The organism is Sivoneniella epilithica UHCC 1019, assembly GCF_040830845.1.
In the GTDB taxonomy this organism is placed as follows: domain Bacteria; phylum Cyanobacteriota; class Cyanobacteriia; order Leptolyngbyales; family Leptolyngbyaceae; genus ULC077BIN1.
The window spans coordinates 1-57,671 of record NZ_JBFPDP010000007.1; the positions used below are offsets into that span (position 1 = coordinate 1).

At 47.1% G+C, this 57,671-nt stretch carries 52 protein-coding genes; 23 read left to right on the top strand and 29 right to left on the bottom strand.

All coding sequences use genetic code 11. The features are described from left to right. The first annotated feature begins 450 nt into the window (after positions 1-450). Both AB3R30_RS06275 and AB3R30_RS06280 read left to right on the top strand, forming a co-directional pair. Positions 451-1,647, top strand: a complete 1,197-nt coding sequence (locus AB3R30_RS06275; protein ID WP_458648298.1) for a sigma-70 family RNA polymerase sigma factor — start codon at positions 451-453, stop codon at positions 1,645-1,647. A 13-nt stretch (positions 1,648-1,660) separates the two neighbouring features. Continuing rightward, on the top strand, positions 1,661-2,818 hold the full coding sequence (locus tag AB3R30_RS06280; RefSeq protein ID WP_458648299.1) for a DUF1822 family protein: 1,158 nt from the start codon (positions 1,661-1,663) through the stop codon (positions 2,816-2,818). Positions 2,819-2,916: 98 nt separating this feature from the next. Here AB3R30_RS06280 and AB3R30_RS06285 read toward each other — a convergent pair whose 3' ends face one another. Then, positions 2,917-4,035, bottom strand: a complete 1,119-nt coding sequence (locus tag AB3R30_RS06285) for a glycosyltransferase (RefSeq protein WP_458648300.1) — start codon at positions 4,033-4,035, stop codon at positions 2,917-2,919. 350 nt (positions 4,036-4,385) lie between these two features. Here AB3R30_RS06285 and ahcY point away from each other — a divergent pair, with 350 nt between their 5' ends. Further along, on the top strand, positions 4,386-5,672 hold the full coding sequence (gene ahcY / locus AB3R30_RS06290; RefSeq protein WP_458648301.1) for an adenosylhomocysteinase: 1,287 nt from the start codon (positions 4,386-4,388) through the stop codon (positions 5,670-5,672). A 567-nt stretch (positions 5,673-6,239) separates the two neighbouring features. On the opposite strand, the gene AB3R30_RS06295 is transcribed toward ahcY, so the two are convergent. Next, the gene (locus AB3R30_RS06295) at positions 6,240-6,788 is read right to left on the bottom strand and encodes a hypothetical protein (RefSeq protein WP_458648302.1); all 549 of its coding nucleotides are present in this window, start codon (positions 6,786-6,788) and stop codon (positions 6,240-6,242) included. 290 nt (positions 6,789-7,078) lie between these two features. Between AB3R30_RS06295 and AB3R30_RS06300 the strand changes: the two genes are divergently transcribed. Further along, positions 7,079-7,462, top strand: coding sequence for a DUF4346 domain-containing protein (locus AB3R30_RS06300; RefSeq protein ID WP_458648303.1), 384 nt, complete (start codon positions 7,079-7,081; stop codon positions 7,460-7,462). A gap of 28 nt (positions 7,463-7,490) precedes the next feature. Here AB3R30_RS06300 and AB3R30_RS06305 read toward each other — a convergent pair whose 3' ends face one another. The 7 genes from AB3R30_RS06305 to AB3R30_RS06335 all read right to left on the bottom strand — a co-directional run bounded on the left by AB3R30_RS06305 (position 7,491) and on the right by AB3R30_RS06335 (position 15,730). Then, complete coding sequence (locus tag AB3R30_RS06305; RefSeq protein ID WP_458648304.1) at positions 7,491-8,615, bottom strand: glycosyltransferase family 2 protein; 1,125 nt, start codon at positions 8,613-8,615, stop codon at positions 7,491-7,493. A gap of 39 nt (positions 8,616-8,654) precedes the next feature. Then, a complete protein-coding gene (locus AB3R30_RS06310) occupies positions 8,655-9,707 on the bottom strand; it encodes a glycosyltransferase (protein WP_458648305.1) in 1,053 nt (350 codons plus the stop codon). A 70-nt stretch (positions 9,708-9,777) separates the two neighbouring features. Beyond that, positions 9,778-10,872: a dTDP-glucose 4,6-dehydratase gene (rfbB, locus tag AB3R30_RS06315; protein WP_458648306.1), complete on the bottom strand. Its 1,095-nt coding sequence runs from the start codon at positions 10,870-10,872 to the stop codon at positions 9,778-9,780. Positions 10,873-11,057: 185 nt separating this feature from the next. Further along, positions 11,058-12,086: a glycosyltransferase family 4 protein gene (locus AB3R30_RS06320; protein WP_458648307.1), complete on the bottom strand. Its 1,029-nt coding sequence runs from the start codon at positions 12,084-12,086 to the stop codon at positions 11,058-11,060. Positions 12,087-12,356: 270 nt separating this feature from the next. Further along, entirely contained in the window at positions 12,357-13,430 is a 1,074-nt protein-coding gene (locus AB3R30_RS06325; protein WP_458648308.1) for a glucose-1-phosphate thymidylyltransferase, read from the bottom strand. A 76-nt stretch (positions 13,431-13,506) separates the two neighbouring features. Next, positions 13,507-14,052, bottom strand: coding sequence for a dTDP-4-dehydrorhamnose 3,5-epimerase (gene rfbC / locus AB3R30_RS06330; protein WP_458648309.1), 546 nt, complete (start codon positions 14,050-14,052; stop codon positions 13,507-13,509). Positions 14,053-14,644: 592 nt separating this feature from the next. Beyond that, positions 14,645-15,730, bottom strand: a complete 1,086-nt coding sequence (locus AB3R30_RS06335) for a D-alanine--D-alanine ligase family protein (RefSeq protein WP_458648310.1) — start codon at positions 15,728-15,730, stop codon at positions 14,645-14,647. A 320-nt stretch (positions 15,731-16,050) separates the two neighbouring features. Between AB3R30_RS06335 and AB3R30_RS06340 the strand changes: the two genes are divergently transcribed. Next, positions 16,051-16,500 carry a tetratricopeptide repeat protein gene (locus tag AB3R30_RS06340; RefSeq protein ID WP_458648311.1) on the top strand — a complete coding sequence of 150 codons (450 nt, stop codon included), beginning with the start codon at positions 16,051-16,053 and terminating at the stop codon, positions 16,498-16,500. A 47-nt stretch (positions 16,501-16,547) separates the two neighbouring features. Here the strand turns inward: AB3R30_RS06340 and argF are convergent, their stop codons facing one another. From argF to AB3R30_RS06355, 3 genes are all read right to left on the bottom strand, one after another. Further along, entirely contained in the window at positions 16,548-17,474 is a 927-nt protein-coding gene (gene argF / locus AB3R30_RS06345) for an ornithine carbamoyltransferase (RefSeq protein WP_458648312.1), read from the bottom strand. Positions 17,475-17,660: 186 nt separating this feature from the next. Then, a complete protein-coding gene (gene glgB, locus AB3R30_RS06350; protein ID WP_458648313.1) occupies positions 17,661-19,988 on the bottom strand; it encodes a 1,4-alpha-glucan branching enzyme in 2,328 nt (775 codons plus the stop codon). Between the two features lie 288 nt (positions 19,989-20,276). Then, positions 20,277-20,576, bottom strand: coding sequence for a 30S ribosomal protein PSRP-3 (locus AB3R30_RS06355; RefSeq protein ID WP_171572524.1), 300 nt, complete (start codon positions 20,574-20,576; stop codon positions 20,277-20,279). Positions 20,577-20,728: 152 nt separating this feature from the next. On the opposite strand from AB3R30_RS06355, the gene AB3R30_RS06360 reads away from it, so the two are divergent. The 7 genes from AB3R30_RS06360 (at position 20,729) to AB3R30_RS06390 (ending at position 28,736) form a co-directional block, all read left to right on the top strand. Further along, positions 20,729-21,565 (top strand): TIGR01548 family HAD-type hydrolase, encoded by an 837-nt coding sequence (locus tag AB3R30_RS06360; RefSeq protein ID WP_458648314.1) that lies wholly within the window; start codon positions 20,729-20,731, stop codon positions 21,563-21,565. Positions 21,566-21,639: 74 nt separating this feature from the next. Next, positions 21,640-22,998 carry a cytochrome P450 gene (locus AB3R30_RS06365; protein ID WP_458648315.1) on the top strand — a complete coding sequence of 453 codons (1,359 nt, stop codon included), beginning with the start codon at positions 21,640-21,642 and terminating at the stop codon, positions 22,996-22,998. Between the two features lie 137 nt (positions 22,999-23,135). Next, positions 23,136-23,429 (top strand): PD-(D/E)XK nuclease family protein, encoded by a 294-nt coding sequence (locus AB3R30_RS06370; RefSeq protein WP_458648316.1) that lies wholly within the window; start codon positions 23,136-23,138, stop codon positions 23,427-23,429. Positions 23,430-23,549: 120 nt separating this feature from the next. Beyond that, entirely contained in the window at positions 23,550-24,134 is a 585-nt protein-coding gene (rimM, locus tag AB3R30_RS06375) for a ribosome maturation factor RimM (protein WP_458648317.1), read from the top strand. Between the two features lie 273 nt (positions 24,135-24,407). Beyond that, positions 24,408-26,657, top strand: coding sequence for a RelA/SpoT family protein (locus AB3R30_RS06380; RefSeq protein ID WP_458648318.1), 2,250 nt, complete (start codon positions 24,408-24,410; stop codon positions 26,655-26,657). Positions 26,658-27,057: 400 nt separating this feature from the next. Then, the gene (locus AB3R30_RS06385; protein WP_458648319.1) at positions 27,058-28,341 is read left to right on the top strand and encodes a hypothetical protein; all 1,284 of its coding nucleotides are present in this window, start codon (positions 27,058-27,060) and stop codon (positions 28,339-28,341) included. Between the two features lie 239 nt (positions 28,342-28,580). Beyond that, positions 28,581-28,736, top strand: a complete 156-nt coding sequence (locus tag AB3R30_RS06390) for a hypothetical protein (RefSeq protein WP_458648320.1) — start codon at positions 28,581-28,583, stop codon at positions 28,734-28,736. Between the two features lie 228 nt (positions 28,737-28,964). On the opposite strand, the gene argC is transcribed toward AB3R30_RS06390, so the two are convergent. Both argC and AB3R30_RS06400 read right to left on the bottom strand, forming a co-directional pair. Further along, positions 28,965-30,023, bottom strand: a complete 1,059-nt coding sequence (gene argC, locus AB3R30_RS06395; protein ID WP_458648321.1) for an N-acetyl-gamma-glutamyl-phosphate reductase — start codon at positions 30,021-30,023, stop codon at positions 28,965-28,967. A gap of 12 nt (positions 30,024-30,035) precedes the next feature. Next, positions 30,036-30,206, bottom strand: a complete 171-nt coding sequence (locus tag AB3R30_RS06400; protein ID WP_458648322.1) for a hypothetical protein — start codon at positions 30,204-30,206, stop codon at positions 30,036-30,038. A 198-nt stretch (positions 30,207-30,404) separates the two neighbouring features. Between AB3R30_RS06400 and ribBA the strand changes: the two genes are divergently transcribed. After that, a complete protein-coding gene (gene ribBA / locus AB3R30_RS06405; protein ID WP_458648323.1) occupies positions 30,405-32,108 on the top strand; it encodes a bifunctional 3,4-dihydroxy-2-butanone-4-phosphate synthase/GTP cyclohydrolase II in 1,704 nt (567 codons plus the stop codon). A 69-nt stretch (positions 32,109-32,177) separates the two neighbouring features. Here ribBA and AB3R30_RS06410 read toward each other — a convergent pair whose 3' ends face one another. From AB3R30_RS06410 to AB3R30_RS06420, 3 genes are all read right to left on the bottom strand, one after another. After that, the gene (locus AB3R30_RS06410) at positions 32,178-33,146 is read right to left on the bottom strand and encodes a cysteine synthase A (protein ID WP_458648324.1); all 969 of its coding nucleotides are present in this window, start codon (positions 33,144-33,146) and stop codon (positions 32,178-32,180) included. Positions 33,147-33,263: 117 nt separating this feature from the next. Further along, positions 33,264-34,289, bottom strand: coding sequence for an SDR family oxidoreductase (locus AB3R30_RS06415; RefSeq protein ID WP_458648325.1), 1,026 nt, complete (start codon positions 34,287-34,289; stop codon positions 33,264-33,266). Between the two features lie 280 nt (positions 34,290-34,569). Then, positions 34,570-36,576 carry an amylo-alpha-1,6-glucosidase gene (locus AB3R30_RS06420; protein WP_458648326.1) on the bottom strand — a complete coding sequence of 669 codons (2,007 nt, stop codon included), beginning with the start codon at positions 36,574-36,576 and terminating at the stop codon, positions 34,570-34,572. Position 36,577: 1 nt separating this feature from the next. Here AB3R30_RS06420 and AB3R30_RS06425 point away from each other — a divergent pair, with 1 nt between their 5' ends. The 3 genes from AB3R30_RS06425 to AB3R30_RS06435 all read left to right on the top strand — a co-directional run bounded on the left by AB3R30_RS06425 (position 36,578) and on the right by AB3R30_RS06435 (position 38,792). Next, positions 36,578-36,709 carry a hypothetical protein gene (locus tag AB3R30_RS06425; protein WP_458648327.1) on the top strand — a complete coding sequence of 44 codons (132 nt, stop codon included), beginning with the start codon at positions 36,578-36,580 and terminating at the stop codon, positions 36,707-36,709. A 204-nt stretch (positions 36,710-36,913) separates the two neighbouring features. Then, on the top strand, positions 36,914-38,116 hold the full coding sequence (locus AB3R30_RS06430) for an argininosuccinate synthase (protein ID WP_458648328.1): 1,203 nt from the start codon (positions 36,914-36,916) through the stop codon (positions 38,114-38,116). 1 nt (position 38,117) lies between these two features. Continuing rightward, positions 38,118-38,792: an HAD-IA family hydrolase gene (locus AB3R30_RS06435; protein ID WP_458648329.1), complete on the top strand. Its 675-nt coding sequence runs from the start codon at positions 38,118-38,120 to the stop codon at positions 38,790-38,792. 61 nt (positions 38,793-38,853) lie between these two features. Here the strand turns inward: AB3R30_RS06435 and AB3R30_RS06440 are convergent, their stop codons facing one another. Continuing rightward, positions 38,854-40,128: an aminotransferase class I/II-fold pyridoxal phosphate-dependent enzyme gene (locus tag AB3R30_RS06440; RefSeq protein WP_458648330.1), complete on the bottom strand. Its 1,275-nt coding sequence runs from the start codon at positions 40,126-40,128 to the stop codon at positions 38,854-38,856. 398 nt (positions 40,129-40,526) lie between these two features. Between AB3R30_RS06440 and AB3R30_RS06445 the strand changes: the two genes are divergently transcribed. Then, positions 40,527-41,648, top strand: coding sequence for a lipase family protein (locus AB3R30_RS06445; protein ID WP_458648331.1), 1,122 nt, complete (start codon positions 40,527-40,529; stop codon positions 41,646-41,648). A 106-nt stretch (positions 41,649-41,754) separates the two neighbouring features. Next, the gene (locus AB3R30_RS06450) at positions 41,755-42,216 is read left to right on the top strand and encodes a hypothetical protein (RefSeq protein ID WP_458648332.1); all 462 of its coding nucleotides are present in this window, start codon (positions 41,755-41,757) and stop codon (positions 42,214-42,216) included. A 63-nt stretch (positions 42,217-42,279) separates the two neighbouring features. Here the strand turns inward: AB3R30_RS06450 and glyQ are convergent, their stop codons facing one another. Then, entirely contained in the window at positions 42,280-43,167 is an 888-nt protein-coding gene (gene glyQ, locus AB3R30_RS06455; protein WP_458648333.1) for a glycine--tRNA ligase subunit alpha, read from the bottom strand. Positions 43,168-43,410: 243 nt separating this feature from the next. On the opposite strand from glyQ, the gene AB3R30_RS06460 reads away from it, so the two are divergent. From AB3R30_RS06460 to AB3R30_RS06470, 3 genes are all read left to right on the top strand, one after another. Further along, complete coding sequence (locus tag AB3R30_RS06460; RefSeq protein ID WP_458648334.1) at positions 43,411-44,028, top strand: Uma2 family endonuclease; 618 nt, start codon at positions 43,411-43,413, stop codon at positions 44,026-44,028. Positions 44,029-44,076: 48 nt separating this feature from the next. After that, positions 44,077-44,232: a hypothetical protein gene (locus AB3R30_RS06465; RefSeq protein WP_458648335.1), complete on the top strand. Its 156-nt coding sequence runs from the start codon at positions 44,077-44,079 to the stop codon at positions 44,230-44,232. Between the two features lie 302 nt (positions 44,233-44,534). Next, on the top strand, positions 44,535-44,996 hold the full coding sequence (locus AB3R30_RS06470; RefSeq protein WP_458648336.1) for an Hpt domain-containing protein: 462 nt from the start codon (positions 44,535-44,537) through the stop codon (positions 44,994-44,996). Positions 44,997-45,086: 90 nt separating this feature from the next. Here AB3R30_RS06470 and AB3R30_RS06475 read toward each other — a convergent pair whose 3' ends face one another. From AB3R30_RS06475 to AB3R30_RS06485, 3 genes are all read right to left on the bottom strand, one after another. After that, on the bottom strand, positions 45,087-45,557 hold the full coding sequence (locus AB3R30_RS06475) for a tetratricopeptide repeat protein (protein WP_458648337.1): 471 nt from the start codon (positions 45,555-45,557) through the stop codon (positions 45,087-45,089). A gap of 94 nt (positions 45,558-45,651) precedes the next feature. Beyond that, positions 45,652-46,302 (bottom strand): acyltransferase, encoded by a 651-nt coding sequence (locus AB3R30_RS06480; RefSeq protein ID WP_458648338.1) that lies wholly within the window; start codon positions 46,300-46,302, stop codon positions 45,652-45,654. A gap of 96 nt (positions 46,303-46,398) precedes the next feature. Next, on the bottom strand, positions 46,399-47,037 hold the full coding sequence (locus tag AB3R30_RS06485) for a DUF1361 domain-containing protein (protein WP_458648339.1): 639 nt from the start codon (positions 47,035-47,037) through the stop codon (positions 46,399-46,401). A gap of 225 nt (positions 47,038-47,262) precedes the next feature. Here AB3R30_RS06485 and AB3R30_RS06490 point away from each other — a divergent pair, with 225 nt between their 5' ends. After that, positions 47,263-48,864 (top strand): iron uptake porin, encoded by a 1,602-nt coding sequence (locus AB3R30_RS06490; RefSeq protein WP_458648340.1) that lies wholly within the window; start codon positions 47,263-47,265, stop codon positions 48,862-48,864. A gap of 35 nt (positions 48,865-48,899) precedes the next feature. On the opposite strand, the gene ald is transcribed toward AB3R30_RS06490, so the two are convergent. After that, positions 48,900-49,985: an alanine dehydrogenase gene (ald, locus tag AB3R30_RS06495; protein ID WP_458648341.1), complete on the bottom strand. Its 1,086-nt coding sequence runs from the start codon at positions 49,983-49,985 to the stop codon at positions 48,900-48,902. Between the two features lie 209 nt (positions 49,986-50,194). Here ald and AB3R30_RS06500 point away from each other — a divergent pair, with 209 nt between their 5' ends. Further along, positions 50,195-50,566, top strand: a complete 372-nt coding sequence (locus AB3R30_RS06500) for a hypothetical protein (protein WP_458648342.1) — start codon at positions 50,195-50,197, stop codon at positions 50,564-50,566. Positions 50,567-50,582: 16 nt separating this feature from the next. Here the strand turns inward: AB3R30_RS06500 and AB3R30_RS06505 are convergent, their stop codons facing one another. From AB3R30_RS06505 to AB3R30_RS06530, 6 genes are all read right to left on the bottom strand, one after another. Then, on the bottom strand, positions 50,583-51,515 hold the full coding sequence (locus tag AB3R30_RS06505) for a tetratricopeptide repeat protein (RefSeq protein WP_458648343.1): 933 nt from the start codon (positions 51,513-51,515) through the stop codon (positions 50,583-50,585). Positions 51,516-51,748: 233 nt separating this feature from the next. Continuing rightward, the gene (rpoD, locus tag AB3R30_RS06510; RefSeq protein WP_458648344.1) at positions 51,749-52,888 is read right to left on the bottom strand and encodes an RNA polymerase sigma factor RpoD; all 1,140 of its coding nucleotides are present in this window, start codon (positions 52,886-52,888) and stop codon (positions 51,749-51,751) included. A gap of 1,206 nt (positions 52,889-54,094) precedes the next feature. After that, the gene (locus tag AB3R30_RS06515; RefSeq protein ID WP_458648345.1) at positions 54,095-54,784 is read right to left on the bottom strand and encodes a polysaccharide deacetylase family protein; all 690 of its coding nucleotides are present in this window, start codon (positions 54,782-54,784) and stop codon (positions 54,095-54,097) included. Between the two features lie 48 nt (positions 54,785-54,832). Further along, a complete protein-coding gene (gene thyX / locus AB3R30_RS06520) occupies positions 54,833-55,555 on the bottom strand; it encodes an FAD-dependent thymidylate synthase (protein ID WP_458648346.1) in 723 nt (240 codons plus the stop codon). Positions 55,556-55,637: 82 nt separating this feature from the next. Beyond that, positions 55,638-56,612: a carbohydrate kinase family protein gene (locus AB3R30_RS06525; protein WP_458648347.1), complete on the bottom strand. Its 975-nt coding sequence runs from the start codon at positions 56,610-56,612 to the stop codon at positions 55,638-55,640. A 62-nt stretch (positions 56,613-56,674) separates the two neighbouring features. Further along, positions 56,675-57,382: a Crp/Fnr family transcriptional regulator gene (locus AB3R30_RS06530; RefSeq protein ID WP_458648348.1), complete on the bottom strand. Its 708-nt coding sequence runs from the start codon at positions 57,380-57,382 to the stop codon at positions 56,675-56,677. Between the last annotated feature and the right edge of the window lie 289 nt (positions 57,383-57,671).

A 57,671-nucleotide genomic window follows, 5' to 3' on the forward strand; every position in this document is an offset into this window, starting at 1 on the left:
ACTGAAGTCGAATCGTCCATTTGACCCCAACTTCCTCACCACTACCCCTTGACTTTCAAGACAGCATCTACATCCCCCAATCCCTTCTACCTTTTTGGGAGAAGAGATTGGGGGATTGAAGTTCTTCTCCTGTTTTGGGAGAGGGATTTAGAGTGAGGGGTAAAATTGATGCATGGCAAGGGTTGTCAGCATTTTTACAAAAACTGTCCGAAGGATTGTTAGAGGATGTCTTATAAACTTAGGTATCCTCCAAACTTGTAGCGATCGCGTTCTGCTGCTTAAAAGTCAACCGCTCCTTAAATTCCTCAAATCCTAATGGGTACTTTTTTGCAACTGTAGAAGTCTGTGAAGGTAGCCGCTAATCTTGTAAGGTCTGAGCGCTTTGCAAAACGTTTTATCATCAAGATCAGCCCTTGATTGGTAGCTGAACATCCCTTACTAAGATGACTCATGCGATCGCGGCAAACCCTGGTTGACCTGTTCTCAACATTCGTCCGGTTTGATGCCGATACTTTTAGCCGTTGGATCAGCGACCCAAAACTGCGGCGCAGTATGGATCATTTGCTGAAATCGGCAACGGAGGGTGGCACCTCAGAACGTTTTTGGACGCTGTACTGGCATAAAGCATGGCAGACTCAGGCGACCGATTTAGCGACCCGTCATCTCACTGCCTACTTGCAAGAAGCTTGCTTTTGGGTGGCTCGTAAAATGGTGCTGAATCTAGCGGGTCGCCAATCTACCGCAGATTTGTTTCAAACCGCTATCGCCCGCACCAGTCATGTGCTAAAAAGCTTCAATCCTCAATTTAGCTCCAATCTCAAAAGCTACGCCGAATTTGCCTTCAGCAACGTGATTAAAGACACCCTGCGTCAGCAACAGGAGGTCGATATTTGCACCGATTGGGCATTGTTGCACAAGGTGAGCCAAAAGCGCCTGATAGACTCGCTCGCTCATGCTGGACTGAATGCTCAAACGATCGCCGCTTATGGATTGGCGTGGAAATGCTTTAAACACCAATACGCCCCTAGCGAAAGCAGCACGTCTCGCAAATTGATTAGACCGGATCAGGCAACTTGGCACGCGATCGCCCAGCTTTATAATGCAGAACGCATCAACCAGCTAGGGATAGGAAGTGTAGCTTGTAGCCCAGAACAAATGGAACAATGGCTGCTAATTGCTGCTCGTGCAATTAGAGGATTTTTGTATCCTACGCCCATTTCGCTGGATGCGCCCATCGTTGGACAGGACGATGTTGAACTTGCCGATTTTTTACCCAATGCCGCGCAAGAGTCGTTATTATCGACCCTGATTGCTCAAGAAGAAGTCAGCGATCGCCAAATGCAGCAAACCCAGTTGAGCCAAGTGATATTAGACGCGATCGCCCAGTTAGAGACTTCCATGCAGCAACTTTTACACGCCTATTACGGGCAACAAATGACACAGCAGCAAGTTGCCCAATTATTAAATCTGCCGCAGTATACAATCTCTCGTCGTCTTGCCAGCCTCAAAAAAACGTTGCTCACGACCCTGGCACGTTGGAGTCAAGACACCCTGCATATTTCCATCACATCCGACGTACTCAATAGTATGAGCGCTGTGCTAGAGGAATGGCTAACGGTTCACTACCAGCCTTCCGATCCTTCTTGACCTCGGAGTCCCTATGATGTCTTTTAATGCTGCCTCTACCGATTCAAAGCTCCAAATCCTTCACTTGGAGCTTCCCCCAGTGCCCCTAACTTCTGCTGCATTCTCTACACCGGGTCGCCGCTGGAGCGCAGATCTGAATCAAATGGCTCTCACTGCGTTTCTACCTTGGCTACGCGATCAGTTCGCTGCGAATCCACAGGTATGGCTAGATGCGACCTTACCCAGCATTTGGGAATTTGTGAATGGAACCGCGATCGCGATCGGCTCGTTGCGACTGGTGCTGATACCATCGGCAGCCCTCGATACCGATGAGTTGCGCGTTCCTCAAGAATGGGTAGATCTGCCTTCTTGGGCAGCAGATTACTATCTGGCAGTGCAGGTCAACCCAGATGATGGCTGGATCGAGGTTTGGGGCTACGCTAGCCACGAACAACTCAAAAATCGTGGGGTCTATGATGCGAGTGATCGCACCTATTCCCTTGCCGAAGACGACCTGATTCATGACCTGACCGTGCTTCAAGTTGCCCTAGAGTTCTGCCCTACAGAAACTCGTCGCGCCGCGATCGCCCCCATTCCCACGCTGGAGATTACCCAGGCAACCCACTTAATTGAACGCTTGGGCAATCCCGATCTTGCTTTTCCACGCTTGGCAATTCCTTTTTCGCTGTGGGGTGCATTGTTAGAGCATGGCGGTTGGCGCAAGCGCTTGTATGAACAGCGTCAAGGCATGGCTGAATCTTGGTCGGTAGTCGATTGGTTGCAAGCCGGAGTCTCTCATCTAGCTGAGCAAATTGGCTGGCAGCACACGACTTTTCAGCTTGCCACAGGGCGCGGGATGCGGAGTTTACCGACTGCTGGCTTAGCGCGATCGCTGACGATTGCAGGAGTCTCCTACCAACTTCAAATTGCGTCTGTGGGCGATCGCTCCGCTCCAGAACTCACCGTTTGGCAGTTTGAGTTACGCCGATCCGATCCCACAGCCACCATTCCGGTTGGAGTGACGCTGCGACTGTTGACAGAAGATTTGCAGCCCTTTGAAAATAATGAAGATGTGGCACGAAATCAGGTAGAAAGGCTATACATTGATGTCGCATTGCAACCGAGAGAGGGCTTAGTGTGGGAAGTGGAGCCAACTCCAGACGGCTACGATCGCGAAGTACTACGGTTTTGATACCGTTTTGAGTTTTGAATTGTAGAAGCTTTATTCGGTCACGGTCTCAACCTAAGATCTGTCGCATTTTCCATTTAAATTGGAATGAGAAGCTACTTTTAAATTTCCCTGATCGTTGGGTCTAACTGGTTTCGCCCTTGCTGATATTGCTTATACCGTTGTAACTGGTCAAGTTGCTCGCTCAATCGCACCGGAAGCGGTAGCTGTAACTTTTCAAATAAATCTCGCAGCCGATAGCGCCAATCATGCCGCAGCCGACATTCCACATAGTTTCGCCAAGAAATTTCCTGAAGACGCGACTCATCTTGCAACAGCGCTTCAAAAAACGGAATCACCTCGTTGGGGTTCTCAGGAATCCCTAATGTGCTGTCTTGCCAACCCATTAACCTTTCTACTCCACGATCTAGGGGCTTTTTGCCCACAATCACACAACCTGCCGCCCAGCCTTCAAACCAACGATATAACAGAGGCGATCGCCCTCGAAATCGATGAAGATGCCCTCCTTCAAAACACAAACTGATTTTGGAGCGTTCTAACAAGCGATTGAGTAACGCAATGTGATCTCGCACATCGTATACTTCGGCTCCAGAAAAGGTGGAGTGTACATAGAGCCGTTGGCTTCCCGGTTGATTAAACTGTTGCAATAAAGCATGAACTGGTTTATTCGTTCTGCCATAGCTCAAAATATCGATTGAGCGCTGAGATTGATATTCAGCCAAAGGAAATGTATTGGTCGCTAATGGCAAAAACGAAGTCTTGATCGAATGAATTTGCTCTACTTCTTTTGCCAAACTCGGTGAAATGACAAATAGATGATCGAGTTTAGGCAGAGCAGGACGATTTAGCTGAGCAGGCTCAAACCCATCTAGCAAATAGCCTACCCGTAAATCAAACTGATCCAATAAATGCTTCAGTGCAAAAATAGATAACAAAAAGCGTGGCTTCAATCCGACTACCAACAGGACATTAGGACCATCCGCTAAGGTGGGCAGCCTATCAAGCTCAAACCATGACTTGGAAAGAGCTTGATACACCCGAGTAATCAAGTCAGGGCGATCAGGTTCTTTAGGCTTAAAGTAAGCAATCCCCTTATTTTGAATCGGGTGTAAAAAATGAACGTTGCAAACTGCTGCTAGCGTATCTTCTAAGCTATAACTGACCGACCAGCCAACATGGTTATGGCTTGCATGAAGTTCTGATAGAACAAACAAGTTCATAGAATAACAAAAACGGTATATGAAAATGAATTCTCAAATGCTCTCAGCTATCTGATAAACGTTTGGAACAGCATCAGATACACAGAGAATTAGCTAGGCAGGGAACGCTTGAGTAGATGCACTTCATGAAGTATTCAGGATAACGGAAACTTACTGTATCTGCTAAAAGAGTTGAATAAGGATAGAATTTAATCTGCCTTGAGGTTACTGTTTATCAGTTTCTTCTCTCAAAAAATCTGCAACAGTCTTTTTGTGTAGTTAAGAGGTCGTGAGGTTGCCCACACCCTAACTTGGCGACTAGTCGGCATCCTAAGGTTTAATTAGTTCACTCGTTTTGAGGAAGTTCATTCATGACCGTTACTCCCATTCGTGCCAAAGAGTTAAAACACGAAGTTAAAGATTTATCCCTTGCTCCCCTTGGACGGCAGCGGATTGAGTGGGCAGGGCGGGAAATGCCTGTCCTCCGCCAAATTCAAGATCGCTTTGCGAAAGAAAGACCTTTGGAAGGGATTCGTTTAGTTGCTTGTTGTCATGTCACTACCGAAACGGCTCACCTAGCGATCGCCATCAAAAATGCTGGGGCTGATTCCTTGCTCATTGCCAGCAATCCCCTCTCCACGCAAGATGATGTGGCGGCTAGTTTAGTTGCCGATTATGGGATTCCTGTTTTTGCTCAAAAAGGCGAAGATAACGACACTTATCACCGCCACGTTCAAATTGCCCTAGATCATCGTCCCAACATCATTATTGATGACGGTAGCGATGTCGTCGCCACATTGATTCAAGAGCGGCAACATCAGATTGCTGACCTGATTGGCACTACCGAAGAAACCACCACGGGCATTGTGCGCTTGCGTGCCATGTTTAGAGATGGCGTGTTGACTTTCCCGGCTGTCAACGTCAACGATGCCGATACGAAGCACTTCTTTGATAATCGCTATGGCACCGGGCAATCCACGTTGGATGGCATCATTCGCGCCACTAATATTTTGCTGGCAGGTAAAACCATTGTGGTTGCGGGCTATGGTTGGTGCGGTAAGGGGGCTGCACAGCGATCTAGCGGTATGGGTGCCAATGTGATCGTGACTGAAATTGATCCTGTGAAGGCAATTGAAGCCGTCATGGATGGATTCCGAGTTTTGCCGATGGCGCAAGCGGCTCCTTTGGGCGATATTTTTATCACTGTGACTGGCAATAAGCATGTGATCCGGGCAGAGCATTTTGAAGTGATGAAGGACGGCGCGATCGTCTGCAATTCAGGGCACTTTGATATTGAAATTGATCTCAAGTCTCTGGGCGCTCAAGCAACGGATGTCAAAGATGTGCGGAACTTTACCCAGGAATATCGCTTGAAAAATGGTAAAGCGGTTGTGGTTTTGGGCGAAGGCAGATTAATCAACCTTGCGGCGGCGGAGGGGCATCCTAGTGCAGTGATGGACATGAGTTTCGCGAATCAGGCGCTTGCGTGTGAGTATCTGGCGACCAATAAAGGAAAATTGGCACCGGGTCTTCATTCAATTCCGGCTGAGTTGGATAAAGAGATCGCTCGTCTAAAACTTCAGGCGATGGGCATTCAGATTGATACTCTGACTGCTGAACAAACTGAGTACATCAATTCTTGGACGGCAGGTACTTAACTTTAGCCAGTCGTTAAGTTGTACGCAAAAGGGGAGGGGCGATCGCTCTTCCCCTTTTTGTATTTTTAGAAACTTAGTCACTGTAATGCTGAGAGGTGCAGGGCATTTTTAAGCACCGCTCAAGTACCTCAATTCGATGGACTCGCCAAAAATACTGAGGATTGAGGCTAATCCGATAGTGTGCGTCAAACACAGGTTGAGTCAAAAACTTCCACAAAGGAAACCGAATAGAACAATACTTTGAATACATAACTAAAACGGTAGGGTTACTAGAATGGGCAACATTGAAACTAAGACGCAAGCCTATTAGCGCTCAATCCTGTTCATCTAAAGACTGTATTCTCAAGACCAATCGCAAGATCCGCACAAGAGACTTTAGTAGTAGAAGGTGCATGATGGGCAATCTGCTATTTACAAACTGGCAAACCTAGACATAAAAACCCTGGTGAGGATTGCGGATTCTTGATTGAGGGATGGCGGTGACATCTGTAATATTACGGATGTGAACTAAACACTTTAGGCAAAAAGCTAGTCTTTTCAGAACTCTTTTTTGCACTTCGCACTTCTTTAGGCATAGCGCATTCCAACAGTGGCAGGCGCGATCGCCTTAGTGGTCGATTGCCCATAAGTAATGGATAGATGAATCGGCAATGTTTTAACGCGATAGCCGCGATCGCTTTGATTGAGTTCTAAAAAGAAGCTTTGCCAGGTAGACGGGCGAACAGTCCAGGCGTTTGGCATTCCATCTTCACTGTTGGTGGGCAAGATCGCTTGAGGGTGATACTCCACGGCGATCGCGTCAAACTGCATCTCCGCTTGACGCATGGAATTAATTAAACTACACCAGTCGTAATATTGCTTTTGAGAATAAATGGAATCATGGGCATACACTTCTGCCCCAAACAGCCAGGTTAGTTTTCCACAAATTTCTTCTAGCCGGGGGCGATCGTCCATTAACAGCCGAGCCTCTTCAGGAATTAAAATGCTTCCCTCAATCGGCATCCATAACTCAAACGACGTAAATGCGTCGATCGGAATTGTTTTTAGCATCAGGCTAGAGGCAAGCCCAAAGGGATTTGGAGCTACTGCCAAATCGGGTGGAATAAAAGAATTCATCGTCTGACTCATCAATCTTCCAAATTTTCAAAAGGAGCTAATCTAGACTTCCCAAGAACACTCTCCTCACAACACAGCACTTCATCAACCAATAATAATAAAATTGATTGACCCTATTTAGTTTTCAGCACTTTGCTATATAAAGTTTGAATAAATTTCAATTATTGAAGAAGCTTAATATGTTGCAGGCTAAAAACTGGCACTCTTTTTTCCAAGCAATTCTGATGCCGTTTCAGAACCGTCTAAAATAGAGTATCACTGCCAAAAGAAAAAGGCTTCAACCAGAAATTATGAATTATACGCTTGCAGAGGCAACGGCAATTGATCAAGAGCTTTCTAACCGCTTTATTGACCTCGATCGCAGCGGCTACTTTGTGATTTTTGTAGATGTAAACGAAAAGCTAATCTGTGCTAAATATTACACCAATTTTATTGATGAGCGTGGTCTAGCGTGTGATCCCGAAACGGGCAAGCCCATTCCTTGTGATGGCACGGTTACCCGGTTGCCCACACGCTTGTTTAGTGGCAGAACGGCAAAAGAAATTTGCGTCCAAATTTTTGAACAAACCACTGATTGCCTAGTGACTCAGTTGGATCATGCTGCTTATTTAGGGCGCGAGTTTCAACGGGCAGAGACTGCAATGTTAACAGGTCAAGAGTATATTCAAGACTAAAAAGGGGTAGAAGCGGTTCTCCAGTTTCCTAGCGGATTTCGGCGGCAGGCTGAGTGGACGGAGTTTGAGGAAAAGCAGGTGGCTTGCCTGACGCAATTAACTCTTTTTGGAAGTAAGGATACCAATGTTCAAGTTCTTCATCCGATAACTTAAACACTTGGGGTGAATGTTTGAGTGCGCTCAGCAGTCCGCAAACTTGCGGGAAAGTCCAGCGGCGGCTGAGTCCATCTTTGAATATTTCAGCTACAACCCGTCTTACTGTAAGTTGATAAAAACGATCGCGATCGCGCTTCAAATCATTAGAATATCGCCGCAGACAAACTGCCTGGTTCATTGCTGATAACACAGACACTACATATCGCGAGAGCCTGCCGCTGTTGCTTTGAAAATGATGGAGTTTTGCATCAGAGGTTTCTAGCAACATTCCATGTCGCGAAACCCGATAGCTAGCGTCCATGTCTTCCAGCAGCGCATAGAACAACAGCAAGGGTTCAAACGGTTCTTGGGCGATCGCCTCTCGCCGATAAGTCATACGGCATCCATGAAATATCTTGACTGGACGCACATTTAAATGGCTCAACGAAGTTGGAACCGAATAGTCAGGAAACTCCCCATCATAGGGAATGCATAAAAAATCTGAATCCATCAAAAACACATGTCTCCAGATGAATCGTTGAAAAGACGCAATTCCTGGAATCCATTGATCTCGATGCCAGCCTACCTCTTTCGGCACATCATTTATCGTAATCTCTGAAGGCAAAGTGGGAGCCAGAATGCTTTGTACACCTTTCACCACTCCTTCTGCGTCTGCTTCATATACCCGCATAATTTCTTCAGCACAGGTTGGATACATCAGCGAATCATCATCTAATAAAAACGTGATGTCTGCTGTTGCCAGTGCTAGACCTTGATTGCGTTGTAAGGGTAGCCCACGCTGATCTGCTGCCTGATAAATCCAGCGAATTTCTGGGTGGTGAGAAGCGATTTCAGCCATGACCTGGGTGCGGGTGTTTTGCCAGTGGTCGCTGGCATCAATCACAATGATTTCACTGGGTTTTCGGGTTTGTTCCACTGCCAACTGAAGACATTGACAAAGAATCTTCTCTCGTTGATAGGTGGCAATGACTAAGCCCCAGGAAAGTAGTTCGTTCATAGATGGCAGTTAATCAGGGAGTAGGGTTTGAATCTCTATTTATCGTTTGCGACCGGTGACTATGTTGAATCGTCTGCGCTCTTTTTCTTGCTGGATCATGCGATAGCCAAATTGGAGGGGGCGTCCGGTTAGTTTCCAGAAAGGCGATCGCTCTAACCATTGCCTGTACCCTCTAGAAACATCATTGGCTAGGAGATTGCGCCACTTAAGCGAGAGTTGATCGGGGGTAAATTCTTGCGATCGCTTCCAGCCATTTTCAACCATTGCTTGATATAAACCTGGATTGTCACGCAATTTTTGCAAGGCGGCAATCACATCTTCTGGAGTGTGAACTTCGATGTAATCTAGATCAGATTTTCGGAGTGCTTGATAGGCAGGTTCGGCACCTAAGAGGGCAGGACAACCCGCAAACCAAGCATTAATCAACTTAGAAGCGGGCTTTGATTCTAAGTATTCCCGATTTGAGTATCGAATGGCTAACACTACATCGGTTGCAGAAAATTCGCTCCAATCTGAAAGGCTCACCTCATAATCTGGCAAGGTTGAAAAGGTGAACCCCAGCGAGGTGAGTTGAGCGACAAACTCAGAATTTTTGAATGCTTCGGGCAAGTAATACCAGCGTCCTTTAAAGGCAAGGGTGCTAACTTGAGTGCCTCGCTCAGAATGGCGCGATCGCAACTCTGGCTGCACCCAATACTGCATCAAATGATCCGTTGGAGCCAAAATATTCAGCGGATTTTGGACAATTCGATGGGCGCAAATTTCGGGGCGCGGTCGGTCTTGTTGGCACACAACCAAATAGCTGTTGAAGGGCAAACCCCGCCATAGGCTACGCTGCATCAACTCTTCGCGCGACACGACACAAATGCAATCGGGAATATAGCGATCGACTAAATGCACATCCAACCCGCGTAGTTTCAGTTGCAAGTAGGTTTGCACAATCCACGAACTGCTACCGCCCCACTCAGGACGGTAGTATTCAGCAAACGCAGGCATCTTGGTTACAGTTTGAAACTGTTCACAAAGCGCCGGATCGTTACGGACGAAGTATACCGGATGAGGCAGTGCCGCAAAGGTCAGGTGAGTATTCATAGGAAGACCAGTATCGATGTTTCAAGAGATGGCACCCCAAAACACCGATGGTATCTTAGGCATAAAGCGTTTAAGCGTAAACTTTGCGGTAATAAGCTTGATATTCCTCAGATAGCAGCGGTTTCCACCAGTCTTCGTTGGCTAAAAACCATTCTACTGTGAGCCGCAGTCCTTGCTGCACGGTGACTGAGGGAGTCCAGCCAAGTTCGGTTTGCAGTTTCGTGGAGTTGATTGCATAACGGCGATCGTGCCCTGGGCGATCTTTGACATAGGTGATCAATTCTTGGGCAGGACGAACGGGTAAATCGGGTGCTAATTCATTCATTAAGTCGCATAGCATATGAACGAGATCGATGTTTTTCACTTCGTTATTGCCACCGACATTGTAGGTTTCACCGACTGTACCCGAATGCAGCACCGCATCGATCGCGCTGCAATGATCGCCGACATACAGCCAATCTCGAATGTTTTGTCCATCGCCATAAACAGGCAAGGGCTTACCCATCAAAATATTGATACACATTAATGGAATCAGCTTTTCGGGAAAGTGATACTGCCCATAGTTGTTGGAACAATTGGTGATCGTAGTCGGCATTCCATAGGTGTGGTGATAAGCTCGAACCAGATGATCACTGCCAGCTTTGGAAGCAGAATAGGGGCTGTTTGGCGTGTAGGGAGTGGTTTCAGTAAAGGCTGGATCGTCGTGGCTCAAGCTGCCATATACTTCATCGGTGGAAACATGATGAAATCGGTAATCTGCTGGGCGATCTGCTGATTGCCAATGCTGACGAAACGCTTCCAACAGGGTAAAACTACCGACTACGTTGGTGCGGACGAAGGCATCGGGTCCCAAAATGGAGCGATCGACGTGAGATTCGGCGGCAAAGTGAACGAGCGTATCAATGGCTTCTTCGTGCAGGAGCGCATCAATGACTGGGCGATCGCAAATATCGCCTTTCACAAAGCGGAAATTTGGATGATCATCCAACACCGCCAAGGTTTGACGATTGCCAGCATAGGTAAGCGCATCTAGCACCACGACGCGATCGCCCGGATATTTTTGACACCAATAGTGAACAACATTAGCTCCAATAAATCCGGCACCCCCCGTCACAATCAGTCTACGGGGCTTTCTCAAAGGCTGATTCAATTCAAAAGAAGTCATTGGTTTTCCTGTTCAAAAATTGCTAACTACTACAAACCAAAATCAAACGCCAACCCTAGCTTAATCACGCACCAAGATGCTGCAATACTTACCCAGCTTATTCAAAACATTACTGCTGTTATAGGAGATTCAGGATGCGAATGAGTTCCGTATAATCCCTTACAAGACTGCGTCTAAAAATACTTCTAATGGCTTGACTCCTCCAGTTCATCCAAGATTTTACTTAGCGCTCTGCCCGCTGCTTCATCTGAGAAATGTTGAGCCGCATACTGCATGGCATTGTGTCCCAATCGGTTTCGCAGTTCTTGATCATTCCATAACAAATCTAATGCTTGCACTAAACCTTCCACTGATTGAGGCTCAACTACTAGCCCGGTTTCTCCATGAATAATGTAATCTTCAATGCCATTACAGCGCGAAGCAATCACCGCCCGACCCATTCGCATCGCTTCCACGATGGTTACTTGACCCGCCGCAGTCACCCGCTCATTGGGAACTACGGGGACTACGTTGATGCAGGCTTCTTGGGCAAGTTGCAAACACTCTGCTTTGCCAATTCCCAAAGGTGCTTGGGCACAGGCGGGGAGTTCTAAACCTGCTAAGGCACGCGGTCCAGACGCAATAATAGTTGGTAAATTTAGCTGTGCGATCGCGGTCAATAAAGTTGAAAAATCTCGATGAGCCGACCCAATCGCTGCCACAAAAGGCTGTGTAGTATTCTCTTCATGGGTAATTGGAATAGCTGAGACTTGATATGGCAGAAATTCAAACCGCTCTTTCGGCAAGTTTAACCACTGGCTATAGATATGACACTCACGGCGAGTATGAACCACAAAACGATCAATATCCTGCAAACTAGCTTGGGCTAGCCAACGACGCATCCCGCTTGGACAAGTACCCACGTTAAAAAGCCATGCTACAACCGGAATGCGTTTACGAGACACCCGCTGCTGGATACCTACGGCTGAAGCCAACTGTGGAAAAACGGTCACCACTCCGCCTTCAGTTGCTTTGATCGCATTTTTACCATGTTGTAAGTAGGTGAGCCACTCCTGATAATCTGTAGCCGATGAAGACCGATTATGCCAATTTGCCAAAGGATGGGCGCGTGGAATGATGCTGAACTGATGGCGATCGCCAGGAATGTGAGGAACTAACCATTCCCCATCCGTCTTCAAGTCATGAATGAAAGGCGCTGCAACAGTCCAATGCATAGGTGAATTCCAGATGAGACTGCCTGAACCAATCGCTATTTACCTAACGCTAAGGTTAGGAACTCCCTATAAACGATAGCTACAATTAAGCATGGAGCAATAGGGAGCCTTGACCCTCAACCCTGGTTTAGCAGAATGAAGACAGGCTAAGTCAGAAGATCGAAAGGGGTTTGGGGCGATCGCGATGAGTTGCTCGGACGAATAACACATCGCACAAACAGTATCTAAGCACCCATTGCTAAATAAATGCAGCCAGATGAATGCAAAACTCTATGCCAACTCAATTTGCGAGTCATCACCAATCATAAACCGTAGCGCTTTGGGACGTTTAGGCGCAACCTTCAACTGGGCACGCTGCCCAATGACGCTATCTACAATCCGCTGCTGAATGCCGATAATGCTGGCACCTCGTAAAATAACGCTGTGTTCTAGATCGGCTTCAATCAAGGTTACTTGATGATCAACGCTGCTGTACGGACCAATAAAACAGTTCTCCAGGTGGCAATCTTCGCCAATCACTACAGGTCCCCGAACGGTACAGTTGATCAATTTTGACCTGGCTCCAATCTGCACCCGCCCAGAAATTTGGCTTTTGGCATCCACTTCACCCAAAACACTAGACTGCAAACAGGTATCTAAAACGATTTGATTGGCTTCTAAAAGGTCGTCTTTTTTTCCCGTATCCAGCCACCATCCTTCAATTTGGCGGGCTTCGACTTGCTGCTGATGGTTGATCAAGTTTTGAATCGCGTCGGTGATTTCAAGTTCGCCCCTAGGCGATGGCTGAATGCGATCGATCGCATCATGGATCGTGGGCGCAAAGAAGTAAATCCCGACGAGTGCTAAGTTTGAAGGAGGAACTTTAGGTTTTTCAACTAGATGGATCACCCGACCTTGATCATCGATTTGAGCCACCCCAAATGCTGAGGGATTTGGCACAGGGCGCAACATGATTAAGGCATCAATTTGGCTTTCTTTGAATTGGGTTAGAAACCCACCCAGTTCATTTTGAATCAGGTTATCTCCTAAATACATCACAAACGGAGAGTCGCCTAAAAAGGGGCGGGCAACCTTGACGGCGTGGGCAAGACCGGCAGGTTTGTCTTGTAAAATATAGGTAATATTGGCACCAAAGCGATCGCCATTTCCAGTTTTCGTCTTAACCTCTTCACCGGTTTCTGGGCTAATAATAATCCCAATATCTGTAACCCCTGCTGCCACAATTGATTCAATTCCATACCAAAGAATTGGCTTATTGGCGACCGGAACTAATTGCTTCGCTCCCGTATAGGTGAGGGGGCGTAGTCGTGTGCCTTTACCACCACTTAAAATGATTGCTTTCATTAGAAGACTCTCAATGATTGGTGAACGGTTGACTTAAACAGTTGACTAGAACTATCTGCACTATGAATAGTTTGAACTATGGATAGACATCAGCAAACTTTAAGGGTTTTCCTACCTGATCTTTTGCAGATAGGATTGGCTCTCCTTCTAGGGGCCAATGAATGGCTAAATCTGGGTCATTCCAAAGAATAGATCGCTCATGTTGAGGAGCATAGTAATCTGTCGTCTTATACAGCACTTCAGCGACTTCAGAGACAACCATAAAGCCATGAGCAAAGCCGGGGGGCACCCAAAGCATTCGCTTATTTTCAGCGCTCAATATACAACTGACCCACTGCCCGAAGGTGGGAGAGTGCTGACGGATATCAACAGCAACATCAAAAATAGCGCCTGCGATCGCCCGGACTAACTTGCCCTGAGCATGTTCGATCTGATAATGCAGCCCACGCAAAACGTTTTGACCCGAACAAGAGTGATTATCTTGCACAAACGGTTCTGTAATCCCAGCCTTATCAGCAAATGCGTTACCGCTGTAACTTTCTAGAAAAAAACCACGATCATCTTGAAAAACTCGTGGCTCAATGATTAGAACATCAGGGATTTCTGTAGGCAAAACATTCATTTCGACTTCCTTATACCGATGAATTAACTACTACTTAAAGTCTTATAAAGACTTTTTACCCAGCATTGAATTTTTCGCTCTCTATTCAGTTCAATCCCTACTAAGGGTTATACCGTGAAATGCACCGGACATCATCTAAATCAAAAGTAGCTTCATCAAAAAATAAAATGCAAGAAGATTAGTCAAGCTAGCGAAAATTTTTGTTTGTACTTACTGTTACTAATGTACTTACTGTTACTAATCTTTTAAAGACACATCCGGAAGATAAAATTGATACATAGATGCTAATCAGAAATAGAAGTCTGAGCTTAATAGTTTTAAACTCAAAAGAAGTTAAAGCGACTAATGCTAAAAATTTTTAGCGTATAAAACCATTCTAGTCAATTCGATCAATTGTTTTGATTTTTTCCTGATTTCTACAATTACAAAAAGCGAACTCTAAATTCACAGAAAAATTTTAATCACCTTATTTCGATTAAACTTGAACTTGACGATGTAGCATTTTTTACATGCTTTTCGATCTAGTTATAAAGTTTAACTTTTTCTCTTTTCTGCTGCATTATTAGAGTTCCCATTTCTTTTGCATGACTAACTAGTCCTCTGCAATAAAGGAGCTATGTCGTGCGATCGCAAATTGAATGAGTTGATGGACTAACTCAGCAAAGGATATTCCAGCCGCCGCCCACAGTTGAGGATACATGCTAGTTGCCGTAAAACCGGGCAGCGTGTTTACTTCATTAATCAAAATTTCTTGAGTAGATTCGACATAGAAAAAATCGACTCGCGCCAATCCTGCCCCGTCGATCGCAGTAAACGCACGAATTGCCATCTCTTGAATTTGTTCAGCAACGGCAGTGGGTAAAGCGGCAGGAATGCTCCAATCTGCTTTGCCAACCGTATATTTAGTTTCGTAGTCATAAAAATCGCTTTGATAAGTGATTTCACCCACTGTGGAAGCTTTTGGCTGGTCATTGCCTAACACCGCGCATTCCACTTCTCGCGCAACTACTCCGGTTTCAACGATAATGCGGCGATCGTAGGTGGCAGCACTATCTAGCGCCGTTTCTAGCTGAGAGCGATTGCGGACTTTTGAAATTCCCACGGACGATCCAAGATTGGCTGGTTTAACAAAGCAGGGGTAGCTAAGGGTCGCTTCAATCTGGTCACACAGTTGGGTGTAAACGCAGGGGTCAGACCAGATTTGCGATCGCGTGACTGCCATATAGTTAACTTGTGGCAAACCGACTTGAGCAAATAGTTGCTTCATCGCTATTTTATCCATGCCGATCGCTGCACTCAGGACTCCCGACCCGACAAATGGGACTTGCATCAACGTCAGTAAGCCTTGGACGGTGCCATCTTCGCCATTGGGTCCGTGCAGCACAGGAAACCAAACATCTACGTCACCCACCGCAGAAGGAAACTGCCAGCGACGGTGCGCCTCTGAGCTAGCAAGAGGGGCTTCAAGTTGAGATGGGGTATTGGATTCAAGCACTTTTTGAGAGATCGCCGGATCAGACCAAACCCCGTCTTTTTGAATATAAAACGGTAGCAACTCATAGCGGCTCTGGTTTTCATCGGTGGTTAACGCTTGGGCGATCGCGATCGCTGAGTTAATTGACACCTCATGTTCGCCAGAGCAACCACCAAACAGAAGTCCAACTTTGAGTTTTTGCATAAGGGCATGATCCTAGTCTGGGTATGTAGCGCTGGGCTGACTTGCCTGCATAATTTGAGTTGATTTTCTCAGCGCATGATTATGTATGGTTACAATCCTAGTGCGAAAGGGGATGAAGGCTGCTAGGATTGCTCAGCTAAGAACGATTTTAGTAAGGTGCAAGTTTAGAAACCGTCTTCTTTTTGTCATTACTTTCCGATTGTTTGCGTACTCTATAACAACAAGGATGTTTCGTCCGGTTAAAATAATTCCATTGCTTAAGCTATTAAATAGGGTGTAGACGGCAACTGATAAAACTGACCCATTCAAAATGACGCAATATGAAATTGCATAGACTAAACAACGCCGCAAAATCTGAGCTTGATGAGTTAGATCAATTGATTCTTCACGGTATCGCGTTTGTTGCAGATGGCTCTTATCAACAAGGTTTGGCTATTTTGGATCAGGCAGTTTATCTTCAGCAAAATAATAGTGCTACTTGGTATCACCGAGGGGATGCACTGGCAAACTTGGGTCGTTATGGTGAAGCTTTAGAAAGTTTTGAGCGGAGTCTCGCAATTAGTCCTGATAATGCTGATGCTTGGGTCTTTTGTGGAGTGGTATTGATTCACCTAGAGCGATATTCAGAGGCATTGGAACGTTGCGATCGCGCGATTGCCCTAGAGCCAGCTAACCGAGAAGCTTGGACTTTTCGAGGAGCCGCTTTACAGAATTTAGGACAGTATAAAAAAGCCTATGCTAGCTACCAAAAAGCGACCCAAGGGAAATAACGAATGACTAATAAAAGAATTTATCCATTCAGACTTTGGACTTCAGACTAGCCCGTAACCCCTAAAAGGCTGGCGATCAGGGCTTGCTGAGCGTGCATTCGATTTTCTGCTTGATCCCACACGCGAGATTGAGCGCCTTCCATGACATCATCGGTAATTTCCTCTCCGCGATGGGCAGGCAGACAATGCAGCACGATCGCGGATGAATCTGCATGGCTCATCAGTTCCTCATTCACCTGGTAAGGCTGAAAGATCGGAATCCGAGACGTTGCTACATCTTCTTGCCCCATACTTGCCCATACGTCGGTATAGATCACCTGAGCGCTCTTGACTGCCGCGATCGCATCAGTCGTGGTGGTAATTTCAACGCGATCACCAGCAATTTTCTTGGCTTGCTGCACAATCCTATCCAAAGGCTGGTACTCATGGGGAGAACTAATCCGCACATTCACCCCTGCCAAAGCACAACCTAGTAACAAAGAATGCGCCATATTATTACTGCCGTCACCCACATAAGTCAGTGTCACACCCGCTAGCCCATGAAATGACTCCTGAATTGTCTGTAGATCTGCCAACACCTGACAAGGATGTTCCAAATCGCTCAATGCATTAATGATCGGGATTTTGGCATAGTGGGCAAAGGTTTCTAGATCGCGCTGGTCAAACGTGCGAATTGCCAACACATCTAGGTAGCGATCGAGAACTCGTGCCGTATCCGCCAGTGGCTCTCCTCGGCTCACTTGAGTCACACTAGGATTCAAATCTAGCGCTTGTCCTCCTAAGCGAGTCATTGCGGCAATAAAACTAACGCGAGTTCGGGTTGATGCCTTATAAAATAGCAATCCCAAAAGCTTTTGACATTGCGGATACGTTGCGCCAGCTTTGAGTTGTGCCGCAAGATACAACAGATCTCGTAGCTCCTCTGCTGTCAGGTCCGCCATGCTCAGTAAATCTCGCCCTTTCAGTGCCCCCATTCTGCTGCATCCATAATCACTGGTAAAACCCTAGCAAATCCAAGCCGCTAAGCCTAGCGCGTGTCATCAAACAAAGACTCTGTTGAGGGGTAAAGAGGTAAAAGGAGTAGAGAGGTAAAGGAATAACGACATAGCAGTAGACACCCCTTCACTCCTCCACCCCCTCACTCCTTCACCTATCAACTACTACTGGTTTGAGTCTCCACTAGGCTCTACGCCTGCTGCTTGCAAAGCTGCCTGAGTCTTTTCCTTATCTAGCTTTAGCACCAACACACCTAAAGGAGGCAAACAAAGATCAATAGAATAAGGACGGTTTTGGTATGCCCATTCTTCAGTCCATTTGCCGCCTAAATTCCCCATGTTGCTGCCGCCAAACTCACGAACATCGCTATTAAATACTTCCTTATAGAAGCCCAAGAACGGTACACCCACTCGATAGTGAGAATGAGGTTGGGGAGTGAAGTTACAAACGACGATCGCAAACTCTTCGTGATCTTTCGCCCAACGAATAAATGACACCACACTATGGCGGTTGTCGCTACAATCAATCCATTCAAAGCCACCCTGACCGCCAAAATCCCAGGAGTAGAGCGCCGGTTCACCGCGATACAACTGATGGAGAGCGATAAAAAAGCGCTTTAACTGTTGATGAGCCTCATGCTGGAGCAAATGCCATTCCAAATCTGCCCACACATTCCACTCATTCCATTGCCCTAACTCCATGCTCATAAAGATGGTTTTTTTACCCGGATGGGTAAACATATAGGCAAACAAACAGCGGACGTTCGCTTGTTTCTGCCACTCGTCACCTGGCATTTTGCCAACGATGGAACTCTTGCCATGGACAATCTCATCGTGAGAAAGCGCTAGCATAAAGTTCTCACTGTGGTGATACATCATGCTGAAGGTGAGGTTGTTTTGGTGAAACTGCCGGAACCAAGGGTCCATGTGGAAGTAATCCAACATATCGTGCATCCAGCCCATGTTCCACTTGAGGTTGAAACCTAAACCGCCGACATAGGTTGGCCAAGAAACCATGGGCCAATCGGTGGATTCTTCGGCGATCGACAGCACACCCGGAAAGTAACTAAAAATCACGTGATTCGTTTGACGCAAAAAATCGGCGGCTTCAATGTTTTCCCGTCCGCCATATTGGTTGGCAATCCATTCGCCATTCGGACGCAGGTAATCGAGGTAGAGCATGGAAGCTACCGCATCAACGCGAATCCCATCAATATGATATTTATCGAACCAGAAGAGAGCGTTGGCAACGAGAAAGTTGCGGACTTCGTTGCGCCCGTAGTTAAAGACCAGTGTGCCCCATTCTTTATGCTCTCCGTTCCGTGGATCGCCATGTTCATAAAGATGAGTGCCATCAAAAAATGCCAGTCCGTGCCCATCTTTGGGGAAGTGACCCGGCACCCAATCGACTAATACTCCAATGCCGTGTTTGTGGCATTCATCCACAAAGTACATGAAGTCTTGAGGAGAGCCAAAGCGGGATGTGGGGGCGTAGTAGCCAGCCACTTGATAACCCCAAGAGCCGTCAAAAGGATGTTCGGCGATCGGTAACAGTTCCAAATGGGTAAAGCCCAGTTCCTTGACATAAGGAATTAGCTTGGCTGCCAGTTCGCGGTAGGTGAGAAAGCGAGTATCCGGTTTTAACTCGGAAACGACGACAACGGGTTCAGTTTCACCGTTGGGTAAACGTGCAGGCTCAGAGGTCGCGGCGTGCATCCAAGAACCCAAATGCACTTCATAGACAGAGATGGGTTTGGTGAGTGGATCGACATGGCGGCGTTCTTCCATCCACTCGCTATCGTTCCATGTGTAGGTGGTCAGATCGGCAACGATGGAGGCAGTTTTGGGGCGCGGCTCTTGATAGAAGCCATAGGGGTCAGATTTTTCGTAAATGTGACCTTCCCAGTTTTTCACTTCATATTTGTAGTGAGCGCCAACCCCGGCATCGGGAATAAAGAGTTCCCATACGCCGTTGGTGCGTTTGCTCATTTGGTGCTGTCGTCCGTCCCACTGGTTGAAATCACCGAGAACGGAAACGTTGCGGGCGCTGGGTGCCCATACTGCAAAATATACACCTTTGACGTTGTTCAGTTCGGCGGGGTGGGCACCGAGTTTTTCATAAATGCGGTGGTGGTTGCCTTCTCCAAATAGGTGAATATCTAGATCGGTGAGCCAGGGAGATTGGAAGGCGTAGGGATCGTAGGAGACGCGATCGCGTTCTCCTTCTTTAATCCGCAGTTGATAGTTAGGCAGATTTGGAGCCGTTAGGGTGGCTTCAAAGAAGTGGGGATGATGGGTCGATTGCATTTGCACTTCTTCCCGTTGCTCTGGAAAAACAATCCATACTGCATCCGCTTTTGGCTGGTAAACTCGCACGACCCAAACGGTTTTTCCATCTTGCTCGATTTGATGGGGTCCCAACACCTCAAACGGATCATGATGTTGGTTCCAAACGATCCGTTCAACTTGGTCTGGGCTAATCGTTGCTGTCATGAAGCTACCTACCTAAATCCTGTAAATTTAATTCAGCTAGAAATGTAAAGAAAATATCAATAACTGTAGTAAACCGTAGCAAATGATGGGCAAACTCTCAAATAATTTTGCCGCGATCGCCCTAGTAGTTTTAGCAAAGACATTCGTAAACTCTTTAAATTAAAAGCGCCCTAACGACCGTTTGGCTTGTTAGGGCGATAAGTGACTATATGCTACACCATCTGTCATAGAATCACGGAACGATTCTCGGTAAGCAACCTAGCTAGACAGCCTAAAATACTCACTGGCTTAAGCGCTGCCTGTAAACGCAATGTCAGGAAACTTCGCCTGGGCTTCTGCCATGGGGCGTTTTTTCCCTTCCTCTTGCCAATAATTAATCACCTCAGTTGCTTGATTAAGCAAATCCACTCGATCTACCTCAGAGATCCAATGTTTTGCTTCCATCTCGGTTTTTAACTGCTCCCAAGCATCATTGCGGGGCCAAAAAAAGTAAGATGTCAGCGGGCTTGCTCCCTTGCCTACTACTTGATCCACTGCTAATGCAACGTTCTCATCTAACCAGAGAACTTTTAATATAAATTGTGCCAACCAAAAACCTCCAACGCCAACCCAACTGGTCAATAATCTACAGCCTTCTATAGTACCTCACTGTTTTTAATCATGCACGATCTTGGATGAATGGCGAATGGCGAGGGGAAAGGAAAAAGGAATTCAAAGAGCTTACTGAAAAGAGGAGTGTTATGGCGATTCAATCAGCTAGTCTGCTAGTGGCGCTGGTGATATTTGATATTGATGGGGTGATTCGAGATGTGGGCGGGTCGTATCGGCGGGCGTTGGCGGATACGGTGGAGCATTTGACTGAGGGGGCTTATCGTCCGTCTCAAAGTGAGATTGATGCGCTAAAGGCTGAGGGTGTTTGGAATAATGATTGGGAGGCTTCTCAGGAGTTGGTGTTTCGCTATTTCGAGGCGCATGAAGTGGAAATGCCAGCGATCCAAGACACAATCTGGCGAGATGATGCGGGGCGGGGTGGGGTGGCGATCGCCTATGACAAACTGGTAGCGTTTTTTCAGGCGCGCTATCGGGGCACCGATCCGAATCACTTTACGGGCTACATCTGCCAAGAACCGCTGTTAGTTGACTCTGCTTATTTTGACCAATTAACGTGGGCGAAGATGGGCTGGGGCTTTTTTAGTGGGGCAACTCGCAAATCTGCTGACTATGTTCTAAAAAAGCGATTGGGGCTTGAGGCTCCGGTGTTGGTGGCGATGGAAGATGCACCTGGAAAACCTGATCCAACAGGGTTATTTGCGGCGGTTTCCCAATTAAAACCAGTGGATTCTAAAATTCCGGTGCTATATGTGGGTGATACGGTGGCAGATATGTATACGGTGGTGAAGGCGCGCCAGCAACAGGGCGATCGCCCTTGGATTGCGGTGGGCATCTTGCCGCCCCATGTGCAGGAAACAGAAGCCCAGAGCCAAGCTTATGCAGATGGCTTGCGGCAAGCAGGAGCAGCGATTGTGTTTGGGAATATGCAGGAACTCACGTCTACCGCGATCGCTCAGCTAATCTAGCTTGGCGATCGCGGTTCAAATCGCTCATGATAAAGCTACGGAATTGTGCATTGACCTTAGCCCCCAACTGTTCTATGAACACACTTTCAACTCCTAATCCGGTGTCTACGCCGCGCTTCTTGCAGCAACTTAAATGGGTAGCTGACCCCATTGGCTATATGGAAAGCGCTGCTCAGCAATATCCTGATATTTTTTCGGCTGGAATTATTGGCTTTGGCAATAATTTGGTATTTGTGAATACGCCGGAAGGGATTCAAGATATTCTCACCAACGATCGCAAAACTTATGTGGCACCGGGCAGTTTGAATCGAATTTTGGTTCCATTGCTGGGCGATTATTCGGTGATTTTGATTGAGGGCGATCGCCACAAACGCCGCAGACAAATGTTGATGCCCTCGTTTCATGGCGATCGCATTCGCGCTTATAGCCAACTCATTTGCGATTTGACCGAAAAAACCTTGGGCAAAATTCCAGTCGATACACCCTTCTCAGCGCGGACTGCAATGCAAGAAATTTCGTTGCAGGTGATTATGCAAGCGGTGTTTGGGGTATTTGAAGGGGAACGCAGCCAGCAGCTTAAAACAATGCTGACCAAATTGACAGAGGTGTTTGCATCGCCGCTGTCTTCCAGTCCGCTGTTTTTTCCGGCACTCCAGCAAGATTGGGGCGCGTGGAGTCCTTGGGGAAAATTTTTGCGTGATCGCCAGCAAATGGATGATTTGATTTATGCAGAAATTCGCGATCGGCGGACTCAGCCACAACCAAACCGCGTCGATATTCTGTCGCTGATGATGGCGGCGATCGATGATTTGGGACAACCCATGACCGATCAAGAATTGCGGGACGAACTGGCAACCCTGATGTTTGCCGGACATGAAACCACTGCCACTGCTCTATCGTGGGCGCTTTACTGGATTTATCATCAGCCAGGTATTCGAGAAAGATTGCTGCATGAGCTACAGTCGGCAGATTTGTTCGACCCGATGAGCATTGTCAAGCTGCCCTACCTCTCCGCCGTTTGCAACGAAACTCTGCGGATTTATCCCGTTGCCATGCTCACTTTTCCCAGAGTGGTGCAGGAACCCACGGAACTCCTTGGCTATGCGTTGGAACCGGGTATCGCTGTCGTCGGCTGCATTTACTTGACCCACCAGCGCGAAGATCTGTATCCAGAGCCGCATCTCTTCAAACCAGAGCGCTTTTTAGAACGGCAATATTCTCCCTATGAGTTTTTGCCCTTCGGCGGCGGTGTGCGGCGCTGCATTGGCGAAGCCCTCGCCCAACTGGAACTGAAGCTGGTGCTATCCACCATTCTGACGCGCTACGAATTAGCACTGGCAGACACCAAACCCGAATATCCTCGCCGCCGAGGAGTCACCCTCGCCCCCGCCAATGGCGTGAAAATGAAAATGCTTGGAAAGCGCTCTGCTTAGGCTAAACATAGGCTATATCCTATCTCAATGGGTTTAACGAGACGTGATTTGACTTGTCCGGAGATCCTTAAAATTGCGCTGTTAATTTAAAGTGGCGACCAACTTCAATCCAACGACCAACAGGAATTGGCTTATCTATGACTGACCAAGAAGATCGTGGATTTTTGGAGCGATTCATTGTTGATAACGACGATTTAGAAAAACTTGAATCTTTGGTCAACCAGTTCAATATTTTTGAGGCGATTGGAGTAACCCGACAAGAACTTCGCCATTCAGACTTCTTGGCATTTTTGCTGAATCCTACTCAATCTCATCAATTGGGCGATCGCTATTTAAACGAAGCCGAGGCAGAACGCCAGCGGGCTGAAACAGAGCGGCAACGGGCAGACCAACTAGCAGAGCGACTGCGGCAGTTAGGCGAAGAAATTTAAAGAGAATGGCAGCGTGTCTCCCTTTCTTCTTTGGTGATAAGGGTTCGGCATGGATATTCTTACAGTCAAAGCACAATATCCATACTACGATCGCTATCATGCTTTTTTTGACTTGTCACCATGACCGATCGTTTTATTGAAGTTGGCAAGATTGTTGCACCCCAAGGGCTAAAAGGGGAAGTACGGATATATCCCAATACCGATTTTCCTGAACGCTTTCTGGAACCCGGTAAACGCTGGTTGCTCCGACCCGGAAACAAAGAGCCGCAGTCCATCAAACTCCTGCGGGGACGGTATTTGGATGGTAAGGGTTTATATGTGGTAAAGCTAGAGGGAGTTAACACGATCACCGATGCTGAAGGATTGCGCGATTCTAAACTAATGGTTCTGGCAGGCGATCGCCCGACCCTAGAAGACGGTGAATTTCATATTCCAGATTTGATTGGGCTGGAGGTGTTTGATCAGACAACCCAAAAGTTGATCGGCACCGTGATCAGCTTGATTCCTGCTGGAAATCACCTGTTAGAAGTGCAACGTCCCGACCCAAAAGCAAATACTGTGCTGATTCCGTTTGTCATGGAGATCGTGCCTATTGTTGATTTGCATCGTCGCCGTCTCGAAATTACTCCACCTGTTGGGTTAATTGATGATTTGCCAATCGCTTTGGTGGAAAGTGACGTAGAGAAAGCCACCGAAAATTTGTAGGTTTACTGTGGAAAATTTTACTTGTGTTGCTAAGATATGTTAAAAGGCAATCTACCTTTTTTCCCCTCATTATTGCTTAGCTAAAGCTTAGAATTTCTGTACTTTAGCCCTTTTTTGTCCAATTGGCGGCATAATCCAGAGATATTTCCAACGCGATCGATTCAGATCTTGTTTCCTCGCAGTTTTTTTGCATAGCTTACTAATCTCTCAAGCTAGATTAGTCAATACAGCTATTCATTGGTTTGAGCCTTTTATTAATACCTGCTCGATCTCATGAACCTTACGGCTCCAGCGTCTTTCTTTGAGTTTACTGTCCCCGAATGGCTGCAAGAGTGCTTAAACACTCGCCAAGTCGCTGCCGATTGTAGTGAGGCACAAACGACTCGCGCCGATGCCGATCTAGTCTGTCGTGCTTTTGAGTTTGCCTATCGCCTGCATCAAGGACAGTATCGCGCTTCAGGAGAGCCGTATATTATGCATCCGGTCGCGGTGGCAGGGCTGCTGCGCGATTTGGGGGGTGGCAGCGCTATGATTGCAGCGGGATTTTTGCATGACGTAGTGGAAGATACTGAGATTACTTCTGATGAGTTGGAAGCACAATTTGGTAAGGAAGTTCGTCTTTTAGTTGAAGGGGTGACTAAACTTTCTAAGTTTAACTTTTCTAGTAAAACTGAGCGGCAAGCAGAAAATTTTCGTCGCATGTTCCTTGCAATGGCGCAAGATATTCGGGTGATTGTGGTTAAGCTGGCAGATCGCTTACACAACATGCGAACGCTGGAGCATTTATCAGACGCAAAACGATGTCAAATTGCCTTGGAAACGCGAGAAATTTTTGCTCCTTTGGCAAATCGCTTAGGGATCGGGCGGTTGAAATGGGAACTGGAGGATCTCTCATTTAAATATCTAGAGCCAGAAGCATATCGAAGTATTCAAGAATTAGTTGCTGAAAAACGGATTGATCGCGAAACGCAATTAAACGAACTGGCAAATAATCTGCGTGATCGCCTAAAACAGATTGGCATTCAGGTCTTTGAACTTAGCGGACGACCCAAACATTTGTACGGCATTTATCAAAAAATGCAGCGCCAGCAAAAGGGCTATAACGAAATTTATGATGTTGCGGCGGTTCGGATTATTGTAGAAGCCAATGAAGATTGCTATCGGGCATTGGCGATCGTCCATGATATGTTTCGTCCCATTCCTGGACGTTTCAAAGACTATATTGGCTTACCCAAACCCAACCGCTATCAATCGTTACATACGGTAGTGGTCGGCACGACGGGAAGACCGCTAGAAGTGCAAATTCGCACCTTAGAAATGCACCATATTGCTGAATATGGGATCGCTGCCCACTGGAAATATAAAGAGGCAGGCAATTCCAACGGGAACATGACCGGAACGGATGAAAAATTTACTTGGCTACGGCAACTATTAGATTGGCAAAGTGATCTAAAAGATGCTCAAGAATATTTAGAAAGCATCAAAGATGATCTGTTTGACGGGGAAGTGTATGTGTTCACGCCCCAAGGGGATGTCGTCTCTTTGGGACGGGGATCAACAGCAGTAGATTTTGCCTATCGGATTCATACCGAAGTTGGGAACCACTGTGCCGGAACTCGGATTAATGGGCGGATGATGACCTTAGATACTCCGTTGAAAAATGGAGATATTGTTGAAATTCTGACGAATAAAAGCTCGCATCCTAGTTTAGACTGGCTCAATTTTGTCGTCACAGCGAGTGCCCGTAACCGAATTCGCCAGTGGTATAAGCGATCGCACCGCGACGAAAACCTAGCCCGTGGGCGAGACATGCTAGAGCGCGAGTTAGGCAAAAATGGATTTGAAGCATTGCTCAAATCAGCGCCCATGCTAGCCGCTGTGGAGCGATGTAACTATCACAGCGTTGATGATTTACTAGCCGCCGTGGGTTATGGAGAAATTACGCTGAATCACGTTGTCAATCGCCTACGAGAAACCGTCAAAGCCCAACAGCCGATCGCCCCTGCGCCTCAACAATTACTGCTGCCAGCAACCCCCTCAAAAGCACTATTGCCTTCGCCTTGCAAATCCCCAATTATTGGCGTAGAAGGGTTGCTATATCACTTAGCAGGCTGCTGTACTCCGGTTCCGGGAGAACCGATTATTGGCGTAGTGACTCGAAGTAACCGAGGAATTTCGATCCATCGCCAAGGATGTTCCAACCTTGAGCCTGTTCCGGGCGATCGCCTAGTTCCAGTGAGTTGGAATCCTATTCAAGAGGGAGAGCGCCCCCAAGCCTATCCGATTGATATACAGATTACCGTAATCGATCGAGTTGGCGTACTCAAAGACATTTTGTCTCGTTTAACCGACAATAATATTAATGTCCGCAACGCCCAAGTCAGAACCTTTCCTGACCAAACAGCAGTGATTGATTTGGGGATCGATGTTCGGAATCATGACCAGCTTGAGCGTACCTTTGCTCAGGTCAAAAAGCTCAGTGATGTTCTAAACTTACACCGCCTTAGCCAGAGTGAAGACTAAGCCTTTTATTAAAGAATCGTGATTTTAGTCAGGTCTTTGTGTAGTGTATGCAAAGTTACCCTAGAAAAGCCCATGTGCCAGTAGCATTAGTGGCAACATCAACTAGAATTAAATCTTCAAGCTTTGTTCTTTAAGCGTTCCATTAGAGTAAAGATCATCCGTAGTGGCCACTTATCAAAGTGACTTAAAATACATCTATAAAGCATTTTAGTTCAGTATCATTCATAAATAAATTTAGAAATTACCTTTAGTTAAGATATTGGTTCGCTACTGCCCAAATTGTTTAATTGTCACTTGGTAATCCTGCGGCTTCCATTTAAGATTGAAACCATAGTTTCGTTAAGTCCTTGAAAAAAATTAAGTTTATTTCTATTCGATGCCTGAATTTGGGACTTCTACCGTGAGCACTTGGACAACCCGCCACACAAAACAAGCTGAACAAGACGAACAACACTTGTACGACCATTTTTTGCACCTTGTGCAGTCGGAACTACCCAGTGATTTAGTGCAGCGCTTTCATCTGTTGTTTATTGATGGAACCGGTTATCCTGATCCAGAAGTTAGTGCAGCACTTGAAAAGATTACGGCGAATAAAGCTGCTGATCAAGAATTTCGATTTATATTAAACCGTTGCTGCCATATTCTAATTAATCGCTGGCAAGCTCGTCCTCAACATCAAACTTATATTCCTACTCTAATAGAACTGTTTGAGTCGGTGGCGGCTCGTTCTACACGCGAGTATGGGCGATCGCGCTCTGTTCGTCGGTTGCGGGAACTGGTTAAAGACTTTGTGGACAGTGAGCAATATCTGGCATTGCGGCGTTTAGCTCAGGTTACTAGCCAAAATATCGAAACCAATCCGTTGGGTGTTTCTTTAGGAAAGCTAATTCATCGATATCCTTATTTATATGATCATTGCTTAGTTGCCGAGGGTAGCACCCTTGAACAACAGCAAACGATTCGCCATCTAAAGGCTAGGGCAGAGCGCCAATATGAACTGGATCTGTCTCAATTTGTGACTTACCAAGTGCGGCGATCGCAAATTATTCGTAGCAACTTACCCGATGTTGCCAATCGGATTTTACAACCCGCCAAAAACCCAACATTGCTCAGTGATGAAGAACTATGTGTGGCAGTGAAGCATTTTGCAGGGCGATCGCAGGGAACTGATACCTATCGAGATTTAGCGCAACGATTTTTAACTCATAGTTCTCAGACTTCATCTTTCAACTCGTTTAAAGATGATCTCTATCAATACATGACTGCTTCAGTCGATCCAGAGTATGGCAATCGCCAGTTTAATAACCAACTCTATGCTCAACTGAAAGCATCTCTGCCAGAAAGTAACTCTCATCATGTTAATGATTTTCTCATCGTGAGAACTTGTAGCCAATTGCTCAATTTTTTGGTAGTTGAGAGTTCTCAAAAACCAAGCCATTTTGTGCTTATCGATTTGCTCTCAAATATTGGACCAGCACTGGCAACCGGCTTGCTACTTAAAATTGTGCTGATCTGTCGCAAGGTTAAACCGAATCTGGAAAAACGCTTTTCTATTTTGTTTAGCCACTACGAATCGAGCAAACGAGAAAATGTGCAATGGCTAGTTCAAGCAATGGAACATCTTAACTTAGCGCTTAGCACCAACTTCAGCACATTAGATTTATCTTTTATCAATCAGTGGTAGGTTTAAGCGGCTTTTATCAAGATTCAATGACTTTTACTTCGCAATAACTCTTACTTCACCTAGCAAAAAAAGAAAACGGTAGCTTATAATACAGATATAAATCAAAGCGTCCGATTTTCGGTCTTGTATAGCGTTGTTAGGTGAATCTACTAAATCTTGAGATTTTTACTGCTTCAGTCGCACGATACTCCGAAATAGGAACGTCCCTTACTTCACTCCATTGCTTAGGAGACGATTCTATGAAATTCCTTAAACGCGATCGCATCGCACCTGTTGAAATCAACCGCATCAGTGACCAAGATGCACATGTCGAACCAGCCGGACATGTACATCCAAACTACCGTCACTGGGCATGGTTTCGTCCCACGGATTTGCAAGGCGAGATCAAACGTTGATCTAGATATCTGATCTATATAACGCTTTGCTTTCGTTGACTGCTAAAAGCCCTGATGAATCGTCACAATTTCATCTTCCGCCCTAGAGATCGCTCCCCATCCATAAATTTGTTTTTGCCCCTTGGTACTTTAGTGAGGAACTCCGGGACTAACCATTGATCAACTGCAACAACTCCAAGTTGACTCGCCCCAGCAATAATGAAGGAGCGAATCTTTCAGGCTACTTTACTAGGGATAAAACGCTAACTGAGGCAATCCTAAGGTTTCATCCCAATCCATCATAATGTTGAGACACTGAATTGCCTGTCCTGCTTGCCCTTTCATTAGGTTGTCGATCGCCGAGATGACAATCACCCGCCCCGTCCGTGCATCTACTTCTAGACCAAGGTAGCAAAGATTGGTATGACACGCCCACTTCGTTTGGGGAAAGACACCACTCGGCAAAATCTTCACCCAGGGAGAATTTCGATAAAAGGCAGTGAAAATTGTCAACAAATCTTCTCGGACTAAACCGGGGTCGCGGAGAGTGGCGTAGACCGTTGCCAAAATGCCGCGTGGCATGGGAACCAGGTGGGGCGTGAACTGAACCATCACTTCATGTCCCGCAAGATCGCTGCAAATTTGCTCGATTTCTGGGGTATGGCGATGGCGGGCAATTCCATAGGCACTAAAAGAGCCACCGGCTTCTGCGAGCAGCATATTGGTCTTTGCCTGCCTGCCGCCGCCCGAAGTGCCCGATTTGGCATCGACGATCGCGGTTTCTGGCACAATTAAACCCTGCTTAAGCAATGGCGACAGTGCTAGCAGACTAGCGGTCGGGAAACAACCCGGACAACCGATTAGCTGAGCCTGAGAAATGCGATCGCGATACAGTTCCGGCAAACCATACACAGCAGTTTCTGCGACTTTCTCATCGGTGCGATCAATGCCATACCAGGTTTTATAAACTGCCAAATCTGAAAAGCGGTAGTCAGCCGACAAGTCTAACACTTTGCAGCCTTTCGCCAGCAACGTCGGAGCCATGGTGCAGGCAAGTCCGTTGGGAAGTGACAGAAAAACAACCTCACACCGCTCAGCAATCTTATCTAAATCAATCGGTTCAATCACTTGTTCAACGCGAGAATCCAAATGCGGATAAAGATCCGAAAATGACTGTCCGGCGCTGCTATCACCCCCTAGATAGGCGAGTTTCAAATGCGGGTGATCCATCAGAATACGAACAAGCTGCACGCCGCCATAGCCCGATGCGCCGACAATTCCAACCGGGATATGTGCCCCATCACCCATGATGCTTTTACCTTATTGCGGATTAAATACAGAGAACTTTGCTGCATTGTAGTACCAGATAAAAGATTTGGGGAAGGCTGCGATCGCGGGTTCTGCAAAAGATGACTTGACGCGATGTGCGACTATCCCAACTTCCCTCACCCTAAATCCTTCTCCCAGAGCGGGAGAGGGACTTTGAACCATTCTTGCTCCCCTTCTCCCAAGGCAGGAGAAGGGGCTGGGGGATGAGGGCTGACTTTAGTTGCACATCAGGTGACTTGAGTTCACCCAAGTAGTCATAATCAGTAGCCCTATTCGGCGAAAGTTCAATCAATCCGTCTTGACCGCAAACAGATTAGAATTTAATTAGAAAGACTCTTCAAAAAACGTTACGGTGACGCTTTGAACTTCTCCGCAGATTCCTCTCAGCTTGCGCCCTCCTCCTTTCAGTTTGATCCTATTGAGGCGGCTTTGGCAGATTTGAAAGCCGGTCGCGCGATCGTAGTAGTGGATGACGAAAATCGCGAAAACGAGGGCGATGTCATCTGTGCTGCCCAATTTGCCACGCCTGATCTGATCAACTTTATGGCAGTGTATGCGCGGGGGCTGATTTGCCTCTCGATGACTGCCGAGCGACTCGATGAATTAGACCTGCCGCTGATGGTCTTTAAAAACACAGATAGTAACCAAACTGCCTTCACGGTCAGCATTGATGCTGCGCCAAACGTCGGGGTGACCACGGGCATTTCTGCCGAGGATCGCGCCCGCACGATTCAAATTGCGATTAATCCCAGCACTCGCCCGGATGATTTGCGCCGTCCCGGTCATGTGTTTCCGCTCCGAGCGCGAGAGGGAGGTGTGCTAAAGCGGGCAGGGCATACCGAAGCGGCGGTGGATTTGGCGCAGATGGCAGGGCTATATCCAGCGGGGGTGATCTGCGAAATTCAAAACCCAGATGGTTCCATGGCGCGGCTGCCAGAGTTGATTGACTATGCCAAACTGCACACCCTTAAAATTATTAGTATTGCCGACCTAATCAGCTATCGATTAGCCCATGAGCGGTTGATTTCGCGAGAAGCGATCGCCGATTTGCCATCAGAGTTTGGGCAATTTAAAGTCTATGCCTACCGCCACACGCTAGATAACTCGGAACATGTGGCGATCGTCAAAGGCGATCCTGCCAACTTCGTCCATCAGCCCGTTTTGGTGCGAATGCACTCCGAATGTTTGACAGGGGATGCCCTCGGCTCTCTGCGCTGCGATTGCCGGATGCAACTTCAAGCCGCCTTGAAAATGATTGAAAGTGCCGGACAAGGCGTGGTGGTCTATCTGCGGCAAGAAGGGCGGGGCATTGGCTTAGTCAACAAGCTCAAAGCTTACTCGTTGCAAGATATGGGGCTGGATACGGTGGAAGCCAACGAGCATTTAGGGTTTCCAGCCGATTTACGCAACTATGGCATGGGTGCCCAAATGTTGGCTGACTTGGGTATAGGTCAAATGCGCTTGATTACCAACAATCCGCGCAAAATTGCGGGGCTGAAAGGCTATGGCTTAGAAGTAGTCGATCGCGTTCCATTAATCGTCGAAACCACGTCTTATAATTCTGCTTACCTGGCAACAAAGGTAGAGAAGCTAGGGCATTGGATGTTGCAGACCTATCTGGTGACGATCGCGCTGCAATGGCAAGATGGCTCCCAATCCATCGCCGATTGGTATGAACGATTAGAAAACCTGCGGCAACTTGTTAAGCCCTACGATTTTCAACTGCAAGAAGAAGTGCGCCCCATGGCGATCGCGCTGTTCGGCAACACCTCACGCATTGTCCATCTCGGATTTGAACAACCTCTACTCGGCACCCCCGATTGGTATCAACAGCCCGATCATCCCTACGTGGAAGCGATCGCCAAAATCTTAGATTCCCTCGCCGCTCAACCTACGCTCAAACAGCTTGAGTTTTTGATTGCCCATGGTGGCGATCCGCTAACCGGGCTACAAATTCAACTCGATCGCCATGCCTATCCCCTTGGTTTCGCTCCCTCTACTGTGTGTCAACACCTGCAAACTCAGATCATTTATAGTTTTCAGCGTGATCCTGTGAAGGAGTAGAGGGGTAGAGGAATGCAGGAGCCGAGGCATACTGCATTTTTGCCACTCGCCCTTCGACATTCGATATTCTTAAATTAGTCCTTTTTCCTTCAGCCATTCCCGGTTAAATAGCTTAGATTGATAGCGGCTGCCACCATCGCAGAGAATCGTGACGATGGTATGTCCAGCGCCGAGTTTTTTTGCAACTGACACAGCCGCAGCGACGTTGATGCCGACAGAGCCGCCCATAAACAAACCATCCTTTTCGAGTAGTTGATAGATGGCTTGAATGGCTTCGCGATCGCCCACTTGAATCGCATCATCCGCAGGCGCACCTTCCATATTGGCAGTCACCCGACTGTTGCCAATCCCTTCAGTGATGGAGTTTCCTTCTGAGTGCGGTTCCCCGGTTTTGATATAGCTGTAAAGTCCACTACCCATCGGGTCGGCAACTACGCAGTGAATCGCCGGATCTTTTTCCTTCAGAAACAGGGCAACCCCAGCATAGGTGCCACCTGTGCCCGTTGCCGCTACCCAAGCGTCTACTGTGCCATCGGTTTGTGCCCAAATTTCAGGCGCGGTCGTTTCATAGTGAGCGCGGCGGTTTGCCAAGTTATCAAACTGGTTTGCCCAGATGGCGTTCTCTAGTTCGCTGGCGATCGTGCCAGAGAGCCGGACGTAGTTATTCGGATCTTTATAGGGCACGGCAGGTACAGTCCGAACCTCAGCCCCTAGGGTTCTCAGCAGGTCGATTTTTTCCTGAGATTGGGTTTCGGGAATGACAATTAAACACTTATAGCCTTTGGCATTGCAAATATGCGCCAAGCCAATGCCGGTATTCCCTGCGGTGCCTTCCACAACGGTGCCGCCCGGTTTTAGCAATCCTCGCTCTTCGGCATCTTGAATGATATACAAGGCGGCTCGATCTTTGACCGATCCGCCGGGATTCAAAAATTCTGCTTTGCCCAAAATCTCGCAGCCTGTTTGTTCACTAAAACTATTAAGCCGAATTAGGGGAGTATTACCGATGGAGCCAACGAATCCGCTTTTGATATCCATGCTGGGGGTGTCCTGCCATGTTTCCTTTCTACGATTTTGGCGTATTGCGATCGCATAATTGACCCCAATTTGCAATTTGAGCCACCCAAAATCATCAATATTCAGGGTTAGCCCAATCTAAAGTTCTCCATCTTGATTAAAAACTTGGGCTGCGATCGCCAAAGCGCTCACTCCAATTAACGCTCCTGCCACAGTGCCCCATTTCAACACCGGGTTTTTGTCAATCCAATCGGTCACACTTGGGATGACCCACTGACCGAAGTCACCTTGAATCCGGTTGTCTTCTGATACCGGTTCATAAAGATTATTAGAGTCATTTTCAGACTTGGCTTCAGTTGTCTTCTGCAAGGGGAAACCAACCGCCGTCAAAATAGAATCTACCAGACCAGGAGAAAGCCGCTGCACCACATCTAATACTCTGCCCACATCGCCCACAATAAAATCTCGCACTGGATGTTCAGCCGTATAAAGAATCGCATCTGCAACGAGACTCGGTTCATAGTAGGGCGGAATTCCGGTTGGTTTCACTCCCAGCTTTGTGCGCCCATGATTATAAAACGGAGTGTTAATCACCGATGGCTTAATGCTCGTAATGCTGATAGGAACGCCCTCATGGTGCAGTTCAACCCGCAGCGCTTCTAGAAACCCTTCCACTCCATGCTTCGAGGTTGAGTAGGCACTTTGAAACGGCAGCGATCGCCGACCTTCCATGGAGGAGATAGAAATAAAAGCACCTTGTCCCGCCTGCCGCAGGTAAGGAAGCGCTGCCATTGCGCCATAAACCTGACCCATTAAAGTTACGTCTACAACCCGCTTAAATTCCTCTGGTGTAATCTGCTCAACCGTCCCAAAAACCGCTGTTGCTGAGGCGTGAACCCAGGTATCCAAGCGCCCATAGGTAGCAACAGTTTTGTCAGCGATCGCTTTCACTTGCTCAAACTCGGCAACATCAGCACTGACGGCGGTTGCTTCTCCCCCCGCTTGCCGAATCTCCTCTACTAAGGACTCCAATCCGGGCTGGCTGCGGGCAGCCACCACAACGCTTGCCCCGCGTTTGGCAAACTGGAGCGCCGTTTCCCGTCCAATACCGCTAGAAGCCCCAACGACTGCTACAACTTGTTGAGAAATTGGCTTTAACTGCATTTGAATAACTCTCTAAATGATGCAAATTTGCAGAACAACAAATGAGCTTTACCGCTCCATCCTTAGAACCGTAGCGGCTATTATTTGGCTCAACATCTGTCGTAGGAGTAGGCTTAGCTTCAACTTTTGCAGCTATGGGCGATCGCAGCTATATAGATTAGGGTTTGCTTCCATAACCAAAGGTTTCAGTGAATCAGGCAGTGCGATCGCTTAACGATCTCTGATTTTCTGGGCGCTGTCATTTCAACTACTGTCAGATACTCAGCGCGCCAACTGGAATCTAGACAGGTTCCGTGGCGATCCAGGCGCGCAGGATTTCGGCAACCGTCCAAGCTTGGGCAATGCAGCCACGAGGTTGCATGGGGACATCGCCATCACAGATTTCACCGAGGCTACCCACGCCATAATCAATCAAGTGATTCATCATCGGATCTAAAAACTCACGCGCTTGAGCCGGGTTATTGTAAACCCGCAAATGGGCGATCGCAAACGGTCCCAACAGCCATTCCCATACAGTGCCTTGGTGATAGGCTCCATCGCGCTGAAGCGGAGAGCCACGATAGGTGCCTTGATAGCTAGGGTGCTTGGGAGCGAGCGAGCGCAGCCCGTGGGAGGTAAGCAAGGTTTGGGCGCAGGTATCCACCACACCTTTTTGCTGAGCGGCTGTCAGTGGACTTTCGGGCAGGGAAACCGCAAAAATCTGGTTTGGGCGCAGAGAATCATCATCCCCCTCCGGACTATCCAGCAGATCGTAGCAGTAGCCTAACTCCGGGTTCCAGAAGCGACTAAACCGGGCAAGAGCGCGATCGGCGATCGCCTCATATTCCTGATGGGGCTTGCCGACCCGCCGCGCTAATTTTGCGATCGTTCGCAGCGCATTATACCAAAGCGCGTTGACCTCCACGGGTTTGCCAATCCGAGGCGTAACTACCCAATCGTCTACTTTGGCATCCATCCAAGTGAGTTGCACCCCGGCTTTTCCGGCATACAGCAAGCCATCCGCCGGATCAAGATGGATATTGAAACGAGTGCCGCGACAGTGCCAATCGATAATATCTGCCAAGATAGGAAAAAGTTCTTGAACCAGATCATCGTCTTCAGTATCGACATAGTAGGCGCGCAGGGCTTCAAAATACCAGAGGGTCGCATCAACGGTGTTGTATTCTGGCAGTTCTCCTGCATCAGGAAAGCGGTTGGGGATCATACCCTGCTCGGTATAGTGAGCATAGGTACGCAGGATAGAGCGGGCAATTTCGGGCTGACCAGTGGCGAGAGTCAGTCCCGGCAGGCTGATCATGGTGTCTCGTCCCCAATCGCTAAACCAAGGATAGCCAGCAATGATAGTTTTGCCGTGGGGATCTTCAGGAGAAGCGCGGTTGACGATAAATTGATCGGCTGCTAACACCAATCGACTCGTAAAATCCTCTTTTGCTTCAGCAGCACGGCTAGAACGCCACAATCCTAGCAGTTTGCTATCGTGAGTCCGGCGATTTTTTAGGGCGCTTTCTCCATTCACATCGGGCTTTCGCTCGGTGCTAGCAACGATCGTGAGAGATTCTCCAGCTGTCAAAGTTGCGTACAAAGTTGCAACATGCAGATGATCTTCGCGATCGCTCAATCCTCGTTCTCGCTCTAAGGCTAAATCAAAGCCATAGTACCAATCATGGGCAGGAATCACCTCGGCGCGATCGCTCAGCAGCGTCAGTTGAGTCGCCTCTGGAAACGCCGCTACACACACCCCCCGATCCAATGGCACCACCGTCATTTGCCACCCCGATCCCTGAGTTCGACTGTGATAATCTCGGTAGTTGACCAGTGCCTTTAGCGTGAGCTTCAGGGGTTGTGATGCACGCAGCAGATGATATTGCACATAGGTGGTGTTCGCTCCCATCTGCATCCAAATCCGTTTTTCAATCAGCGCATCCGCACAAACATATCGCCAGGTCGGAATTGAGCCTTCTAGCGCAAAGCGTTCAATCTGCTGGAACCCATGGGGTTCCACAGAGCCGCCAATCCACCGATTCGTGTGCAACGGATAATAATGAGGCTCAGCTTGAGCCGTACCATCGCCATATTGCACCATTTCATCCAGTTTCGTTAGCATCAGCGTCCGTCCTAACGGTGGATTGAGCGCCGCCACCAGCAACCCGTGATAGCAGCGGGTCAGAATGCCTGACACCGTACCTGATGTATATCCGCCAATGCCGTTGGTTACCAGCCACTCTCGCGACTCCGCCAAATCTAGCCGTCCACAAATTTCTCGCCCAAACTGAAGTCCCATCGGCATAATGCCTTCTCCGCTCTGTCAACCGCCCATCCTAAACTATCGTCCATCCCGATTATCCGCAAATCTGGAATTAATTAGAGAACAGAAAGAAATTACGAATGGCGATTACGAAGGGCGAGTTACGAAGCATTAAGAGTGAAAGGGAAACGCTATTCAGCCCATGTTTATCGACATTCGACATTCCGCACCCGGACATTCGACACTCCGCACCCAGCATTCGGCATTCGACATTCGGCACTCCGAACCCTGTTTTCTGCCAATTTGTACCTTCTCTGACAAGAAAAAGTACCCATTCGCTGGATAATGATTCAGTTGTTTCGGTAAGCCAAGAGAGAACATGGGTCGCGCTAATAAAGTTGTGCTGGCATACTCCGGCGGAGTCGATACTTCGGTATGCATTCCTTATCTAAAGCAAGAGTGGGGCGTAAAAGAAGTCATTACGCTGGCGGCAGATTTGGGGCAAGGATCTGACATGGAGCCAGTCCGCGAAAAGGCTCTTAAGTCGGGCGCTCTAGAGTCTTTGGTGATTAATGCGACTGAAAGTTTTGTGAAAGATTATGCGTTTCCGGCAATTCAAGCCAATGCGCTTTACGAAAGTCGCTATCCGTTGTCTACGGCGTTGGCTCGTCCTCTAATTGCGAAATTGTTGGTGGAAGCGGCTGAAAAATATGGTGCAGATGCAGTGGCGCATGGCTGCACGGGCAAGGGAAATGATCAGGTGCGGTTTGATGTGTCGATCGCCGCCCTAAACCCAAACCTGAAGGTGCTAACTCCAGCGCGAGAATGGGGCATGAGTCGGGAAGAAACGATCGCCTATGGGGAGCAGTTTGGCATTCCGTCGCCGGTGAAAAAGTCGTCCCCTTATAGTATCGATGAAAATCTGTTGGGACGGGCAGTGGAAGCAGGCATATTGGAAGATCCATGGATTGAGGCACCGGAAGATGTTTACACGATGACGACGGCGATCGCGAACACGCCCAACGAGCCAGAATATGTAGAAATTGGCTTTGAAAAAGGCATTCCCGTGAGTATCAATGGCGAAACACCCGACGCGATCGCCTTGATTACTCAACTGAACGAAATGGCTGGAAAGCATGGCGTGGGTCGGCTTGACATGATTGAGAATCGTCTGGTCGGAATTAAATCCCGTGAGATTTACGAAACGCCTGCGATGTTGCTGCTGATTGATGCCCATCGCGATTTGGAAAGCTTGACGCTGACGGCGGATGTTGCCCAATATAAGCGCGGGATTGAACAAACTTACACCCAACTGGTCTATAACGGGCTTTGGTATAGTCCCTTAAAAGATGCGTTGGATGCGTTTGTGCTTAGCACCCAAGAGCGAGTCACGGGAACGGTGCGGGTGAAACTGTTCAAGGGAACCCATAGCGTAGTGGGGCGCAAGTCGTCTCACTCGCTGTATACGCCCGATTTGGCTACCTACGGCAAAGAGGATGTTTTTGACCATCAGGCGGCAAAAGGGTTTGTCTATGTGTGGGGGTTGCCGACTCGCGTTTGGGCAGAAACGGGGCGCAAATAGCATGAGCGATCGCCCTTCCGTCATTTTTGTAGATGCAGTCGGCACACTATTTGGGGTGAAGGGCAGCGTGGGGGAGCAATATGCCAAGGTCGCAAGTCGATTTGGCGTAAACCTCCCTGCGATCGCGCTGAATCAGGCATTTTTTAAGAGCTTTAAAGCGGCGGGTTCTTCGGCTTTTCCAGGATGCGATTCCCGTGAGGGATCTGCGTTGCAGAATCGTGCTGATCTGCAAGCTAAAGAATATGCCTGGTGGTTCAACATTGCAGCGCAAACCTTTCAGCAAGTGGATGCCTTGCACCAATTTTCTGACTTTGAAGCGTTTTTTGCTGAACTGTTTGCTTATTTTGCTGCGATCGCCCCGTGGGAAGTCTACCCCGATGTGCCCCTTGCCCTCAAACGCTGGCGGCAATTAGGCATTCCCTTGGGGATTCTCTCCAACTTCGATTCCCGGATTTACTCAGTGCTGCAAGGATTGGAACTGCTGGATTACTTTGCATCCATTACCATTTCCACCGAAGCAGGCACCGCGAAGCCTGATCGCCAAATTTTTGAGGTGGCGCTGCACAAACATAGTTGCTTGCCACAAGACGCTTGGCATATTGGCGACAGTTTTGCAGAAGACTATCAAGCAGCACAGAACGCAGGCTTGCGCGGCATCTGGCTAAGAAGGGAATAATGCTTCGCATAAAAAAACCTCTCCTCAGTTGAGAAGAAGGTCACAGCATGAAATCCTCTTTCTAAGCGCTGATGGTTGGCTCGTAGAGTAAATCGCGAACTTTTGCCATGCTCGTGACTAACCGATCCATTTCCTCGCGAGTATGCAGTGCATTAACAGTAATTCGGACGCGGGGCTTGGCAATAAACCAAATCGGCGAAACCCACACGCCATAGTCTAATAGCTCCCTAGCGTAAATTTTAGGGTTGATTTCTGGCGGTAGCATCACGGGCACGACATTGGTTTCACCGATCGCCAGAAAATCATGGGCTTTAAGCCGCGATCGCAAATATTGCGTATTTTCCTGCAATCGGGTTACCCGCTCTGGCTGATCGCGCACAATCCGAATGCATTGTAACGCAGCAGCAGTCAACGGTGGAGCAAGGGAGCAGGTGCCAATGGATGTCGGCGATACACTCAGTAGCGGTTTAAGCTCAGCAATATGGGTGCTGATTGCCGCGCCAACCGACGCGCCAAACTTTGAAAACGTCGTCATAATCAGCGGAATCACGCCGCGATTAATTGCATCTTGGGGCTTCAAATTAAAATACTCATAAATGCCGCGTCCGGTTGCCCCCAGCGCCCCACTGGCATGAGCTTCATCCATCACCAATACGCTGCCGGGATAGTTTGACAACACATCAATCATGTCGGGTAACGGCGCAATGTCACCATCCATCGAAAATACCGCGTCGGAGACAACCATAATGCGATCGTCGGGGCGAACATACCGCTGCAACTTGCGGGCTAGATCCTGCACGTCACAATGACGGTAGGCGCGTACCCGCACCCGTGGGCTATGTCCAAACAGCTTGCCAGACCGGGTTCCCGCATTAGCGATCGCCGAAACAATACAGCCGTGGTTCAAAACATCAGTCAAAATCAGCGTTTCGCGAGTGTGCTGAAAGCCTGGAACTGGAATCGCCAAATGACAAAAAGCATCCATCAACGCCTGCATCGCCATCCACGCATTCAAAAATAGCTGCGTATGGGGTAAGTGTTTAAAAGCTGACACTTCATCTTCTAGCTGACGATGCAAATCAATCCGACCGCTCAGAACAGAGCAGGAACTATTGGACGTTCCGTACTGCAAAATAGCATCGATCGCCGCCTGTTTCACCGACTCGTCTTGTGTCAATCCCAACACATCATTGGTGCAAAAGGTCAAGACAACTTGGCGTTTACCTGTTGCATCCTCAATTTCAACAATGTTTCCGTTTTTGCGATGGCAAATATATTCATCCGGGTCAAGACCGCTCTCATACCATCGTTGAACGTATTCTTTTACAACTTGCACAATAAACTCCTCTCACCTTTTTAGATAGCCTACCGCCTCTAGCTGAATAGTATAAGTTTCTCTGTCAATTACTTCTAGGCACAGTCAGGTACTACGAATCTTTAAAGATTATCTGAAACTTGCTAAGTAATTCGATTTTAACGCTCTCAACTAAAGTTTTTAAGGTCGGTTAACTTACCGCCCCGCGCTAGATCAAAGACGGCTGCGATCGCGTTTTGTGCCCGACGAGAATCAGGGGCAGGAGGCAGGGGAGGAATGACGAATGGCGAATGGCGAATTTAAAACTCAAAACTTTCTGCAATCTTTAACCCGAAACCCGCAAAGCATTTCTACATTTGCTCTTGCACAACGCGGTTGAAGGAAGGATGATTTGGGAGGTAAATTTTTCCTATGCAAGCATGACTAAGCTCACTCGGCGGCAGGTGTTGTTCACTGGTTTGGCAGCGGGTACAGCAAGCGCGATCGCGGCTCAGCAACATTCTACGCAAGCGGCTGAACCCGTTCGCACTCCTCCAAAGACTGCCACAGAACCGCAAAGACCCTCTGCCCTATTTGATTACGATGGCGATCCCAATATTCCTCCTACGGTCGAAAATGGCTTAGTTCAGCCCTCTATCCCCTACGATCGCGCTCGTTCCAATCTGCTGATTCAGTGCTGCGATATTGCTTACGAGCAATTTGCGGCTGGAGTAACTGATCCTGCCTACAACGGATCGATTAAATCTCTAAAAAGCTATACACCCCTGCTAGACGGATATACCCAGGTTGCCAGTTTCAAGGCACAGGATGACCTGCTGGGGATTTCGCTTCAAGGCACGGTAATTCCCGAAATTTTAAGGCAATTGCCCCTCGACCAAATTGAACGCCAACTGCCCCAAGAGATCCGCGATCGCCTCCCTAGAGTATTGCAGCGAGTGGCTAACCCTAAAATGGTGTTTTTGGGCTTTGCCTTAACCTCCAAACAGGGCAGTATTATCGTGTTTCGCGGTTCCCAAACCTCTGAAGACTGGATTTCTAATCTCCAAATTAGACAAACGGACTATGTCCGCGCTGGCGCGCCGGCGGGCAAAGTTCACAGAGGTTTTCTGTCGTTTTACAGCAATGTCCAAGCCCAGATGCAAGCCGCAAGCAAGTTATTGAATCCTGCTGCCCCTTGTTACCTGACGGGGCATAGCTTAGGCGGTGCCCTCGCCACCTTTGCCACATCAGATCTATCACTTTCTAAACTGAAGCCCCAACTTCGGCTATATACCTATGCGTCTCCCAGAGTGGGTAATCTCGGATTTGCTGAATATCTAAGTGGGGCGGTGCCTAACATGTATCGGATTTTTAACTTAGCGGATTCGGTGCCAGAGGTGCCGCCTTCCAAAACCAGGAATACTGAGTTTCATCATGTGGGGCAAAACTGGTCTTTTCTTCACTACACGGGCGATGTGGCTCCCAACCACTTCACGAGTGTGTATCGGGCTGCGATCGCAAAACAAGTAGAAACCAACAAGCTACCTGATTTTCCAATTTAGCTCTATCTCTCTTCTTAAAGAGTATTATCTCTCTCTTTTTAAGGATGTAAATTAAAGCAGAACTCAGAATAGTAGAGAGGTACAGCATTCACTGAGGTGAGCAACTATGAATCAGGTCAAAACTATTGCGATCGCTGGCGCTATCAGTCTGTCCAGTGGAGTGATTTTTATAAACGTCCCTGCGATCGCCCAAACCTGTACCGCTCTGCCCGTTGTCGATGGCAGCGGAACTTTAATTCAGAAATCAGTTTCCCCTCCGGGCACAGGGATCACTCGCAATAATTGGAGTACGGATTTTGTGGTGCCAAGCAGCCGAAGCTTTAGGCGATATGTGACTCGCATTGTGCCCAAAAATGGGGGCGAATATGATGTTGCCATGTCCTTGAAATACAACAACGACACAGCGGATAGTGTGTTTACTCGAACGCTAAAGTTATCCGAGCAAAAGCCTTACACCATTCAGGGTTCCGCAAGAAATAGTGCTACACCTTATCAGGTCAATGTGAGTGTGGGTGGGTTAAGAGCGATTGGTAATGCCTATACAGTGTTGGCGTTGGGATGCAATTAGGAACCGCGTATTGATTTAATTTTTACCTTAGCGATCGCTGAGTTCTTAACCATTTAAGGTTAGTTAAACAGCTTGTGCAGTGCTTTTTTTAAGTAACGGAAACCCTAGCTGCTCCCGTTGCTGGAGATGAATTTGAGCAACCTGCCGAGCCATTGTACGAATTTTGCCAATGTAACGAGTTCGTTCTGTTACCGAAATTACACCACGAGCCTCTAGCAAATTAAAGGTATGAGAACATTTCAGGACATGATCAAAAGCAGGTAGCACTAATTCTTTTCCTATTAATTGTTCAGCTTCTTTTTCATATAAAGAAAACAGCATAAACAGTAATTCGGGATTAGACGCTTCAAAATTATATTTTGAACTTTCTATTTCACTTTGCAAATAAACATCGCCATAGGTCAGCGTATCATTCCATTGAATATCAAAAATGGAATTGACTGCTTGTAGATACATAGTCAATCGTTCTAGACCATAGGTAATTTCAATGGACACTGGACGACAATCTAGTCCACCACACTGCTGAAAATAGGTGAATTGGGTGACCTCCATTCCATCTAGCCAGACTTCCCAACCAACCCCCCACGCACCGACTGCTGCATCCTCCCAGTTATCTTCTACAAAACGCACGTCATGCTCTTCTGGCAATATTCCTAATGTGCGTAATGACTCCAAATAAAGCTCTTGAATGTTATCTGGCGAAGGTTTAATGAGAACTTGATACTGATAGTAGTGTTGAACTCTGTTGGGATTTTCTCCATACCTGCCATCACCGGGACGACGACAGGGTTCAATATAGGCAACTGCCCAGGGTTCTGGTCCAAGCGCTCTCAAAAATGTGTGTGGGCTTTTGGTGGCTGCGCCTTTCTCCGTATCGTAGGATTGAGCGATTAGACAACCGCGATCGCCCCAAAATTGGTTTAACGCAGTTACAACAGACTGAAAATTCACAGATTTCCCCTCCAATAATCTTGTATTGCGCTTTTAATTTTTTAAAAGCTAACTTTCTTGTGAAGCTAATTTTTATGTAAAGCTTGACCTTATCCATCCTAAGTATTCTTTGTCAATGAGTAGCTTCCATACCTGATGCATGATTATTAAGGATTTATTGCCATGATTACTCTATCTCGGTATTGGAATGCATTAGGATGATGCGCTACTAGAACTTACCAAAGGTAAACGAGGATAATTGTTATGGTTCAAGCCGTTTCTCAAAAAGTTAGCTTTGATCAGTTCATCGAGCAGTATCCAGAGAACTCAGAGCATCGCTATGAACTGCGGGAAGGAGTGATTGTTGAGATGCCAAAACCCAGAGGGAAACATTCTGAAATTGCTGGTTTTTTAAGCCTTGAATTGGGTATCGTCATCCGCAGTTCAAAGTTGTCCTATTTCCTTCCGAGGGAATCTATTGTTAGATCGGCGGATGGCGAATCGGGTTATGAGCCAGATGTGATTGTTTTAGATCGATCTGCGATCGCCAATGAACCTCGGTGGGAACGTGAATCTGTCATCACTTTAGGAGCATCGGTTCGACTAATAGTGGAGGTAGTCAGCACCAATTGGCAAGATGATTACCTGACGAAACTGCGAGATTATGAAGCGCTTGGCATTGGCGAATATTGGGTCATAGATTATTTAGGGTTAGGTGGACGGTTGCACATTGGCTATCCCAAGCAAGCCACATTTTCGGTCTACAAGCTTGTGGAGGGTGAGTATGAAGTGCAGCGGTTTCACATCGGCGATCTCGTTATTTCTCCCACGTTTCCCGATCTGAATTTATTAGTGGCAGAGGTATTTTCTGCACTTCAGTAAGCAATTTATTCTATCTACTTATTATTCTGTCTATTGAGATTATTTCTGATGTTAATTGGCTTGTTGGCGCTCCTGGTTACAATCGGAATTGCTGCCACCCAACTTTTACTCATTCCATTTCAGGCACTGCATTGGATTCACTTGCCGTTTTGGTTTATCTGGCTGCCAGTGGTTGTAATCTTTGCCTGGTGCTTAGAAGATTAGGGTAACAAATTTAATGGGCGTTGCTGAATCGAGATATGAAATTCGTAGGGGCAATCCCTTGTGGTTGCCCTTCATCTCCGTCAGGGTAGGCACAAGACCTACCCCTACAGTCAAAAATCATGCTTCTATTCAGCAACGCCATTTAATGCTGTTATCGCGATCGCGTTATGCCATAGGATTTTTGGGAACTCTAGGAGACAGCACTCCTCTAGCAAGAGCCAATTGCAGGCATGAATAACAATCTCAGTCAGTTTATTGTTAAAGAAGCTCTAGGAAAGAATCGAAATTGTTGGAATCAAATATTGCAGTCTCAGCGTGAAGAACCATTTGCTGCTTTTCAAGCGAACTGGGAAGTTAGCGCTTATGGTATCACTCCTCCTATGACCCAGTTCCCCATAGCCTTATTGCCTTTGCCAATTGACTGGAATCATCTTCATCAGATTTCTGACCATAACTCAGAGTTTGAATTGGAACTCTTGCAGATGTTTGCTGAGGACACCGAACACCATCTCAAGCAGCTTGAAGCCGCGATCGCTACACAGGACTTCTCTGCTTCAGAACAGCAGGCTCATTATATTAAAGGTTCCAGCGCCAACGTAGGGCTGAGATCAATGCAAACCGCCGCGTCAACACTCGAAATTCAAGCGCGCAATCATCAGCTTGATAATCCCAATTCACAGATCCTGATTCTGCAACAGACGCTTGAAGCACTACAAATCTTTCTGATGTCAGCCGTGGAACTTAGTCGAATTGCACTTAGCTGAGCAGGAAAATTCCAACTCTGAGCTAGACAACGCCAGAAATCTGGTTTAATGGATTGGAGGAATGGAAAAATCTTAGGTCTTTCACAGTTTTTAAGAGAGTTTGGCAGTACATTCTAAAAGAAAACGCTGATTTTGTAAGGAATAGGGTTGTACCTCTAACGCTTGCCGGAAGGCTTTGATAGCCGCCGCATAGTTCGCGGTCGCCATGTGGCAAATTCCTAAACCATGTAGTGCACCAAAGTGAATGGGGTTAAGCTGGAGAACAGTTTCGCACTCTGCGATCGCGGCTTGATAGTTGCCTTGAATATAGTGAAGCACAGCCAAGCGATTCCAAGCTTCAGCAAAATCGGGCTGTTTCGTGACCACTGTAATTAATAGCTCTTCCGCCTTGTCAAAATTACGCATGTCTAGAAAAATTTGGGCACGACGAAGCACTTCTAGTCCAATCGCCCCTTTTTGCTCAAACCAAATTTGCCACAGTTCGCGGGTGGCGCGATCGCGAATCGCTTCATCTGAATTTCTTAACTCTTCCAATAAAGCCGAAATCATTGATTCGTTCATAACATTCAGAAACTCACTAACTGGATAAAAACTAACTGGATAGAAAATGAATAGTCTTTAGATACAGCAATGCCAGAGTTGCTAGAGTCCTTCTTTAAAGAGTGTCAATCGATTGCTTGGAGCGCCAATCGTAATTCTCTTTAATCAATCGTGCTGGAACACCGCCAATCATTGCATTAGAGGTGGTGAGCTTGCCAGTAACCACGCTGCCCATGGCAACCAAAACGTTGTTGCCCAGTTCACTACCAGGGGCAAACCGAGCCGCGCTACCGATATAACAGTGTTCGCCAATTTGGATGTTGCGATCGCGAATGCCTGCACCATGTGTCCAAAACTGCGACTCTCGTCCAGCAATCCAAGAGCCTTTGCCCACCGTCAACTTTCCCGCAATATCAAAAAAATGGGCATCCGCAATTAATGTATTCTCTGCCAAAATCAAACAGCGATCGTAATGATTGTCCTTAAATTCTTCATGAGTTGTCCATTCATTACAGACAAAAAGATTATTTTTTCCAATCGTTGCGCCATTTTTAATCACTAAAGACATAGGACCTGTAAACACATTCGATCGCCCAATCGTTGCGCCTTCAATGGTGGCTTCGGCAATGACAAAAAGGGTGCCAATTCCAATCGTGCTATTTTTAATTGAGTAACCTAACAGCAGGTTATATAGAAAGCATCGAAGACCATTTAAAGGCAGATAGCTAATCATTAAAGCCAACCCATAATTAATGAAACGATTCATAGATTCACTCGCCCAAACTTCACTTTGAATTAGAGTTCCCTTACAGTGAAGTTCATTTTACAAAGAGTGATTGATTCAGTTCTATTCAAACTAGTTCTACTCAAACCATTCTCGCCTCACCTGCATTTCACGAAACCGCAGAAACAGTCCTAAGGTAATTTGTTTAGCAATCCAATACAAAACTGTTAAGCCAATAAACGAGATTACGATCACGATCGCAGGGCGTTTGCTAGTCAAATCATTCAGTGTTATCAGCAGCACATTTGCCGGATCGCTGACTAAATCCCAACTATTAAAGCGGCGAAATCTCCCCATATAAACGCCCAACGCACACAGAGCATGAGTCATAATTTCAGAGTGATTAATATACTTTTCTAAGCCAATTCGCTTGAGGTAATGTCCTTGATTGAGTAGCGAAATCACATACATTTGAAATCCGCTTAAAATGGCAAAGAGATGCAACGGAATAAAGATAAGAGTAATAATCCAAGCGGAATAGCCTGATCGCGTCGCTCGAATGAGATGAATAATGTCGGTAAGCAGGTAAGGCGCATTGGGCAAAAAAGCGAAAAAAACCGCAAAGGCAACCCACCATAGTAGAGTGCGAACAGTAGAGCGGCGGCGATAAAGCCAAAAGCTTAAAGCAAAAGGAATAAATGCCAAAAATAGATTCCAAATAATCCAGCCGCTATGGCGGTTAAAGACATCTAATGCATTTGCAAGAATTTCTCTCATAGAACTTCAATCTGATTCATCTCCCCTGTCTTAGCACAGAGTTAGTTAATTCTTGCGGGAAGTCATATGAGTAACACATCAATGCCATGGCGATTGGCAGCAAGAGGCGTTTTCCATGCAGCCATGAATAAATAGTTGAAAGCCATCATTCATCATCTCTTACCTAATAGAGTTTAATTGAGCAGCTTTGCTAGGGTGTTTTAAGTGTGGGTGAGGAGCGATCGCGTGTCACAAAAAATATGGTTATTACTAGTTTTGTTAGGGGTTGCTGCGGATGTAGAACCGGGGATAGCAGACAGTTCTTTTCCTTGGGATGCGTCTTCCACTGTTTCAGGCGCATCAGTTTCAGGCGCATCAGCGACCACAGATTGCCCTGATTTGATCCCCATTTTTGCAGCCGATCCGCTGTTGTGTTTACCAGAGGACGCGGATGGTTTGGGACAAGTGCGATCGGTGTCTGAGTTGCAGGATGTGCAGCCCAGTGATTGGGCATATCAAGCTGTAAAAGCATTGGTGGAAAAGTATGGCGTAGTGACTGGATATGGAGATCGCAGTTTTCGGGGCGATCGTCCTTTGAGCCGCAACGAATTTGTTGCCGTATTAAACCAAGTGGCAACCAAAATCGAGCAGTTATTCATCGCGGGAGACTTGGGAAAAATCCGCGAAGATGTGGCGACGATTCGACGGCTGCAAGCTTCCTATGGCAGCATTTTGAAGGGAGAGGGCGATCTCGTTAATGCATTGGAACTGCTGACTGCCACACTAGAAAAACAGCAGTTTTCCACGACCACTAAACTATCCACCCAAGTAGTTGCTGCCCTAAGCGATGGCACCAATGCCCAAACAACCACATTAGCTAGAGTTCGGCTCACCTTTGATACCAGCTTTTCCGGTAGCGACTTATTGCGAACAGAGCTAGAAGCAGGCACAAACAGCGGCGATGCCATCAGCAATAGCCAAAATCGGGGATCAAACCTGCTGGGCACAGAGGGAATCCTGGCAGACGGTGGCGGTTTAGATTACGTTGCCGTTCCAAACACGGTTCAAATCAACAAGCTTTATTACACATTTCGCCCCGCCAAAACCCTAACGTTAACTGTGGGCGCTCGGCTGAATCCTCGCAACTTTATCGACTACAACCGCTTTGCCAACGATTCTCTCACTAATTTTTCCTCCAGCTTTTTCATGAGCAATCCGCTGATTGTGCAAAATCAGGTGGATCGTCCCGGTGGCGCAGGGGTGGCTCTTGCCTGGAAGCCGAGTGAAAATTCGCCTTTGACGATTCGATCGCTCTATGTCGCGACTGATTCAAACCAGCCTAATTCGACGGTCAACAAAGGTGGGTTGTTTGGCGATCGCAACCAGGGTAGCGTTGAACTAGAGTATGCTTTCGATAAAAATTTGGTAGCTCGACTGCAATATACTTCCGCCACCCTTAACAGCACGGCAATTAATGCCGGTGGATTTAATTTTGAATGGGCACTCAATCGCCAGTTTGCAGTTTTTGGGCGCATGGGGATTGGTAGCTACAACGGATTCAACACTGCGCTCAACCAAACTCTCAAGTTAACGCCTGTCACTTGGGCAGTGGGTGGCACTGCTCGAAATATTGGCATTCCTGGATCGGTTGCAGGAGTAGCGATCGGGATGCCGTTCATCGAACCAGATCTGGGCAATGCCACCCAAACCAACCTCGAAGCGTATTACAGCTTCAATTTGAATGACCGCGTAAGTTTCAGCCCCGCTTTGCTGCTCGTGAGCAATCCCAATAATCGTTCCACGGGCACGATCTGGGAATGGGTGCTGCGGCTGGTGTATGCCTTTTAAAGCGGTAATTTATTGAAGCGATAATGTTTCACGGATCAATCAACCAAATCTGGAAACACTTGCTGGACAGCGGGATGGATTAGACGGTTGTTTTGAACGTTTAACCCTTTTGCTAAGTCGGAATCTTTGTCCAAGGCTGCCATACCAAAGTTTGCCAGTTTTAGTACGTAGGGCAAGGTGCTGTTGTTCAATGCTTGGGTTGCTGTCCAAGGGACGGCTCCGGGCATATTGGGAACGCCGCAGTGAACGATGCCAGATTCTACATAGGTTGGGTGAGAGTGAGACGTGGGACGGATGGTTTCAATGCAGCCGCCCTGATCCACTGCTATATCAATAATCACAGAGCCAGGACGCATAGTCTGAACTAGGTTGCGAGAAACCAGGACAGGCGCTTTACTTGCCAATACCAGCACTGCTCCGACTAATAAATCTGCGGTGGGAACGGCGGCTTCAATGTGAGCCGGGCTGCTGTAAAGGAGTTCTACCCTAGAGCCAAAGATGGATTCTAGATAGGACAAGCGATCGATGCTGATATCTAAAATGGTCACTTGGGCACCCATGCCGATCGCGATTCTAGCTGCCTCGGTGCCCACAATGCCACCCCCCAAAATCACAACCTTCCCCGGTGCAACTCCAGGAATTCCACCCAGCAAAACGCCTCGTCCGCCCTGTTGCCGCTCTAGGTAGTGGGCACCAAACTGCACTGCCAATCGCCCAGCGATAATGCTCATTGGTGCTAGTAAGGGCAGGCGTTTATCGGGCAGTTCCACAGTTTCGTAGGCGATCGCCGTTACTCCACAGTTTAATAACTGTTCTGTCAAGCGGCGATCGGCAGCTAGGTGAAGGTAAGTAAACAGCAGTTGCCCTTTTTGCAGATATTCATATTCTGGCAGCAAAGGTTCCTTGACCTTCACGACTAGGGGCTGGCTCCAAGCTGCACCTGTTGAAACTAGGCTAGCTCCCGCCTGCCTATAGTCTTCATTGCTAAACCCTGCTCCCGTTCCGGCGTTGGTTTCAATAAAGAGGTGATGCCCTCGTTCGGTCAACGCCCTTACACTACTTGGACTCAGCCCAACTCGATATTCTTGATCTTTCGTTTCCTTCGGGACACCGATTTCCATCAAATCTCTCGCAAATTGTCTATTCTTCTAGCTTAAGCTTGTGCCCATCAAGGCAGGCATGATCTGATCAGGACTTTCTGAAGTCCAAGCAAGCAATTTTTTTTCTCACTTACTTCATACCCTCTGAAAACTGATCCCCAGAACCTCAAACCTGTAAATTAACCCTCCAAAACAGTGTATGGTTGACTGTAAAGAGTTATGAACCTATAATGTACAGTTTTCCCGAACCTCCTTATTTTTTACTGATTGCAGGCTTGTTGGTTAGCTTTGCCTCTGGGGCTGCCTTTAATGCTGTTTTGAAACAGTCCGTTCACAGGTGGTCTAAAAGCCGTTCTAGCGATGATTTGAAAAGATTAAGAGGGCTGCAACTGCTGCTTCCATTTCTAGGAATTGCCGCAGGAGTCTGTGTCTTCTTATCGTCCGGCATGGAGATTTTTGGGTTTCCTGCTAATCTTGCCTATGCGATCGCCCTACCGCTAACAATCCTAATCGCCTGGTTAATTTGGTTTCAACTGGGCAAAATCCTTATTCAGCTTCAGGAAGGCGGCTCCAAAGCTTTAGATTTAGACTCATTTGGTTAGATTAATAGAAACAGCCTCAATTCTGTCCTATCGTGGCTTTTTGTAAGCTTTGATCGGCTTTGCTTGCCCATTGGGTATTACCTTGCTTCGCGTACAAGTCTTTTGCATATTTAAGAACGACCTGAGCGTCTTTAAACTTCCCTTGCTTCATAAAGACTAAACCTGCCGCGTAGTACGAGTTGGCATAGTTTGAGTTAGCATCTGCTGCCCGACGAAACGCATTTAAGGCTTCGTCGAGCTTGCCCTGTTTAAAGAGCATTGAGCCAATGTTGTAGTGAGCTTCGGCATATTTAGGATTGACCCGTAATGCCTGCTGAAAAGCTGCTAGAGCTTCGGCATCTTTACGCTGCTGTAAATAAACTAAGCCCAAATGATAGGAGGGTTCCGGCGCAGTGGGACTAAGCTGCATTGCCTTTTTGAACGCGATCGCAGCTTGATCATAAGCTCGCTGCTGCTCTAATGCTAATCCCAAGTTGTAGTGAGCTAGTCCTAGCTTTGGGTCGAGGTCGATCGCCCGTTTGAGATAGTCTCGTGCCTGAGCCACATTGCTGCCTTCTAGCAAGGCTGCACCCAAATTTGCATAAGCAAGAGCAAATCGGGGGTTTGCTTGAGTTGCTTGATAGAACGCGCTGGCAGCAGGTTGCAGTTGTCCCTGCTGGCGAAGTGCTAAACCCAAGTTATAGTGGGCGGCTGCCATCCGGGGATCAAGTTGGGCGGCGCGTCGAAAGGCGGCGATCGCATCATTTAATTTCCCTTGCTGAATATACTGTAAGCCTTGGTTAACTACCGCCTCTGCTGTAGCCCCAGTGGTTTGAGGATTGCCAGGTTTATTTTGAGCAACTTGAACTACCTCAGATGTAGCAAACCCAGGTGGGGCAACCACAGACAATCCCCCTCCTAGCCCTATCCAGCTAACCACCGCTATCCATGTTCCTTGACGCAACTGCATTTTTACAATTCCTCGTTGTGTGCCCAAAGCCGAACTAAAAATATGCAGGCTATTCTACTAGGGGTTGGATTAAATTCACCATTAAATTGAGCCAATTAAACCTAAGTCGTTAAAACTAAGTTGTTGAAATAGATGCAAGCTATCTGATCAAAACTCAGCAGATTCTTTCAAGCCATACAAAAAGCTCAGTGGCAATTCACTGAGCTTTCAAAAACGAACTGATTTCCCAATGTCTACCGAATGTATTCCTTCAAAACACTATTGCGGTTAGGATGGCGCAGCTTGCGGAGTGCCTTCGCTTCAATTTGGCGAATTCGTTCGCGAGTTACGTTGAAAATCTGACCGATTTCTTCTAACGTTTTCATGCGTCCATCGTCTAAGCCATAGCGCAATCTCAACACATCGCGCTCACGAGGGCTAAGAGTATCCAACACGTTTTCCAAGTCTTCTCGCAGCAAGTTTTTGGCAACTTGGTCTTCTGGTGTTTCTCCATCGGACTCAATAAAATCGCCTAAACGAGAATCTTCTTCCTTGCCGATGGGGGTTTCCAGTGAAATAGGAAGTTGGGCAGATTTTGCAATAAACCGCAATTTCTCAATGGTCATTTCCATGCGAGTTGCGATTTCTTCCTCAGTAGGCTTACGACCCATTTCTTGGGAGAGTAGCTTCGTCGTTTTTTTGATTCGAGAAATCGTTTCGTAGAGGTGAACCGGAAGACGAATGGTTCGAGATTGATCCGCGATCGCTCTTGTAATTGCCTGCCGAATCCACCAAGTCGCATAAGTCGAAAACTTATACCCTTTTTCATGGTCAAACTTTTCAGCCGCCCGAATCAACCCCAAGCTGCCTTCTTGAATCAAATCTTGAAAAGACAACCCGCGATTCATGTATTTTTTTGCGATAGAAACAACCAACCGCAAGTTTGACTGAACCATTTTGTCTTTTGCTCTCCGCCCCAAGTGAAGGCGATGGAGAAAGGCAGTCAACGGCATATTTACGGCATTTGCCCATTCAGAGTTCTGAGGACAGCGCTCTAATTGCTCAGACAAGCTTTCACGTATCCGTTCCAAATCAAGCAAATCAGCAATTTTCCGTGCCAACTCAATTTCTTCATCAGCGCGCAACAATCGAATGCGCCCAATCTCCTGCAAATAGAGACGAATAGAGTCTTCTGTGTAGTGCTTTTTCTTTGCTTGCGCTCGGCGGCGACCTGGTTTAGCCTTACCTGGCTTGCCATCCTCATCTGAGGCTGCTACGCCATCATCTGAATCATCCTCTTCTTCTTCAATGAAGAGTCCTAGATCGTTGTCGGGTAAACCATCAGAAGCGCTACCTAGCAACTCGATTTCGAGTACGTTATTGACCTGGGTCATGCCGTGTTCCTCATGCTCCTTAACTAACAAATGGAAATTGCTAATGTTGTTCAACCAACATCAGCAAAAGAATTTGCAAATAGAGAGAAAACTCCGTATTGCTAGCGAATAAAAGCTAGCTAGATACACAGTATACTCCTTACTTCATAGTTCAAACTTCAAATGAACCGCCTTGCCAATAGTGGAAATTGACGTTTCAGGATGTTTCGATCATAGGTCTTCTCACAATGCTATTCTCCTCTTCTTGAACACAGCCATATCTTAAATAGGATATGAACTGTAACTAGCAAAGTAGAATATGAATCGACTATCCTGCTGAGTGCCTTACCAATCGTGTCCTCGAAATTCCTAAGCGCTATGTCTGGGTTTAGATGAACTATCCGCAAGCTGTAACTCACATAGTGGTGAGTTTCTCTGCCAAGTATCCCAAAACTGCAACTTAGAACTATTTCTAATGGTAGACGAGAATGGAGAAGTGCAAGCTCCCTCTGCTAAATTAACTCAGATCGCCTGAAATGGGATCTGAATCCGTAATTAATTTTAGTTGGCTATTCCTGAGTGTTTTATGAGAATGATCAAATATTCCTAGAGATGGCTTAAATTGCTCAGCCATATATATGAAGTTCCAAAAACCTCTATATCAAATAGATCAAAAATCTAAAACCTTTGCTCTGTCTACTTTAGAAAAACGATACGAAAGATTTTTGATCGGTTGGTTGTAGAGAGGATTGAATCATCAGATCTTAAATTTGAGGGATGATAGCTGAGTTAGCTTTCTCTATAAACTGAGTTTCTATAAGCAGAAGCTATAAAACTGATTATAGAAATTAAAGAAAACAAACTATTTTATTCATGATTGTTCACAATACGGCGTAAGTTTAAAGGGAAAATTTTGATGGTAATTTGAGTGCGGATGGATTAAGAAGTAATTCTTTGACAAAATCACCTCGAAGACTTCCCCAAAGCCGACAATTTGTTTTGGAACAGGTCACTGCAAATTCTCCGTTCTGAGCAAATTGGCAACTTAGTTGATAAAGCTGCGATCGCTGGTCTGCTTTAACCGTCATTAATTGACAGAACAACTCATTCCGATAATACATTCCGCTTTGGAGGGTATCGACAAACCAAAATCTGAAGATGAAAACGCGCTTTTCGTCGATAACTAGAGGTGACACGGTGGATTACTGAATAGTGGCGATGGCTAACTCATGACTTTGGTTTCAGTGCATTTTCTTGCTGCCAGAGTTGATCAATGGTGACAAAGAAATAGCCTTTCTGGAGGAGAAGCGGAATCAACCGATCTGCCACTTCCGCAACATCTATGCCTCCGGTATATCCATCATGCAGCACAATAATGGAGCCATTGGTCACCTGTTGCAAAATGCGATCGACCACTGTAGAAACGCCAGGACTGACCCAATCTTCGGGGACAACACTCCACATTACAGGGCGGTAGCTCCACTGTTGTAGCAAATCTAACGTTTTGGGTATAAAAAAACCATTGGGTGGGCGAACATCCCGCACGGCAGTAGAGGGCAACTGGCAGGCTTTAGTAATTTCGGCTTGGGTTTGCTTTAAGGTTTGCTTTAGTTCAACAGATGACAGTTTGGTGAAAGAGCGATGATCAAACCCATGCAGACCGAGCCAATGGTTGCCTTGATACATTGAGCGAGCGATCGCCGGGGATCGACTCACACAGATGCCTAATAAAAAGAAACTTGCTGGAATTCCATGGCGATCCAAAACATCCAGTAATTGAGGCGTGTAGTCTGGATGTGGTCCATCATCAAAGGTTAGTGCGATCGCGGGCACCTGATGATCCCCAACCCAAAGGCATGTTGGAAATAGCGGCTTCAGAATTTGATGGATAACTGGGTAGAGCGGCGCAAGTTGCATAAGTTATGACAGAGTTACTCACTAAATCATAAAGAGTCTTAATCAGAATTATGGAGCTAGGCGCGCTCTTTTCATCCGGTTAGCGGTATACCATTGGGCGATCGCAGGCACCCATGCTTCAAAATGAGGAAAGATAGTTTCGCATAATTTTTGCGCTTCAAGCTGAGCATCGGATTTCCATCGCAAATCTAGCAAGTGCATCAGCGATCGGACATTGGCTGACATGATCCAATGCTGCCGCACATCAAACGGGATCAATCCACGGGCATGTTCTTCAGAAAACCCTTGGTGAATTCGTTCAGAATAGTGATGGCAGGCTTTTAAGCACCACTCCATATCTTGCTGTCGCAGCGCTTCGGTGTAATCGTAATGTTTGCCTTGGCGATCGGAATAGGCTCCTAGCGGACGTAGATAAAACACGTCTTCCATCTCGCGTTTGCCCTCCACCACATCTAGAATGCGCTGTCCGGTATACCGAAATGATTGGACATCAAAGCTGATTCCGACGCGATGTGTACGGATTTGTTGCATGGTGCTGTGGGGAAACCAACCACAGTTCAAAACAATTTGGGGATGTTCTAAGGGACCATAGTGTCCGCGATTGCCTGCGAGTAACTGCTTGACAATGACTTCCCCACATTTTTCTTCATCAGGAAAGCGATCGCGTTCATCCCAAACAAATTCTTCCGCATAATCTTGATGCATGGCGGCATAAATCACCTGCTGCGGGTTTGGAGTTTGAGCAATGACTTTAACCGTAAAGCGATCCATAGACTTCTCAAAAGAGCAATATATTTTTAGCCTTCTAGCATAGGTGCTTTCGGTCAGAAAAGGGATCAGTAATAGATCGTCTCTAGCGATTGAGTTGCAGAAAAGCTTCTACTTCAGCGGCAGTGGGCTGAGCCGCGATCGCGCCGGGGCGGGTTGTTGTCATTGCGCCAACCGCACTCGCATAACGGACAATCGCCTGAGCGCTAGCCGCAGTCTCTAAGCTTTGAATGCCCTGTTGACACAGTTGGTGTAAAAAGCCTGCTAGAAAACTATCACCGGCTCCGGTTGTATCTTCAACATCGATCGCAAAAGCCGGAATGTTGCCTTGATTTCCCTGGAGCCAGTAAGCACAACCTTTTTCTCCAGCCGTCACCAACACGCCGGATATCGGCTCAACTTGATTCACGATCTCGCTGGGATCAGTCGTTTCAAATAACCACTCTGCCTCTTCATCCGATAGTTTGAGAAAATCTGCCTGTTTCACCAACTGATGGATCACAGCCGGAGCCGCTGCCGGATCAGCCCAAAACACGGGTCGCCAGTTCACATCTAGCAAAATTTTAGTGTCGAACTGTTTAGCAAGGTGAATTGCCTGCATAGTGGCTTCGTGGCTCTTAGGATATGCCATTTCTAAACTGCCCAACACCAAAAACTCCGCCGTCTTAAATAATTGAGCGGGAAGCTGCTCGGCTTGAAGCTGAGTATCGGCAAATTCAGAAGTGCCAATATTTCCAAACCCAGCAAAGGCGCGATCGCCCGTTTCAGAGCGAACCACATAGACTCCACGAGTTGGCGCGGTGGGATGGCGCTGCACCCCGTCTACATTCACCTGGGTTTCTTGCAGCAGCTTCACCAAAATATTGCCCAGATCATCTTCACCCACACAGCCGATAAACCCACTAGAAGTTCCCAGTTTGACTAACGCACAGGCAACGTTAGCGGGTGCCCCTCCAGGATACGGAGTCCAAGAGGCGACTTGCTCATAGGGTAAACCGGGTTGGTCTGACAAGAAGTCAAATAAAATTTCGCCGAAACAAAGTACACGAGAATTGGTCATCAAAATTCAAACTTTAAAACTTTAGTGTGTAGCACCCGGTACTCCGCCTAACTTCATAGCCGCTACAGCATTAGTTGCTCTAGGGCGTGAGCATCAGAAATGCATAGAAAATCGCGATCGCGCGTAATTAGCCCTTTCTTCTCTAGCTTGCTAAGCACACGGGTAACGGTTTCTCGTGCCAAACCACTGAGGCTACTGAGTTCGCGATGAGGCAAATTAGGAATTTCGGTTCCCGCGCCGCTAGCGCTGACTTTACCCTGTCCTTCCGCCAAGAATAGCAAAATATCTGCAACTCGCGACATACTATCCGATTCGCGTAGGCGCAGACGGCGATTCACTTGCCGCAAACGACGCGCCATCAGTTTTGCTAAACGGATACCTGACTGTGGCTCAGTGGTTAAGAGCCGCACAAAATCTTGAGCCGGCATATTGCCAATAACCGTTGGAGCTAAGGTGATTACATCTGTCGAGCGGGGTACTTCATCCAAAGGAGCCATTTCACCAAACAGTTCGCCTTTGCCCAAAATATTTAGAGTGACTTCCTTCCCATCCAGATTATAGGTACGAATTTTGACCCATCCACTCAGAATAAAATACACAGAACTTCCCCAATCATTCTCCAGCAAAATCACTTGATTTGGAGGATGGTTTCGGGTTACTACGTTCATCGTCGCCCTTTCTACCGCCGCTTCGGGCAATCCTTCAAAGAAGAGGGATGAGCGAATTAGAATACTAGCGGGAATGTCTCGAGGACTCAATCGATCTTCCATCGAGCGATACTTCAGGATACAGCAATAAATTTCAGGTCAGGATAGATAATAGTTTACTTGGTAGGATCTGATTCAAGTCATTCAATCAGGTTCTTTTCTATATAGATTCACAAAAATCATAGATTCATAAAAATCTTGCTTGTTTCTTACTGGTCTTTGTTAAAATCTGTACGTTTTTCAAGTGCCGCTACCAACAGAGTCGTCTCACAAGGGGGTTCTCAGCATGGCATGTTTTATTACAAGTTCATGACTTACAAGCCCATCTCGTTTTAACTGAGTGCCTCTTGAG

Bases quoted from the DNA above. Each gene is read 5' to 3' on its own strand.
- AB3R30_RS06295 (WP_458648302.1), bottom strand. From the start codon at position 6,788: ATGAATTCTTTTATTCCACCCGATTTGGCAGTAGCTCCAAATCCCTTT.
- AB3R30_RS06360 (WP_458648314.1), top strand. From the start codon at position 20,729: ATGGCGATTCAATCAGCTAGTCTGCTAGTGGCGCTGGTGATATTTGAT.
- rimM (WP_458648317.1), top strand. From the start codon at position 23,550: ATGACCGATCGTTTTATTGAAGTTGGCAAGATTGTTGCACCCCAAGGG.
- ahcY (WP_458648301.1), top strand. From the start codon at position 4,386: ATGACCGTTACTCCCATTCGTGCCAAAGAGTTAAAACACGAAGTTAAA.
- AB3R30_RS06380 (WP_458648318.1), top strand. From the start codon at position 24,408: ATGAACCTTACGGCTCCAGCGTCTTTCTTTGAGTTTACTGTCCCCGAA.
- AB3R30_RS06530 (WP_458648348.1), bottom strand. From the start codon at position 57,382: ATGGAAGATCGATTGAGTCCTCGAGACATTCCCGCTAGTATTCTAATT.
- AB3R30_RS06365 (WP_458648315.1), top strand. From the start codon at position 21,640: ATGAACACACTTTCAACTCCTAATCCGGTGTCTACGCCGCGCTTCTTG.
- AB3R30_RS06305 (WP_458648304.1), bottom strand. From the start codon at position 8,615: ATGAACGAACTACTTTCCTGGGGCTTAGTCATTGCCACCTATCAACGA.
- AB3R30_RS06415 (WP_458648325.1), bottom strand. From the start codon at position 34,289: ATGCAGTTAAAGCCAATTTCTCAACAAGTTGTAGCAGTCGTTGGGGCT.
- AB3R30_RS06485 (WP_458648339.1), bottom strand. From the start codon at position 47,037: ATGAGAGAAATTCTTGCAAATGCATTAGATGTCTTTAACCGCCATAGC.
- AB3R30_RS06280 (WP_458648299.1), top strand. From the start codon at position 1,661: ATGATGTCTTTTAATGCTGCCTCTACCGATTCAAAGCTCCAAATCCTT.
- AB3R30_RS06480 (WP_458648338.1), bottom strand. From the start codon at position 46,302: ATGAATCGTTTCATTAATTATGGGTTGGCTTTAATGATTAGCTATCTG.
- AB3R30_RS06300 (WP_458648303.1), top strand. From the start codon at position 7,079: ATGAATTATACGCTTGCAGAGGCAACGGCAATTGATCAAGAGCTTTCT.
- AB3R30_RS06370 (WP_458648316.1), top strand. From the start codon at position 23,136: ATGACTGACCAAGAAGATCGTGGATTTTTGGAGCGATTCATTGTTGAT.
- AB3R30_RS06275 (WP_458648298.1), top strand. From the start codon at position 451: ATGCGATCGCGGCAAACCCTGGTTGACCTGTTCTCAACATTCGTCCGG.
- AB3R30_RS06430 (WP_458648328.1), top strand. From the start codon at position 36,914: ATGGGTCGCGCTAATAAAGTTGTGCTGGCATACTCCGGCGGAGTCGAT.
- AB3R30_RS06525 (WP_458648347.1), bottom strand. From the start codon at position 56,612: ATGACCAATTCTCGTGTACTTTGTTTCGGCGAAATTTTATTTGACTTC.
- argC (WP_458648321.1), bottom strand. From the start codon at position 30,023: ATGGGTGATGGGGCACATATCCCGGTTGGAATTGTCGGCGCATCGGGC.
- AB3R30_RS06435 (WP_458648329.1), top strand. From the start codon at position 38,118: ATGAGCGATCGCCCTTCCGTCATTTTTGTAGATGCAGTCGGCACACTA.
- AB3R30_RS06515 (WP_458648345.1), bottom strand. From the start codon at position 54,784: ATGCAACTTGCGCCGCTCTACCCAGTTATCCATCAAATTCTGAAGCCG.
- AB3R30_RS06400 (WP_458648322.1), bottom strand. From the start codon at position 30,206: ATGGTTCAAAGTCCCTCTCCCGCTCTGGGAGAAGGATTTAGGGTGAGG.
- AB3R30_RS06475 (WP_458648337.1), bottom strand. From the start codon at position 45,557: ATGAACGAATCAATGATTTCGGCTTTATTGGAAGAGTTAAGAAATTCA.
- argF (WP_458648312.1), bottom strand. From the start codon at position 17,474: ATGGGGGCACTGAAAGGGCGAGATTTACTGAGCATGGCGGACCTGACA.
- glgB (WP_458648313.1), bottom strand. From the start codon at position 19,988: ATGACAGCAACGATTAGCCCAGACCAAGTTGAACGGATCGTTTGGAAC.
- AB3R30_RS06445 (WP_458648331.1), top strand. From the start codon at position 40,527: ATGACTAAGCTCACTCGGCGGCAGGTGTTGTTCACTGGTTTGGCAGCG.
- AB3R30_RS06410 (WP_458648324.1), bottom strand. From the start codon at position 33,146: ATGGATATCAAAAGCGGATTCGTTGGCTCCATCGGTAATACTCCCCTA.
- AB3R30_RS06425 (WP_458648327.1), top strand. From the start codon at position 36,578: ATGCCTTCTCCGCTCTGTCAACCGCCCATCCTAAACTATCGTCCATCC.
- AB3R30_RS06450 (WP_458648332.1), top strand. From the start codon at position 41,755: ATGAATCAGGTCAAAACTATTGCGATCGCTGGCGCTATCAGTCTGTCC.
- AB3R30_RS06340 (WP_458648311.1), top strand. From the start codon at position 16,051: ATGAAATTGCATAGACTAAACAACGCCGCAAAATCTGAGCTTGATGAG.
- rfbB (WP_458648306.1), bottom strand. From the start codon at position 10,872: ATGACTTCTTTTGAATTGAATCAGCCTTTGAGAAAGCCCCGTAGACTG.
- AB3R30_RS06325 (WP_458648308.1), bottom strand. From the start codon at position 13,430: ATGAAAGCAATCATTTTAAGTGGTGGTAAAGGCACACGACTACGCCCC.
- AB3R30_RS06500 (WP_458648342.1), top strand. From the start codon at position 50,195: ATGTACAGTTTTCCCGAACCTCCTTATTTTTTACTGATTGCAGGCTTG.
- AB3R30_RS06460 (WP_458648334.1), top strand. From the start codon at position 43,411: ATGGTTCAAGCCGTTTCTCAAAAAGTTAGCTTTGATCAGTTCATCGAG.
- AB3R30_RS06465 (WP_458648335.1), top strand. From the start codon at position 44,077: ATGTTAATTGGCTTGTTGGCGCTCCTGGTTACAATCGGAATTGCTGCC.
- AB3R30_RS06320 (WP_458648307.1), bottom strand. From the start codon at position 12,086: ATGCATTGGACTGTTGCAGCGCCTTTCATTCATGACTTGAAGACGGAT.
- ald (WP_458648341.1), bottom strand. From the start codon at position 49,985: ATGGAAATCGGTGTCCCGAAGGAAACGAAAGATCAAGAATATCGAGTT.
- AB3R30_RS06310 (WP_458648305.1), bottom strand. From the start codon at position 9,707: ATGAATACTCACCTGACCTTTGCGGCACTGCCTCATCCGGTATACTTC.
- AB3R30_RS06420 (WP_458648326.1), bottom strand. From the start codon at position 36,576: ATGCCGATGGGACTTCAGTTTGGGCGAGAAATTTGTGGACGGCTAGAT.
- AB3R30_RS06505 (WP_458648343.1), bottom strand. From the start codon at position 51,515: ATGCAGTTGCGTCAAGGAACATGGATAGCGGTGGTTAGCTGGATAGGG.
- rpoD (WP_458648344.1), bottom strand. From the start codon at position 52,888: ATGACCCAGGTCAATAACGTACTCGAAATCGAGTTGCTAGGTAGCGCT.
- AB3R30_RS06390 (WP_458648320.1), top strand. From the start codon at position 28,581: ATGAAATTCCTTAAACGCGATCGCATCGCACCTGTTGAAATCAACCGC.
- rfbC (WP_458648309.1), bottom strand. From the start codon at position 14,052: ATGAATGTTTTGCCTACAGAAATCCCTGATGTTCTAATCATTGAGCCA.
- AB3R30_RS06335 (WP_458648310.1), bottom strand. From the start codon at position 15,730: ATGCAAAAACTCAAAGTTGGACTTCTGTTTGGTGGTTGCTCTGGCGAA.
- thyX (WP_458648346.1), bottom strand. From the start codon at position 55,555: ATGGATCGCTTTACGGTTAAAGTCATTGCTCAAACTCCAAACCCGCAG.
- AB3R30_RS06285 (WP_458648300.1), bottom strand. From the start codon at position 4,035: ATGAACTTGTTTGTTCTATCAGAACTTCATGCAAGCCATAACCATGTT.